The organism is Halovulum marinum (genome assembly GCF_009697225.1).
GTDB lineage: Bacteria > Pseudomonadota > Alphaproteobacteria > Rhodobacterales > Rhodobacteraceae > Halovulum > Halovulum marinum.
Genome location: NZ_WIND01000002.1, coordinates 1 through 56313 on the forward strand (window position 1 = coordinate 1; position 56313 = coordinate 56313).

Below are 56313 nucleotides of genomic sequence, written 5' to 3' on the forward strand. Positions count from 1 at the left end.
ATCGCGATCATCTCGGAATACACCACGCTGCAGCCCGGCGATCTGATCGCCATGGGCACGCCGCCGGGCGTCGGCCATGCGAAGACGCCGCCGCGCTGGCTGAAGCCGGGCGAGACCGTCGAGATCGAGATCGAGGGCATCGGCATCTGCGCCAGCCCGGTGGTGGACGAGGCCGAGCACCGCGCCGCCGCGACCGCGCAGCCCCTGACCGCCTGACCGGCACGGCGCGCGCCCGGCCGGGACCGCCCGGCGCGCGGCCGTTCCGGCGAGCCGCCCGGAACACGTCAGTCCGGCACCGCCAGCCGGCTCTCGCCGAAAAGATCCGCAAGGAAGGCGCCGGTCTGGCGGTAGTGCGCCAGCAGCCGCGCCGAGGCCAGGTCGGGATCCCGCGCGATGGTCGCCTGCAGGATGTCGCGGTGCTCGTCGGCGACATTGCGCGTCCTGTAGTTCAGCGACCGCCCCGCAAGGTAGCGGTAGCGGATGTTCAGATCGTAGAGCTGCGAGCAGAGTTTCAGCAGGATGGGCGCGTCGCAGCTGGTCAGCAGCGCCATGTGAAAATCCTTGTGCGCCTCCTCGAAGGCTTCGGGATCGCCCCCGGCGCGGCGCAGCATCCGGTGATGCACCAGCACCAGTTCCTCTTCGTGGTCCTCGGTCATCCGCCCGATGCTCTGGCGCAGGGCCATGTCCTCGAGCGTGCAGCGCAGGCGAAGTATTTCCTCGAAGTTCTTCTGGCTGACCGGGGCCGCGCGAAAGCCGCGCTGGTCGATCCGCTCCACCAGGTTGTCCGAGGTCAGCAGGCTCAGCGCCTCGCGGATCGGCGAGGCGCCCATGCCCAGACGTTTGCGCAGGCCATCGATCTTCAGCTTCTCGCCCGGCTCGATCTCGCCGACGACGATCAGCCGGCGCAGCGCGAGATAGGCGCGTTGCGTCGTGGAGCCGTCGGTTCCGGCAGCGGCGGAGAAGGACGCTAGTACCATCGCCGCAGGATTGTCGATATTCCGAGCGGGTTCAACAGGGTCGCCGGTCGCGGCCCCGTCGTTCTGGCTGCGCGGGCTCATGCGGTTTCCTGTTCGGCCTCGGCCAGCAGGGCGCGCAGCTGGTGGGTCTCCGACAAACGCGCCCCCGGATACATCGCCTTCGCGTATGCCGGGCGCTGCTGGAGCCGGTCGAACCAGCCGGCGACGAGGGGATAGTCCTCGTCCCAGATCCAGGACATTCCCAGGTCGTGAGTGCGGTCGATCAGCGGCGCGGCGACCACGTCGGCAAGCGAGAAGGACTCGCCCGCCAGCCAGGGCCCCTTTTCCAGCGCGCGCTGCATCCGCTGGCAGGTGAGTGTCAGCTGGTCGACGGATTCCTGCACCGCGTCCTTGTCGAAGCCCTTTTCCGACATCTTCAGATAGAAGTGCTTGCGCAGCGGACGCGGACCGGCCTGCTGCTGCACGAACTCTTCGCTGGACAGCCCGTCGAACCGGTTCAGGAATGCACGGTTGAACGAAGGCACCCGCACCGCATAGGTCGGCACCTCTTCGAGAAAGCGCATCCAGGCGCGGACCCTGGCGCGGGACACCGCATCGCGCCCCGACAGCGGCGGCTCCGGACAGACCTCGTCGAGATACTCGCAGATGACGCTGGAATCGATGATCGGCTGGCCGTCATGCACCAGCGTCGGCACGACGCCGTTGGGGTTGATCTTCAGATACTCGGGCTCCAGCTGACCCTTGCTGGCAAGGTCCACCAGCTTGCTTTCGAACTCCAGCCCCTTCTCGGCCAGGGCGATGCGCACCTTCTGGCTGCAGGTGGAGTGGTGGGCGTGGTAGAGGGTGATCATCATCCCTGTCCTTTGGCGGGCGTGCCCTTGCCGTCGATCAGGACGAAGGCGATCGTGCAGGGCGCGTCATAGCAGTTCGACCAGGCGTGGTTGGTGCCGCGCTGGACGACGACATCGCCGGCGGACAGTTCCACGTCGTCGGCCTCCTCGTCCATCAGCATCTTGATGCGGCCCGAGACGATCACCGCGTAGTCCACCGAATCGGTGCGGTGCATGAACGGGTGGCGGTCGTTGGCCTGGATGTTGTGCGCGGCGCCCATCTCGGCGAACGCGGCCTTGCCATCGAGCGACGCCAGCACCTCGGGATCCTCGGGCTCGAAGGTCACGAAGCGGAACACCGATCCGCCCTTGGGCGGGTGCAGGACCAGCGGCCCGTCCACGGTCTCCTCGGGGCCGTCGAACGGGGCCGGGGTCTCGAACGTCTGCCAGAAATTCGTCAGCGTCACGCCGGGCCGGTTGGGGCGTTGCAGGATGCACTCCGCCGGACCGTCCGCGACGATGATCGCCTTGCCACTCGCATCATGTCCGGTGACCACGCGACGTACACTGTTTGTCATTGGCTTTCCTTTCGTAAGGATGTCGAGGGGATCCTACCGTGGAAATCCGCGGGCGCAACACAAAATCGATTTTTGTAGTTTTGGGTAGGAAAATCGATATTACTGTTGACTTGCCTCGCAAAATCGAGAACATGGAAGGCCAAGCTGCAAAGAACAAGCTGTAACGCAAGGGAGGATTCCATGGGACCCATCAAACGCATCGCTGCAGGCGCAGCCGTGTGCCTGACCGTGCTCGGCACCGCCCTGCCGGCCGCCGCGGAAGAACTGCGCATCGGCACCGCCAGCCTCGGCGGTGCGTTCTACCCGGTGGGACAGGCGATCTCGAACCTCGTCAACAAGCATGCCGACGGGCTGACCATGGTTCCCGTGGTGACCCAGGGCGGGACCGAGAACCCGCGGCTGATCGGCAACGGCGAGGTCGATGTCGCGATCGGGAACGCGAACACCTCGTTCTATGCCTTCAAGGGGCAGGAACCCTATGCCGACGCGATCGACCTGCGTGCCCTCGGAACGCTGCACTCCAGCATCCTGCACATCGCCACATTGGCGGGTTCGGACATCCAGAGCATTCCCGACCTCAAGGGCAAGCGCGTGGCCGTCGGGCCTGCCGGAGGCGGCACCATCAACCTGCTGCGCAACGTGCTCGAGGCCTACGACATGGAGTTCTCCGACATCGAGCCCAGCTTCCTGTCCTATTCCGACGGCTTCAGCCAGCTGGCGGATGGCTCGGTCGACGCCAGCATCGCGCTTGCCGGCTATCCCACGGCGGCGGTGATCCAGACCAGCACGACCAACGATCTGGCCTTTGTTCCGATCGACGCCGACGCGATGAAGCGTATCCTGGAAGCGCACTCGTACTATTCCGCCATAGACGTGCCCGAGGGGACCTATGCCTCCGAGATCGAGGGCCAGGCCCTGGGCACGCGCAACATCCTGATCGTTCGCGCGGACATGAGCGACGAACGCGCGTACGCCCTGACCGCGGCGGTTTACGGAAATCTCGAGGAGTTCGGCGCCGAGAACGCGATCGCGAAGCAGATCGTCGCCGAAGACGCCTACGGAATCGCCGTCCCCCTGCACCCCGGCGCCAAGAAGTTCTTCGACGAGCGCTGACTTCGTGGCGGGCGGCCGGCCCCCGACCTTCGGCCGCCCACAACCGGTATCGGGCGGCCTTTGGCGTTTCGGGCGCCGCCCCTCGAGGGTCTGAACCACATGGGCACCGCCATCTCCACACTCGGTTTCGCCATCCGCTGGCTGGCCATCCTGCTCGGCGCCTGGCATCTGGCCCTGGTTTCCGGCTGGATATCGCTGTCCACGCTGGAAATGCGCATCGTGCACCTTGCGGTCATGCTGGTGCTGGTCTTCCTGAGCCTGACCAAGACCAGCGTGGAGCGGTTCCACGACAAGATTGCCGCGAAGGCGGGGCTGGTGCTGAACCTGGGATTTGCGGCAGCCGCGGCGGGCACCGGGTACTATCTTTACGACCGCTGGATGGACATCGCGCTTTCGGGCGGGCTGACGACGTCGACCGACGCGCTGGTCGGAATGGTGGTCATCGCGCTGGTGATGATCGCCGCCGTCCGCAAGATCGGCTGGTTCCTGGCAATCATTGTCGCCGTCTTCCTGGTCTATCCGCTGGTCAGCCCCTGGCTGCCGGGCGTGTTCAATGCCCGCGGCTATTCGGCCGAGCGGCTGGCCGGGTTCCTCACCACGTCGTCCGAAGGGGTCTACGGCATTCCGCTGGGGGTTTCCGCGACCTACATCATCATGTTCTCGATCTTCGGAGCCTTCCTGTCGAGCTTCGGGGCCGGAGACTTCTTCTTTCAGCTGTCGCGCAAGGTCACCGGCACGGCCCGGGCGTCCTCGGCAAAGACGGCGGTCATCTTCAGCACGTTGCTGGGCATGATCTCGGGCTCTGCCGCGGGCAATGTCGCGGTCACCGGGACGATGACGATCCCGATGATGAAGCGCGAGGGCTACAAGCCGCACCAGGCCGGCGCGATCGAGGCGGTGGTCTCGACCGGCGGACAGATCATGCCGCCGGTGATGGGCGCGGCCGCGTTCATCATGGCCGAGATCATCGGCGTCGCCTATTCCTCGATCATGGCGGCGGCATTGATCCCGGCCCTGCTGTTCTTCGCCTCGATCTTCTTCGTGGTACACCTGCAGGCGCTGCGCATCGGCATAGGCCACGCCGCCGACACCAGCGAGCCGCAGAGCCTGCGGCAGATCCTGGTGCCCGGGCTGCGCTTCATCGTGCCGTTCTTCCTGCTGGTCGCGATGATGGTGCAGGGCTACTCGCCGTTCCGCGCCTCGTTCGTCGCGCTCGGCGTGCTGCTGGCCGGCTGCGCGGTCTACGAGTTGCGCGACCTGGCCAGCGCGAAAAGCTTTCTCAAGCGGGTCCTGGATGCGCTGGAGTCGGGGACCCTGTCGGTGATGTCGATCGCCGTCGCCTGTGCGGCCGCGGGCATCATCGCCGGGGTGCTTGCGATGACCGGACTGGGATCCAAGATCTCGGGGCTGATCGTGCTGGCCTCGGGCGGGATCCCGGTCGCGGCGCTGCTGCTGACGATGCTGACTTCGATCATCCTCGGCATGGGGCTGCCGACCACTGCCGCCTACCTGATCCTGGCGACGGTGGTCGCGCCGGCGCTGGTGAACATGGGCGTGCCGATCATGACCGCGCATCTGTTCGTGTTCTTCTACGGCTGCATCTCGACGATCACGCCGCCGGTGGCGCTGGCCTCGTATGTCGCGGCGGGAATCGCCGGGGCCGAGATCAACAAGACCAGCTGGACCGCCTTCGCCTTCGGGATCACCAGCTTCATCCTGCCGTTCATGTTCTTCTTCGGCCCGGGGCTGCTGATGCAGGGGTCGGTCCTGGAGATCGCGGTGGCGGCGATGACGGGCCTGGCGGCGGTATTCTGCTTCGCCGTGGCGGTGACTGGCTATCTCTACCGGCCGCTGGGCACGGGGTTGCGGGTACTGTTCGTGCTGGCCGGAGGACTGCTGATGTATCAGTCGCTGCCGACCGACGTGCTGGGCATCCTGGCGCTGGCCGGGGTGAGCCTGGCCCTGCGCGCGCAGAGCCTGCGTCCCGCGTTGAACGGATAGCTGGATGCCCGAACTATCGCTGGCGGACCCGGCCGGGCTGGCCGCCGTCTTCGTCGCCCTGTTCCTGGGCGGCATCCTGAAGGGGGCCACCGGCGCGGGGCTGCCGGTAATCGCGATCCCGGTGATCAGCGCGGTCTACGACGTGCGCGTCGCCGTCGCGCTGATGGTGATGCCGAACCTGGTCACCAATCTCTGGCAGGTCTGGAGGCACCGAAGCGATCAGGTCGAGGGCGGGTTCGGCTGGATCTTCGCCGGTTGGGGCGCGCTCGGGGCGGCGGCGGGCACCTTCCTTCTGATCTGGCTGCCGGTCTCGGTGATGCAGCTGGCGATGGTGGCGATCATCCTCGGCTACATCACGCTGCGACTGCTGCGGCCCGATGTGTCGATCGGCGCCGAGGCCGCCCGCGGCATGGTCGGCCCGGTCGGTTTCGCCGGCGGGATCCTGCAAGGCGCGACGGGCATCTCGTCGCCGGTTTCGGTCACCTTCCTGAACGCCATGCGCCTGCCGAGGCTGGCTTTCATCCACACGATCTCCTGCTTCTTCGCGGTGATGTGCGCGGGGCAGGCGATCGTGCAGCTGCACTACGGCCTGCTGACGCTGCAGCTTGCCGCGCTCGGACTGGCGGCACTGGTGCCGATGTTCCTGGCTCTGCCGCTGGGCGAGTGGATCGGCCGGCGGATCAGCGCACGGACCTTCGACATGGTCATGGTCGCGTTCCTGGCACTCCTGTCCCTGCGGCTGGTCTGGGTGGAGTTCGTCTGAGGGCAGTGTCACCGCAATCTGCCATGGCGCGTTGCCGTGAACCTGCCAGGCGACTGACCTCCCTTGAAAGGGCTTGTGTTGGAGCAAGCCCGGCAGTTTCTGCTTCAGATCACTCTACCAGAGTCTGAACTGCGCTTCCGCCTCCGATCACGGCGATTCACCCCCTCGAAGCCGGGTGCAGGCAGCTGCGCCCGAAAATCCTTTGCACAACCGACCGATTCGGCTTACCGATATTGTATACCGATTTACTGAACCGGTTTACCTTGGCGGGTCGCGGAACTGCATGGCGAATTTGCAAGACGTTGCGCAACGGGCGAACGTGTCGAAGACCACGGTCTCTCGATACCTGAACGGCTCGCTTGAACTGCCGAAGCGGACCGCCGAAGCGATCGACGCGGCGATCCGCGAACTCGCCTACGTTCCCAACGCCCACGCCCGCCGCCTGAGCCTCGGGCGGTCCGAGACCATCGCGCTGATGGTGCCCGACATCGCGACGCCGTTCTTCTCCACCTTCGTCGCCGCCGTCGAGGCCGAGGCTGATCGACGCAACCTCTCGCTGTCGCTCCACGCCACGCTGAACCGCCGCGAGCGCGAGATCTCCTATCTCGACCACATCCGCCAGGGGCGCGCCGACGGATTGATCTTCATCACCAACCATTTCGGCGACGCGGCGCTGGCGGAGAAGATCAACACCGCCGGCCCGTGCGTGGTCGTCGACGAGGACGTGCCGGCGGCGCGGGTGCCCAAGCTGTTCTGCGACAACGAGGCGGGCGGCCACGCGGCAGGCCGGCATCTGGCAGAGAGCGGACACAGGCACTTTCTCTTCATCGGCGGCGTCGACGAGATGATCAGCGGCGCGCGGCGCTACGCGGGCTTTCTGCGCGGGATCCGAGAGGTTGCCGGCGCGGGCGCACGGGTCGAACGCGCTGCCGGGCCCTATACGATCGCGGCCGGCCGGATCGCGGCCCGGGATTTCGTGGCCCGCGGCGCCGAGCGGCCGACGGCGATCTTCGCCACCTCCGACGAGCTACTGATCGGGCTCTGCGAGGTGCTGCACGAATCCGGCCTCAATGTCCCGCGCGACGTCTCCGTCGTCGGCTTCGACGATGTCGGCCCCCTTCACCTTTTCGCACCGGCAGTGACAGCGGTGCGGCAGCCGGTCCGGGAGCTGGGCAAGCGCGCGCTTGAACTGCTGCTCGGCCACAAGCCGGATGAACACGGCACGCTCCCGCCAGAGGAGCTGCTGCCTGTCACTCTGATCGAGCGGAACTCCGTTGCGCCGCCGACCGGATCTGCCTGAGCAACTTCAACAGCGAGGAAACGGAAAAATGGCCCATCCCACCCGCAGGCACCTTGGCGTGCTCCTGAACTCCACCATGATTGGCGCGGCGGCGCTCCCGGCCCTGGCGCAGGAGGAAAAGACCTTCGCCCTGGTCCAGATCAACCAGCAGGCCCTGTTCTTCAACGAGATGAACCGGGGCGCCGAGGAGGCGGCCGCGGATGCCGGCGTCAGGCTGGTCATCTTCAATGCGAACAACGACTCCGCGGCCCAGAACAGCGCCATCGAGACCTACATCCAGGAAGGTGTCGACGGTCTGGCCGTGGTCGCCATCGACGTCAACGGCATCATGCCGGCGGTCGAGCAGGCCGCCGCGGCCGGCATCCCGGTTGTGGCCATCGATGCGATCCTGCCGGACGGCCCGCAAGCGGCGCAGATCGGCGTCGACAACGCCAAGGCCGGTGCAGATCTCGCGGCGCATTTCAACGAGACCATGAGCGGCGAGTCCAAGCTCGGCATCGTCGGAGCGTTGAATTCCTACATCCAGAACGTGCGCAAGGACGGTTTCGAAGGCGCGCTCGACGCGGGCATGGTCACCGTGGCCGGTACGGTCGACGGGCAGAACATCCAGGACGTGGCGCTCGGTGCCGCCGAGAACCTGATCACTGCCAACCCCGACCTGACCGCGATCTACGCGACCGGGGAGCCGGCGCTCATGGGGGCCGTCGCCGCCGTGGAAAGCCAGGGCAAGCAGGAGGACGTCGCGATATTCGGCTGGGACCTGACCGCGCAGGTGATCGACGGGATCGACGCCGGCTACGTCAAGGCGGTGATCCAGCAGGATCCCTCGCTGATGGGCGCGGCCGCGGTCGAGACGCTGATGACGCTTTCCGACGGCGGCGAAGTCGAGAAGGAGATCTCGGTGCCGGTGACGATCGTCACGAGCGAGAATGTCGATGATTTCCGGTCGCTCTTCGAATGATGGCGGCTGAGGCACAAGCAACCAGGGGGAGGGGGGATGCCCCCCTCCCGCCCGAGCCGATCCTGCGGCTTCGAAACATCCACAAGTCCTTCGGCTCGCACGAGGCGCTGCGCGGGGTCGATCTCGATATCCGCCCGGGCGAATGCCTGGGGCTGATCGGCGACAACGCGGCCGGCAAATCCACCCTCTCCAAGGTGATCTCCGGCACCTACATTCCCGATGTGGGCGAGATCGAGCTCAATGGCCGCGCGGTGCGTTTCTCGACGCCGTCCGAGGCGCGCGACCTGAACATCGAGATGGTCTATCAGGATCTCTCGCTCTGCGACCATGTGGATGTGGTCGGGAACCTGTTTCTCGGGCGCGAGCTGAAACGCGGCCCCTTCCTCGACCAGAAACGGATGCTGGCACAGGCCGAAACGATGCTCGCCGCACTGGAGATCAGGATCCCGCGGCTGACCGCCAAGGTCGAGAAGCTTTCCGGCGGCCAGCGGCAGGCCATCGCCATCGCCCGCGCCGCGAGCTTCGAGCCGAAGATCCTGCTGATGGACGAGCCGACCTCGGCGCTCGCCGTGGCAGAGGTCGAGGCGGTGCTCGGGCTCATCAACCGGGTCAAGGCGCGCGGCGTGGCGGTTGTGCTCGTCACCCACCGGATGCAGGACCTGTTCCGCGTCTGCGACCGGGTGGCGGTGATGTACGAAGGCACCAAGGTGGCCGAGCGCGCCATCGGCGAAACCGATCTTCAGGAACTCGTGGACCTCATCGTCGGCAAGGGAGGCCATTGATGGCCAGCTACACCGAGCGGCAGGCTGGCTCGCGGCTGGCCGACTACCTGTCCGAGCGCGCGCAGGTGCTCTCGATTGCGCTGTTCTTCGCGATCTGCATCCTGTTCTTCAGCGCCACCACCACGACCTTCCTGACCACCGGCAACCTGCTGAACGTGGTGCGGCAGGCCGCGCCGATCCTGATCGTCGCGGTGGCGATGACACTGGTCATCACCACTGCGGGGATCGATCTGTCGGTAGGCTCGCTGGTGGCGCTGATCAACGCGCTCGCGGCAATCCTGATGGCCGCCGGCCTGCCGTGGCCGGTGGTGGTCGTGCTGATGCTTGTCGCCGGCGGTCTGATCGGCGGCGTGCAGGGCTGGTTCATCTCCTACCAGGGGATTCCGGCCTTCATCGTCACCTTGGCGGGGCTGTCGATCCTGCGCGGTTTCGCGCTGCTGCTGACCGAGGGCTATTCGATCCCGATCCGGGACGCCGCGGGCTTCTTCTGGCTCGGGCGCGGCGAGGTCCTCGGCTTTCCGGTGCCGGCGCTGCTGGCCATTCTGGTCGCGATCCTCGGTTTCATCGTCATGCTGCACACGCAGTACGGCCGGCAGGTCGTCGCGGTCGGCTCCAACATGGAGGCGGCGCGTCGCGTGGGCATGCCGGCCAAGCGCGTGCTCGCCTCGGTCTATGTCGTCTCGGGCGTGGCCAGCGCCATTGCGGGAATGCTGATCGCGGCCCGCCTCGGCTCGGGATCGTCCAACGCTGCGCAGGGGTTCGAACTGCAGGTGATCGCGGCCGTGGTTCTGGGCGGCACCTCGCTGATGGGCGGACGGGCCTCGATGACGGGCACGGTGCTGGGCACGATGACGATCGCGGTGATCGGCAACGGGCTGATCCTGATGCACATCTCGCCCTTCTTCACCCAGATCGTGACGGGCACGATCATCCTGGTCGCGATCTGGATGAACACCCGGCTGTTCGACCGCAACTGGCGCTTTGCAAGAAGGAAACCGTCATGAGCGAGCTGTCGCAATGCCACATCCGCTCCGGCCGGGTGATGACCGTCGACGGACCGATCCCGTCGGCGGACCTGGGCCACACGCTGATGCACGAGCATCTGCAGAACGACTGCTCCTGCTGGTGGAATCCCCCGCGCGAGCCGGAGCGCCGGTACCTGGCCGAGGCCCCCGTCTCGATCGAGATCCTGTCGGAGTTGCGCCAGGATCCTTTCGTCAACAAGCACAACATCGCGCTGGACGAGCCTGAGCTTGCCGTCGAGGAGGTGAAGCAGTTCGCCGCCGCCGGCGGGCGCAGCATCGTGGACCCGACCTGCCGGGGCATCGGGCGCGACCCGGTCAAGCTGCGGCGGATCGCGGCGCAGGCGGGCGTGCAGATCGTCATGGGGGCGGGGTACTACCTCGCCTCGTCGATGCCGGGGGGTGTCGCCCGTCTCTCGGCAGATGACATCGCCGACGAGATCGTCGCCGAGGCGCTGGAGGGCGTCGACGGGACCGACGCGAAGATCGGATTGATCGGCGAGATCGGCGTCTCTGCGGAGTTCACCGCCGAGGAGGAGAAATCCCTGCGCGGCGCGGCGCGGGCGCAGGTTCGCACCGGGCTTCCGCTGATGGTCCACCTGCCGGGCTGGTTCCGGCTGGCGCACAAGGTGCTCGATATCGTCGAGCAGGAAGGCGCGGACCTGCGCCACACCGTGCTGTGCCACATGAACCCCTCGCACGCGGACCCGGTCTACCAGGCGACGCTGGCCGCGCGCGGCGCCTTCGTCGAGTTCGACATGATCGGGATGGATTACTTCTATGCCGACCAGGGCGTGCAGTGCCCCTCGGACGACGAGGTGGCACGCGCGATCATGGCGCTTGTCGAGCATGGGTATCTCGACCGGCTGCTGCTCTCGCAGGACGTCTTCATCAAGATGATGCTGACCCGCTATGGCGGCAACGGCTACGCCTTCGTCACCCGGCACTTCCTGCCGCGCCTGCTGCGCCACGGTGCCACGCCGGACCAGATCGACACGCTTATGGTGACCAATCCCCGCCGCGTCTTCGACGCGACGGTTTGAGACAACAGGAGATATCCATGAGCACCAGAGTGCTGCTGGTTGGCGAAAGCTGGACCACGTCCGAGACGCATTACAAGGGCTTCGACCAGTTCGGGTCGGTCCACTTCCACACCGGCGCCGACCCGTTGCTGAAGGCCATGAACGGCAGCGGCTTCGAGATCGACTACATGACCGCGCACGCGGCGGCCGAAGGTTTCCCCTTCGAGGCCGAGGGGCTGGAGACATACGATATCGTCATTCTGTCCGATATCGGCGCGAACACCTTCCTTCTGCCGCCAGACGTCTGGCTGCGGTCGAAATGCGTGCCGAACCGGCTGCGGATGCTGAAGCAATGGGTCGGCGACGGCGGCAACCTGATCATGATGGGGGGCTACTTCTCCTTCCAGGGCATCGACGGCAAGGCGCGCTGGCGGAACACGCCGGTCGAGGATGTGCTGCCGGTGACCTGCCATCCCTGGGACGACCGGGTGGAGATACCCGAAGGTGCGGTGGCCGAGATCGTGAAGCCGGAGCATGCCACGGTTGCGGGCCTCACCGGTTCCGCCTGGCCGCCGATCCTGGGGGTCAACGAGGTTGAGCTGCGCGAGGGCGCCGAAGTCGTGGCGCGCCTGCCCGAGGACCAGGGCGGCCATCCGCTGCTCGTGGTCGGCGGCTTCGGCAAGGGCCGGACGGCGGTCTGGACCTCCGACATCGGCCCGCACTGGCTCTCGCCGGCGTTCTGCGAATGGGAGGGATACAGCACGCTGTGGAAGAATGTATTCGGCTGGCTTGTCGCGCGCTGAGACGCGCGCCCGGTCGGGGGGATCAGGTGGAGAGCAGGCTCGCCATCGTCGCCCGGTCCGGGAAGGCGCTGACGGTGCCGGCGCGCGCGACGGTGTACGCGGCGGCGCGCGCGGCATGGCCAAGGGCGCGCGCATCGAGGCCGCTGCCCCGCAACGCCGCCGACGCCAGCGCGACGGCCATGAAACAGTCCCCCGCGCCGGTCGTATCGAGCACCGTGCAGGGCTCGGCCGTCACCTCGATGCGGCCGCCCAGCCGGATCAGCGCCGCGCCCTGCGCGCCAAGCGTGAGCACCACATCGGTCACCCCCGCGGCAAGGATCGCCTCGACCCCGCCGAGCGCCTTCGCCTCGCCCTCGTTGACGAACGCGCAATCGACGAGCGGCCAGAGATCGGCGAAATACGACTGCAGCGGCGAAGGATTGAGCACCGTGCGCATGCCGCGCGCGCGGCCGGCGGCCAGCGCGGCGCGGGTCGTTTCGGCGCCGAGGTTGCCCTGCATCACCAGCGGGTCGCCGGCCTGCGCTCCGTCCAGCGCGCCGCGCGCCATCTCCGGCGTCATCGCGGCGGCCGCCTCGCGGGTGGTGATGACGGCGTTCTCGCCCTGCTCCGCCATCAGGATGATCGAGAAATCGGTCGCGGTGCCGGCGATCTCGATCAGCCGCGCCTCCAGCGCCTCGGCCTCCAGCCGGCGGGCGATCTCCTGCCCGCGGCCGTCGCGCCCGACCGCCGCGGCAAAGCGGCACTCCAGCCCCGTGCGCGCCATGACGATCGCCTGGTTCGCGCCCTTGCCGCCCAGATCGCGCGACAGCGCCGCGCCGAAGATCGACGCCCCGGGGCGGGGAAAATCCTCGATGGAGAGTGTCTCGTCCAGAGCCACGTTGCCGATGACAAAGGCCTTCATCTACAGATCCATCCATACCGAGAGGTCATGACATGCAGCTCATATCCGACCGGACTTCCGGTGCGATAAGAGATATCTTCGGGCGCGACAAGGCACTGATCGGAATGATCCATTGTCCGCCGTTTCCGGGTGCGCCCAGATACCGCGGCGAGTCCCTCGACCAGATCTACGACGCCTGCATGCGCGATGCCGAGCGACTCGTCGCAGGGGGGCTGCACGGGCTGATCGTCGAGAACCATGGCGACATCCCGTTCTCCAAGCCCGCGGATATCGGTCCCGAGACCCCCGCCTTCCTGTCGGTCGTCACCGACCGGATCCGGCGCGAGTTCGGCGTGCCGATGGGGATCAACGTGCTTGCCAACGCGCCGCTGCCGGCGCTGGCCACTGCCATTGCCGGCGGCGCGGATTTCATCCGGGTGAACCAGTGGGCCAACGCCTATGTCGCCAACGAGGGCTTCATGGAGGGCCGCGCCGCCGAGGCGCTTCGCTACCGCGCCCTGCTGCGTGCGGAGAGGGTCAGGATCTTCACCGACGCCCATGTGAAGCACGGCAGTCACGCCATCGTCGCCGACCGCCCGATCCCGGAACTGGCCCGCGACCTCGCGTTCTTCGACAGCGACTGCATCATTGCCACCGGCCAGCGCACCGGCAACAGCGCCACGATGGACGAGATCGAGGAGATCGGCAGCGCAACGCACCTGCCGCTGCTGGTCGGCTCCGGCGTGACCGAGGCGAACGTTCACGAGATCCTGAAGCGCACCAACGGCGTGATCGTCGCCTCCTCGCTCAAGGAAGGCGGCGTCTGGTGGAACCCGGTCGATGCGGCGCGGGTGCGCAGCTTCGTTGCCGCCGCCGGCGAGGGCTTGGATGCCTGAGCCGCTGACCGATCGCATCCTCGCGGAAAACGCGGAGGTCTTTGCCGCGATGGTGAACCATCGGTTCGTGCAGGACATCGCCGCGGACGCCTTGCCTGCGCAGGCTTTCGACCGCTACCTGCTGATCGAGGGCGGGTTCGTCGAAACGGCGATCGCGATCTTCGGCTATGCCGTCGCGAAAGCCTCCGATCTCGGGGACAGGCGCAAGATGATCGACACGCTGAACGCGCTCGCGAACGAGCAGATGGCCTACTTCGAGCGCGCCTATGCGCAGCGCGCCATCTCGCCCGACCCCGAGTTGCAGTCCGACCCGCGCGTGGCGACCTTTCGCGACGGGATGCTGGCGATCGCCCGCGACGGGGATTTCGGCGCCATCGTCACGGCGATGTTCGCCGCGGAGTGGATGTACTGGACGTGGTGCACGAGGCTCGCCGAGGCGCCGATCAGCGATCCGATGCTGCGAGACTGGGTGGACATGCACGCGGCGCCGGGGTTCACGGCGCAGGCCCGCTGGCTGCGCGACCGGCTCGACGCTCTCGGCGAGGAGATGACCGAAGTGGCGCGATCGGAAGCGGTGCGCGTCTTCGGCCATGTCCAGCAACTCGAGATCGCCTTCCACTCGGCCATCTACGCGGATGCGTCGATCCGCGAAGCATAGATCTCGGCCGTCTCGACCCGCCGCACGACGGTAACGTGTCCGGGGTCCGGCACATCCGGGCCCGACCATCGCCAGCATTCGCGCGCCGACGTGAATATGAGTGGCTCTGCTCGCGCGACTTCAAGTTCCGAAAGCGTCGTGTGGTAGGAATGACGGCATCTCGAACCCTCGGTCGTGCCCAAGGGTCGCGGCCCGATCCCGGGCGATGATGGCCACGCGGTTCGCCTCCGTCATCGTCTGCCCGTCCGGCGATGAAATGCGGTCTGCGCGGGCGAGTTTCGCGTTTCCTGATTTTTTTCGACCGGTGCTGAAACTTTACCGAGCCCCCTTCGTGACTAAGGGACGAGAATCCGAAAACATGAGGGAATATCATGGCTCATCTGGCTTCAAGTTACGACTCCTTCGACACATTCCTGCGTGGCGCTGACGCGTTCTGGTCGGTTGACCTGGCTGCAATGAACAATTCCGGCGTCACTGGTTCCGCGGTGATCGCGGTGAACACCGAAGATGACGGAACCCGCTATCTGAATGTCTCGATAGCGGCCGAAGGGCTGACCCCGGACGTGCAGCATGCCCAGCATGTGCATGGCACCTTCGACGACGACGGAAACCCGTCGGACGCCCGTGTGCCGAACCTTGGCGACGATGCTGACAAGGATGGCTTTGTCGAGGTGCTGGAAGGGCTCGGCGCTTATGGCGACATCCTGTTGCCGCTGATCGGCAGCGATGGTGAATTCCCGCTGACGGACAGCAACGGGCAGCTGACGTTCATCCAGAACTTCCGGCTGGACGACGACAGCAACTTCTTCAGCCCCGTCTCCGGAAACGACTACACCGCCGACGACCTGATGCCGCTGGAATTCCGCGAGATCGTTCTGCATGGGCAGAATGTCGGCTCCGGTTTCGGTGTCGGCACGGATGGTGAAGTCGACGGCAGCCAGAACGGATTCGTCGGCCTTCTGCCGGTTGCCGCCGGTGAAATCGAGGCGACAAACCGTGCGCAGGCTCTGGATATTCTTGAAGACCAGTTTGAAATCGCCTCGGACGAATTCCGCCTGGGCGATGGCGACGATGACCTGAGCACCGGACTGGGTGACGACATCGTATTCGGCGGCGGCGGCGCCGACAGACTGGATGGCGGAGCCGGCAACGATGACCTGACAGGCGGTAGCGGCAACGATGTGGTGCGGGGCGGCGACGGCAACGACTTCGTGAAAGGCACCCGCGGCAACGACTGGCTGTCCGGCGAAAACGGCAACGACAGGGTGAATGGCGGTGCAGGCGACGATATCGCCTATGGTGATGCCGGCAACGACGTGCTGCGGGGGCGTGCCGGTGATGATGCGTTGTTTGGCGGTGCCAGGAACGATGATCTCATGGGTGATGATGGCAATGATTTCCTGACCGGCGGAAATGGCCGTGACAGGCTGGACGGCGGCGCCGGCTGGGACGAGTTCATCTACAACGACCTGAACGAAGGGCGTGATATCATCAGCGGCTTCGAAGACGGCATGGACCTGATAAATCTCAGCAACCTTGGCCTGGGGTTCGAGGATATCAGCGTGGCAGAGATCCGCGGAGGCTCGTCGAGCAGGATCGAGTTCGGCAACACCAAAATCGTGCTGCTGGACGTCGGGAGCGATATGGTGGATTCCAGCGACTTCGTTTTCTGACGGTTCGACCGTAACTGCGTCGGGCGGTTTCAGAGGGGTTGTTTCTGTTCGGTTGCCACACCAAGCGGAAATGAATGCCCCGACCGAAGCCGCCCGGCGGGCATCACACGCCGCCGATGTGCTCTGTCTGTGCAACTCGGCTTGATGCGGGGCAGGGGCGCCGCCCGCGTCCGGGAGTTGTCTGAGAAACCCGGCTTGAGGCTGGGCACGGCGCTGGGTAAGGTTCCGCCATGACGAAACCCAGCCCGTTCAAGTGGCACAAGACCAGCCCGGGTTATCATTCGACTGGCGGTGATGCTCTGCATGCGTTTCCCAATGTCGCTCCGGCGGAATGTCCTGCGGCGCCGGATTGAAAGAAAGCGGCTGTGACCGTCGCGTAACGGGCCGCTGGGCAAACAGCAGGGCAGAGAATCCGCAGCTTCCATTCCGACGACGAAAACGGGCGATGTTCCGGCTCAGGCGGAACGAGGTCTGCAGATGTTCGCCGCCGCCCACGGTTCCGTCCCCAGCCACTTCAACCGGGAACGCAGCCTTTCCGATCGAGACGATTTCAAGGCTCAGCGACCCGCCGCTCTCGACGAGTGGCGGACACTTTTGTTCCGGGTAAAGTTCGGTTACAGGGCGGCAAGCCGAGACGAGTTCGTCTGACAGCACCTTTTTCAAGCCCGCCGAACGGCGATCCGGGCGAGCGGCGCGGCAGAGCCGTCTTTGCGCTTTCGTCTGTTGATGGCACCCATGGGGTTAAAATATGAGGCGAAAGTTACAACATCGGTTGCAAGGCGCACCGAAAATGGGTGCGAACTACAACATATGAGAGACAGGAACGTGCTTTAAGACCGGGCAACAAATGGCTGATAAAAATAAGAAGTACAATAGTTCCGATGCGCCCCTTTTGGCGGTTGCGCCGATGATGGACTGGACCGACCGGCACTGCCGCGTGTTCCACCGGCAGTTCTCGCGTCGGGCGCTGCTCTACACCGAGATGGTGACCGGGGCCGCGCTGGTGCGGGGCGGGGCCGAGCATCTGCTGGCGTTGTCCGCGATCGAGCATCCGCTGGCCCTGCAGCTGGGCGGCTCGGATCCGGCGGAACTGGCGCAGGCGGTGCGGATCGCCGCGCCGCATGGCTTCGGCGAAATCAACCTCAACGTCGGCTGTCCCTCGGACCGGGTGAAGTCGGGCTGTTTCGGCGCCGTGCTGATGCGCGAGCCGCAGCTGGTCGGCCGCATCGTCGGCGCGATGCGCGACGCCGCCGGAGAGGTCGAGATCACCGTCAAGTGCCGCCTCGGCGTTGACGAGCAGGACCCGGAACAGGCACTGCCGGCGCTGCTGCGGGCGGTCGCCGGGGCCGGCGTGCGCCGGGTCACCGTGCACGCGCGCAAGGCCTGGCTGCAGGGGCTGAACCCGAAGGAGAACCGCGAGATCCCGCCGCTGGACTATCCGCTGGTCCGACGGATCAGGGACGCCTTCCCGCAGCTGTGGATCGGGGTGAACGGCGGCATCGCCACGCTCGACGCTGCCGAGGCGCTGCTGGCGCAAGGGTTCGACGGCGTGATGATCGGGCGTGCGGCCTATCACCAGCCGGCGGACGTCCTGGGCGCGGCGGATCGGCGGATCTTCGGCGACGACGTCGCCGACGTCGCCCCCGAGGACGCGGTGCGCGCCATGCTGCCCTACATCGAGGCCGAATGCGCCGCCGGCACGCCGCTGGCGCGGATCACCCGGCACATGCTGGGCGCTTTCGCCGGCCGGCCGGGCGCGCGGCGCTGGCGGCGGATGCTGTCCGAGGGCGCGCACCTCCCGGGCGCCGGGCCGGAGCTGGTCGAGGCGGCGCTGGCGCCGGTTCTGCGCGCGGCGGCCTGAGCCCGGGCGGTCGCCCGCGGGGCAGGGGCCGGATGCCTCCGGCGGGGATATTTCGGGAAGTTGGAAGGCGGGCGGCCGGGGCCGGACGCCCGCCGTTCGTCATTCGGCGGCGAGACCCGCTGCGGCGGCTTCCTGCAGCCGGCGCCACATGCTCAGCGGCGTCAGCGGCATGTCGACCCGGCGCACGCCCCGCGACCAGACCGCGTCCAGCGCGGCGTTTGTGACCGAGGCCATCGCGCCCACGGTGCCGGCCTCGCCGCAGCCCTTCATGCCGATCTCGTTGGTCGAGCTCGGCACCAGTTCGGTGTTGAAGCTGATCATCGGGAAGTCGGCGGCGCGCGGCATCGCGTAGTCCATGAAGCTGGCGGTCAGCAGCTGGCCGCTGGCGTCGTAGACGCAGTTCTCGACCAGCGCCTGGCCGGCGCCCTGGGCGACGCCGCCGTGGACCTGGCCCTCGACCACCTTCGGGTTGATCAGCACGCCGAAATCGTCGACCACCGTGTAGCGCACGCATCTGGTCACCCCGGTGTCGGGATCCACCTCGACCTCGGCGATGTGCGCACCGTAGGGGAAGGCGCCGGCCTTGAGCGTGTGCTCGTGCTCGGTGCGCAGCAGGTCTTTCCGGCCGCGGGCGCGGGCGCTCTGCGCCAGTTCCATCAGCGTGACCGACTTGTCGGTGCCGGCGACCGAGAAGGCGCCGTCCTCGAACACGATGTCGGGGCGCGCGACCTCCAGCTCCTCCTCGGCCAGGTCCTTGAACCGGTCGATCATCAGATCCGATGTGGCGTTGATCGAGTTGCCCTGCGCCGTGCCCGAGCGCGAGCCGCCGGTGCCGCCGCCGGTCCTGATGCGGTCGCTGTCGCCCTGGACGTAGCGGATCCTGTCGAACGGGATGCCGGTGCGGGCGTGCAGCATCTGCGCGAACACGGTCTCGTGGCCCTGGCCGTTGGACTGGGTGCCGGCGTAGAGGTTCACGAACCCGTCCTCGGCGAACTCGATGGTCGTGGTCTCGTTCTTCGCGCCGAGAATCGACTCGATGTAGTAGCTCAGGCCGATGCCGCGCAGCTTGCCCTGCGCCTCGGACTCGGCGCGGCGGGCGGCGAAGCCGTCGACGTCGGCCTCGTTCATCGCGCGGTCCATCACGCGGCTGAAATCGCCCACGTCATAGGTCTGCTTCGAGAACGTGAGGTAGGGAAACTTCTCTTTCGGGATCCAGTTCTTGCGGTGCAGGGTGAAGGTGTCGGTGCCCAGCTGCTTGGCGGCGGTGTCGATCAGCCGCTCGATGGTGTAGATCGCCTCGGGACGGCCGGCGCCGCGATAGGCATCGACCGGCACGGTGTTGGTGTAGACCCCCTTCACCCCGAAATAACCCACCTGCACGTCGTAGATCCCGGTCAGCACCTTCAGCGACAGCTCGGACTGGATGAACTGCGCGTAGTTCGAGTTGTGCGCGCCGAGGTTGCTGACCGAGTTGATGCGGATCGCCTGCAACCTGTGGTCGGCGTCGAACGCCGCCTCGGCCACCGTCACCAGGTCGCGGCCGCCGTTGTCGCTCATCATCGCCTCGCCGCGGTCCGACATCCAGCGCACCGGGCGGTCCAGCTCCTTCGCGGCGAGGCTGACCAGGAACTGCTCGGGGTAGTCCTGGCCCTTCATCCCGAAGCCGCCGCCGACATCGGGGGTGGTCACCCGCACGTCGGCGCGGTCCATGCCCAGCTTGTCGGCCAGGGCGTCGCGGACGCCCCAGACGCCCTGGCCGTTGACGGCGTGGTGCAGCCGGCCGTCGACCATCTCGGAAAAGCAGCCGCGCGGCTCCATCGCGTTGCAGATGATGCGGTTGTCGACGATCTCCATCTTCACCGTGTGCGCGGCCTGCGCGAACGCCTTGTCGGTGGCCTCGGCGTCGCCGTACCACCAGTCGAAGGCCAGGTTGTCGGGCGCCTCGTCGTGGATCGCCTCGCCGCCCACGGCGGTGTCGACATGCACCGGCAGGTCGTCGTAGTCGGCCTCGATCAGCTCCAGCGCGTCGTGCGCCTGGGCCTTGGTCTCGGCGACCACGGCGGCGACGATCTCGCCGACGAAGCGCACGCGATCCTCGGCGATCACCGGCCGGCGCGGGCTGGTGACGATGCCGCCCTCGGGCACCGACAGCACCGAGTAGTTCATGCTGTTGTCCAGCTTGCCGGCGATGTCGGCGGCGGTGATCACCGCCAGCACGCCGGGCGCCTGGCGCGCCGCCTCGACGTCAAGCGCGGCGATCCGCGCATGCGCCACCGCCGAGCGGAAGAACACCATGTGTGCCGCGCCCTCGGGCGCGATGTCGTCGATGTAGCGGCCCGTGCCGGTCAGGAACCTCACGTCTTCGGTGCGGGGCGGGGACTGGTGGATACCAAACTTCGACATCGTGGAATTCCTCGGACCAAAGGGGTGGGTTTGGCGTCACCATAGGCGCTGACGCCGCAAGGTAAAGTGCCTTGGCGGGTCCGGTCGGCCCCCGGGTCGGTGTCCGTTCGCGGGCCGGTCAGCCGCGGCGCACCGCGCCATGCGCCGCGGCGGCGCGCGCCGCGCCCACGTCGCGATCCCAGACCGCGGGCAGGCGGCCCGCGGGATCGGCATAGACGGTCAGCTCGGCGCCCTCGGGCCAGTCGTGCAGCCGCTTGCGCGGCAGGTGCCAGGACCGGCCCTGGGCCCCGGTCTCGTCGCGCCACAGCAGCCGGTACTGCCGGACCTTGTTGACGCTGACCCCGGTGTCGAGATGCCCGATCACCGTCGCCCGCCGCCGCACGCCGCGGTCGCGCACCCGCAGCGCGCGCCGCGCCCGCCGCCAGCAGCGCTGGATCCAGAACAGCCCGGCGGCCAGCGCCAGCGCCGAGGCGATCTTGGTCACCCAGACCGTCCTGGTGGTCGCGCCCGGCTCGATCTCGTTCACCGCCGGGTCGGGCCGCCAGTAGCGCAGCGCGGTCGTCTCGCCGACCTGCAGCCGGTTGTAGAACCCGCGGCCCACGGTCGTGCTCATGCGGAAATCGCGCCGCTCGGCGGCGAATGCGAAGTCCAGGTGATAGCGCGTGGTCTCGTCGCCGTCGCTGTCCGTGGTCACGGTGATCCGCTTGTCGGTGATCGTCGCCACCGCCACCGCGCCGTCGCCGGCCAGCCGCGCCGCCTTGCGCCCCTCGGACATGGCGATGCCGCCGGTCACCGCGGCGATCAGCAGCGGGATCAGCGCGATCCAGCCCGCAAGCTTCAGGAACAGGCGAAGGGTGCTCTTGGGCGTCGGGGCGCGATCCATCCGGGGGCCTCCTGCGGCGATGGCCCCCGTTTTCGCCAACGCTTGTGGCCAAGACAAGGCGGGGCGGGCTTTCCCTTGGCCCGCGCGCGGGTTAATCAGGCCTCCGAACAGACCGATCAAACCGGCAGGACCGCTTCGCATGGCCATGACCAAGACTTTCGACGCCGCCGCCTCCGAGGCTGCCATCGCAGCCGCCTGGGAGCAGGCGGGCGCCTTCCGCGCCGGGGCCAACGCCTCGCGGGACGAGACCTTCTCCATCATGATCCCGCCGCCGAACGTGACCGGCTCGCTGCACATGGGGCACGCGTTCAACAACACGCTGCAGGACATCCTGACCCGGTGGCACCGGATGCGCGGCTTCGACACGCTTTGGCAGCCGGGGCAGGACCATGCGGGCATCGCCACGCAGATGGTCGTCGAGCGGGAACTGGCCAGGGCCGGCGAGCCCTCGCGCCGCGAGATGGGCCGCGAGAAGTTCGTCGAGAAGGTCTGGGAATGGAAGGAGCAGTCCGGCGGGCGCATCGTCGAGCAGCTCAAGCGCCTCGGCGCCTCCTGCGACTGGTCGCGCAATGCCTTCACCATGGCCGGCGCTGCGGGCGACACCCGGACCGGGCACGAGAACAGCGCGAATTTCCACGACGCCGTTCTGAAGGTCTTTGTCGACCTTTACGACAAGGGGCTGATCTATCGCGGCAAGCGGCTGGTCAACTGGGACCCGCATTTCGAGACGGCGATTTCCGATCTGGAGGTCGAGAACATCGACGTCGACGGCCACATGTGGCACTTCAAGTACCCGCTGGCGGGCGGCGAGACCTATGAATACGTCGAGAAGGACGCGGACGGGACCATCACCCTGCGCGAGACGCGGGATTACATCTCGATCGCCACGACCCGGCCCGAGACGATGCTGGGCGACGGCGCGGTCGCGGTTCACCCCACGGACGAGCGTTATGCGCCAATCGTCGGGAAACTCTGCGAAATTCCCGTCGGCCCGAAAGAACATCGGCGCCTGATCCCGATCATCACCGACGAGTATCCGGACAAGGATTTCGGCTCGGGCGCGGTGAAGATCACCGGCGCGCACGACTTCAACGACTACCAGGTCGCCAAGCGCGGCGGCATCCCGATGTACCGGCTGATGGACACGCGCGGGAACATGCGCGACGACGGCGCGCCCTATGCCGAGTGCGCCGCGCGCGCGCAGGCGATTGCCGAGGGCGCCGCGTTCACCGAGGCCGAGGTCGACACGCTGAACCTGGTGCCCGACGAATTGCGCGGGCTTGACCGGTTCGAGGCGCGCAAGCTGGTCATCCAGCAGATCACCGGCGAGGGGCTGGCGGTCACCCACGAGGTCACCCGCACCGACAAGGAAACCGGCGAAGAGGTCACCGAGACCGTGCCCTTCGTCGAGAACAAGAAGATCACCCAGCCCTTCGGCGACCGCTCCAAGGTGGTCATCGAGCCGATGCTGACCGACCAGTGGTTCGTCGACACCGCGAAGATCGTTCAGCCCGCCATCGACGCCGTGCGCGACGGAAGGACCGAGATCCTGCCCGAGCAGCACAGACGCGTCTATTTCAACTGGCTGGAGAACATCGAGCCCTGGTGCATCAGCCGCCAGCTCTGGTGGGGGCATCAGATCCCGGTTTGGTATGCCCGGATTCCGGACAATCTCGCAGCCTATATCAAGTGGCTAGATTGGATGGGAGATCAGGAAAACGTAGTTGTTCAGTCGGACCCGCCGACTGATGCCGTTTTTGAATGGCTCGATATTCAAGTGTGCGCTCCTACTGAAGAGCTCGCTGTAGAGGAATTACGAAAGAGGATTCCGTATCCTGCTGAAATTGCACTTGAGGATACAATAGGGTTCGATAGGGACGCTCCGATCAACGTCGGACCTTTGATCGCCGATGACGATTCTGTGCCCATGGTCATGGCAATTCGCGACCCCGACGTCCTCGACACCTGGTTCTCCTCCGGCCTCTGGCCCATCGGCACGCTGGGCTGGCCCGAGCAGACCGAGGAGCTGAAGAAGTACTTCCCCACGAACGTGCTGATCACCGGTTTCGACATCATCTTCTTCTGGGTCGCCCGGATGATGATGATGCAGCTTGAAGTCGTGAAGGAGGTGCCCTTCCACACCGTCTATGTTCACGCGTTGGTCCGGGACGAGAAGGGCAAGAAGATGTCCAAGTCGCTGGGCAACGTGCTCGACCCGCTGGAACTGATCGACGAATACGGCGCCGACGCGGTGCGCTTCACGCTGACCGCGATGGCGGCGATGGGGCGCGACCTGAAGCTGTCGACCAGCCGCATCCAGGGCTATCGCAACTTCGGCACCAAGCTGTGGAACGCGGCCCGCTTCGCCGAGATGAACGACTGCAAGCCGGACCCGGAGTTCGATCCCGGCGCGCTGACCCAGACCGCCAACCGCTGGATCGTGGGCGAGACGGCGCGGGCGCGCGAGGCCGTCGATGCGGCGCTGAACGCTTATCGGTTCAACGACGCGGCGAACGCGCTCTACGCCCATGTCTGGGGCAAGGTCTGCGACTGGTATGTCGAGTTCGCCAAGCCGCTGCTGGCCGACGAGGCCACCGCCGCCGAGACCCGCGCCACCATGGCCTGGGCCATCGACCAGTGCCTGATCCTGCTGCACCCGATCATGCCGTTCATCACCGAACAGCTGTGGGGCGACATTGCCGAGCGGCCGAAGATGCTGGTCCACACCGACTGGCCCGAGTACACCGAGGCCGATCTGGCCAACGCCGAGGCCGACGCCGAGATGGGCTGGGTGATCGGGTTGATCGAGGACATCCGCTCGGTCCGCGCCGAGACGCATGTGCCGGTCGGCGCCAGGATCCCGCTGATCCGGCTGGAACTGGACGCGGCCGGGCAGGCGGCGCTGGAGCGCAACCGCGCCCTGATCGAACGCCTGGCCCGCGTGTCGCAGTTCCAGACCGCCGAGGCCGCGCCGAAAGGCGCCGTGACCCTGCCGGTGCCGGGCGGCACCTTCTGCCTGCCGCTGGCCGACGTGATCGATCTGGACGAGGAACGCGCCCGGCTGGAAAAGGCCGTCGGCAAGCTGCAGAAGGAAATGGGCGGGCTGAAGGGCAAGCTGAACAACGCAAAGTTCATCGCCAACGCCCCCGAGGAGATCGTCGACGAGGCCCGCGCCCGTCTGGAGGATCTCGAGGCCGAGGCCGCCAAGCTGGCCGCCGCGCAGAAGCGACTGGCCGAGATGGTGTGAGAGAATGAAGGTTGTTGAAGTCGAATACGGACGATACCTGCTAAAAGCGGGAGTCCAGAAAAACGGCGCTTTGGGGCGTGCTTTTATTCGTGCGAAACAGGGGGCGGGGATCCTTTGCGAGGTGAAAGCGAAGACACCTGACTTGGCCATAGAAGCCTTGAAGCAGGCATTGGACGAAACGGATCGTGCTGCTCGGAAGAACAGAAGACGCGATGAGAAGCTTGAGTTTGATGTTCCAACGGTAGCGGAGTATCAGCTGGCGCTTTCGAAGATTTCGCCGGATGGTAGCTATAGAAGCATGCTTGAAGCCCATGCCAGGGCAGGGCGTGAGGGACTAACTGCCGGACAGCTCGCCGAGGCTGCTGGGTACGCTAACTTCAACGCCGCAAATCTCCATTATGGCAAGTTGGGGCGAGAGGTAGCAGATTTTCTTGGTGTTGCGCTGCCAGCAAGTACGGCGCGCCCGGGCGAGGACGTCGCGACGGGTGTGCTCGCTGGGATAGGTCCCGAAGAGGGCATCTTTGTATGGGTTATGCGTCCCGAATTGAGGGCTGCGTTGGGCTATCCTGAATGACCGACCGCGCCCCCCGCCTGACCCCGCTCGTGGCCAGCCTGCCCGCGACCGTGCCCTTCGTCGGGCCGGAAACGCAGGAGCGGGCGATGGGCAGGCCGTTCCTCGCCCGGCTCGGCGCGAACGAAAGCGTCTTCGGCCCCGCGCCCGAGGCCATCGAGGCGATGCGCAGGGCGGCCGCCGCGGTCTGGAAATACGGCGACGCGCAGAACCACGAGCTGCGTGCGGCGCTGGCCGGGAAGCACGGGCTCGCGATGGAGAACATCCTCGTCGGCACCGGCATCGACGGGCTGCTCGGCAATCTCGTGCGCCTGCTGGTGACCGAGGGCACGCCGGTGGTCACCTCGGACGGGGCCTATCCGACGTTCAACTACCATGTCGGGGGCTTCGGCGGGGTGCTGCACAAGGTACCGTACCGCGACGACGCCGAGGACCCGCAGGCGCTGGTCGCCAGGGCGGCCGAGGTCGATGCGCCGCTGATCTACCTCTCGAACCCCGACAACCCGATGGGCAGCTGGCACGATGCCGGAACGATCCGGGCGATGATCGCCAGCCTGCCGTCGGGCGCGGTGCTCTGCCTCGACGAGGCTTACGGCGAGTTCGCGCCCGAGGGTACGCTGGCGAAGATCGACGTGGGCAACCCGCAGGTGATCCACATGCGGACCTTCTCGAAGGCCTACGGCATGGCCGGGGCGCGGATCGGCTATGCCATCGGCCATGCCGACCTGATCGCCGCCTTCGACCGGGTGCGCGACCATTTCGGCGTCAACCGCATCGCGCAGGAGGGGGCGCTGGCCGCGCTTGGTGCGACCGGCTGGCTGGCGCATGTGCTGGAGCAGGTGGCGCATGCGCGCGCGCGGATCGCGCGGATCGCGCGGGACCACGGGCTGACGCCGCTGCCCTCGGCGACGAACTTCGTGACCATCGACTGCGGGCGGGACGGGGACTACGCCCGCGCGGTACTAAAGGAACTGGTCGCACGCGGCATCTTCGTGCGCATGCCGTTCGTCGCGCCGCAGGACCGCTGCATCCGCATCAGCGCCGGCACCGGGCCGGAACTGGACGCGTTCGAGGCGGCGCTGGGTCCGGCCCTGGGGGCGGCTCAGTAGCCAAGTCCCACCGGCTCCACCCGGTGCACGCCGCGCGGCCGCCAGGGCAGCGCGTCCGACTGGCCCAGCAGGTCGGCGGCCAGCCACACCGTCGACAGCCACATCTCGGTGCCCTGCAGGCTTGGGGGCTGTCCATCGGCGAAGGCGAAGCCGCGTCCCGGCACCCAGCGCCCGGGCGCGCGGGCGATCAGCGCGCGGGCGATGGCCTCGGCCTCGGCGCGGCGGTGATCGGTCTGCTGCAGGCACAGCCACAGCGGATGGATCGTGTCGAGCAGGTTGCACGCGGTATAGGTCGGCCCCTCGAACCCCTGCGCCCTGTGGTTGGCCAATACCGAGCCGATCGCCGCCTCGGGCCGCGGCACCGGCAGGCCGAACTGCGCATAGGTGCCCCGCGTCAGCCGGTAGAACCCGTTGACCGGCAGCAGCAGCCCCTGCTCGGCGGTGGGCCTGCCCCACAGTCCGGTGCCCCGATCCTGCGCCAGCGCCAGCCAGCCGAACAGCACCTCGCGGCTGCGGCCCGTCTCGTGATAGCGTGCGTTGAAGCAAAGCGCCGTGCCGATCGCGTCGACCGCCGCGCCCGCGCCCCAGGCGTTGGTCGCCCACGGCAGGCCCTCCAGCCAGTCGCAGAGCGCGCGCGGGTCAGGCTCCTCGACCGCCGCGACCGGATGCGGCAGGTGGCTGTCCAGCAACTCCAGCGCGTAACCGACCGACAGCACGTTATAAAGCGCGTTGCCGTCGTCGCGCAGCGGCGTCTCGGGATCGGAAGACAGGTAGGGATCGGGGACCAGCCCGGTCGCCGGATCCTGCAGCGCCTGCAGCTGCGCCACGGCGGCGTCGCGGTCCAGCCCCTCGGGCCGCGCGCCGAAGGCGGCGGCGATCTCGATGGCGTCGCTCAGGTGCCGGATGCGGGCGACGTCGTTGCCCCGGGCGTCCGGGCCGCGATAGCGCCCGCCGGGCCGGTTCGCGGCCAGCACCCCGGGCCAGTCCCGGCGCGCCACCTCTCCCAGCCGGACCAGCGCGTCCGCGCCCGGCTCCGCCGCGGCCCCGGGCGTGCGCCAGCGGATCACCCTTGCGGGCACGCCGCCGGCGATCGCCATCGCCGGGATGTCGCGGCTGACCACCGCGCCGCCGGCGATGATCGCGCCGTCGCCGATGCTCACCCCGTCCAGGATCACCGCGTTGGCGCCGATCCAGACGTCGTCGCCGACGGTGATGCCCCTGGCCTCGACCGGCTGCGCATGGATCGGCCGGTCCGGTGCGGTGCCGTGGTTGAAGCCGACGATCGAGGCGTGCGAGGCGATGCGCACCCCGTCGCCGAAGCGCACCGTGCCCGAGATGCAGGCATAGGGGTTCACCGTGCAGTGCGCGCCGAAGCGCACGTCGCCGCGCACCAGCGCGTGACCGGCGATCCAGGACCGCGCGCCCAGCTGCAGCCGCTCGGTGTGCACCGCGGCCTCGTCGGCGACATAGGCGGTGTCGTCGATCGTCGCACCGGCGGTCTCGGCCAGGCGGGCGCGGCGCGCGCGCTGTTCGGGGGCGGAAAGGTCAGCCTCGGTCCGCAGCCACGGCATGAAGCGCAGCCGGGCGCGGCGTTCCGGGTCGGTCAGCGGGGGCTGGGGGGCGTGGGCGGTCATCGGTCCTCGGGGTGTCGTTCGCCCGTCCGGTCGCACCGGTTTATTCGGCCGCCGCGGCGCCGGTGCCGGCGGCGGGCAGCGCGTCGGCCAGCGTTTCGGCGGCCAGGCGCAGCGCGCCGTCGCCGTGGGCGATGCCCAGCGCCTTCAGGCCGGCGTCGACCGTGGCCAGCGCGCCCAGCAGCATCGGCGGGTTCAGGTGACCCATGTGTCCGATGCGGAACACGCCGTCGCCGTGCGCCATCCCGGCGCCCAGCGGCAGGCCCGCGCCCAGCGTCAGCCCGGCCTCGTCCTCGCACCAGCGCCGCAGACGGGCGCCGTCGCCGGGGCCGGTCAGCAGCGTCGTCACCGCGACCGAGCGCTGCGCCCGCGCGGCGACGTTCAGGCGCAAGCCGCCGGCACCGGCGCCCCCGGCCCAGGCCTCGGCGGCGGCCCACACGCAGCGCGCCAGAACCGCGTGCCGGGCCAGCACGTTGTCGATCCCCTCCTCGAGGATCATGTCCAGCGCCGCGCGCAGGCCGAACAGGTGGTGCGTCGGCGCGGTGCCGTGGAAGTTCTGGTAGTACAGCTGCGGGTCGAACCGCGGCAGCCAGTCGAAATAGGGCGACACCCGCTGCAGCCGCCGCCGCGCCTGCCGCGCGCGCGGCCCGGCGAAGGTGAAGCTGATCCCCGGCGGCGTCATCAGCCCCTTCTGGCAGGCGGTCAGCAGCACGTCGATGCCCCAAGCGTCCATCCGCATCGGCGCGCAGCAGAAGCTGGCGATGCTGTCGACCATGTACAGCGCCGGGTGCCCGGCGGCGCGCAGCGCCGCGCCCAGCGCCTCGACGTCGTTGTTGACCGAGGTCGCGGTGTCGGTCTGCACCGTCAGCACGGCGCGCAGCGCGTGGCCGCGGTCGGCGCGCAGCCGCGCCTCCAGCCGCGCCGGGTCGGCGGCGCGGTCGGTGCCGAAGTCCATCGTCGCGACATCCAGCCCGAGGTCGCGCGCGGTCTGCGCCCAGCCATGGCCGAAGCGCCCGGTGACCAGCGCCAGCACCCTGTCGCCAGGGGCGAGGGTGTTGACCAGCGCCGCCTCCCAGGCGGCGTGACCGTTGGCGATGTACATCGCCAGCGCGCCGTCGGTGCCGGCCAGCGCGCACAGGTCGCGGCGGATGGTGTCGGTGATGCCGACCAGTTCGCCCTCGTAGATGTTGGGCGCCTCGCGGTGCATGGCGTTCAGCACCCGGTCGGGAAGGTGGGACGGGCCGGGCATCACCCGGATCGGACGTCCGAAGGCAAGGGACATGGCGGGGCTCCGTAATCGCGGACGCGGCCACCTTAGCCCTTTCCGCGGCGCTGCCAATCCCTGTCGGGCGCGCGTCCCGGCCGCCGCGATGCCGTCGTCCGCCGCCGCCCGGCGGCCCGGCGAGCAGTCGCGCGCGCCGCCTTGGGCACTGTCATCATGTCGTCGCCCGCGCCGCCGTCCGCCGGCGTTCGGCGCGGCGACCAGGATCGCGACCGGGGCGGGGTGGGCAATCGCGGGCGACGCTGCAAATGACGGGGCGGCAAGAGATGGGGCGGCAAACGATGGGGCGGCAAATGATGGGGCGGCAAGTGACGGGGCGGCAAATGGTGGGGGTGACAGCGGGCCGGCCCGCGCTTATCTCGGCACTGAGCAGAAGGAGATGCCGATGACACGAGCGTTCCAGGCCACCGACCGCGCGGTGTTCCGCATTTCCGGCGCCGATCACCGCAGGTTCCTGCAGGATCTGGTGACCAACTCGCTCGACGGGCTGGGGCAGGGCGCGGTCTATGCCGCGCTGCTGACGCCGCAGGGCAAGTACCTGGCCGATTTCTTCCTGATCGGCGACGGCGACGGCGTGCTGCTCGACGCAGACGCCGCGCAGGCGCCCGACCTGGTGCAGCGGCTGGGCATGTACAAGCTGCGCGCCCAGGTCGCGATCGCGCCCGCGGACCTGTCGGTGGTGCAGGGCTGGGACGGCGGCCACGTGCCCGCCGGCGCGCTGGCCGATCCGCGCGACCCGGCGCTGGGCTGGCGGCTTTACACCGACGCGCCCGGGGCCGCGCTCGAGGCGCTGGAGCCGGCCGATCCCGCCGACTGGCACGCGCTGCGCGTGGCGCTGGCGGTGCCGCAGGCGGGGGTCGAGCTGATCCCGAACGACAGCTTCATCCTCGAGGCCGGCTTCGACCGCCTGCACGGTGTCGATTTCCGCAAGGGCTGCTATGTCGGTCAGGAGGTGACCGCCCGCATGCGCCACAAGACCGAGCTGCGCAAGGGCCTGGTGCGGGTCGAGCTTGCCGGCGATCCGCCGCCGCCCGGAACCCCGATCGAGACCGCCGAGGGCAAGTCGGCCGGCACGCTCTATTCCGTCGCCGGCGGGTTCGGCCTGGCGCATCTGCGCTTCGACCGCGCCACCGGGCCGCTGACCGCCGCCGGCGTGCCGGTGCTGTGGCCCGGCGCGGCCGACGCGTCCGACGCCTGAAGGCCCGCCGCATGACTTCCCGACAAAAGGACCGCCGCCCCATGCCCGACCGGATGCCGCAGGACTGCGCCTCGATGGCCGAGCTGCGCCGGCAGATCGACGCGCTCGACGCCGAGCTGGTGTCGCTGCTCGCGCTGCGCAGCCGCTACATCGACCGCGCCGTGGACCTGAAACGTGCCGAGGGCCTGCCCGCCAACATCCCCGCCCGCGTCGAGCAGGTCGTGGCCCGCGTGCGCGACAGCGCCGATGCGCAGGCGCTGGATCCCGACCTGGTCGAACGCCTGTGGCGCACCCTGATCGACTGGTCGATCGAGCGCGAGCGCCGGAACCTGGACGACGCGGCGCGCGGCTGATCCCGCGGCCGTTCCGGGCCGGCGCGGACTGCGCCCCGTCGCTGAGGCGGCACGCTGACGCTCCGCTCGTGTCACGGTGAGCGGCCCGCCGGCTGCCGCCGCACCGGTTGGCAGCGCAGGAAAGGCTGCGTCGCCCGGGTTCGGCCGGACCCGGCGATGCGGGCAAGCGGTTCCGGACAGCAGATCGTTTCGCCGCGGCGGACCGGGGTCCGGTTGCCGGGCAGGGCGCCTGCGCTGTCGAAGGCGCCGGCGTCAGACGGGGGGCCTCATGCCTCGCGCACCACGCCCGCGAACTTGTCGAACACCTCCATGCCCGAGGCGACCAGTCCCTGGCCGCCGCCCAGCAGATCGCCGCCGGGCGCCATGGTGTCGACGTTGCCGCCGGCCTCGCGCACGATCAGGATGCCGGCGGCGATGTCCCAGGCGTTCAGCCCCATCTCCCAGTAGCCGTCGTAGCGGCCGGCGGCGACATAGGCCAGGTCCAGCGCCGCCGCGCCCCAGCGCCGGATGCCGGCGCACTGCGGCGCCAGCCGCGCCACCTGCTTCAGGAACTGCGGCAGCGCCGGATTGGCGGCGAACGGCACGCCGGTGGCGAACACCATGTTGATCAGGTCGCGCCGGTCCGACACCCGCAGCCGGCGGTCGTTCAGCCACGCGCCCGAGCCCTTCTCGGCGGTGAACATCTCGTCCTTGACCGGATCGTAGATCACCGCCGAGACGATCTCGCCCTTGTGCTCCAGCGCGATCGAGATCGCCCAGTGCGGCATGCCGTGCAGGAAGTTGGTGGTGCCGTCCAGCGGGTCGACGATCCAGCGGCGGGTCGGATCCTCGCCCTTGACCTCCTCGCTTTCCTCGCCCAGCCAGCCGTAGTTCGGCCGCGCGGTGGTCAGCTCTTCGCGGATGATCTCCTCGGCGCGGATGTCGGCGCGGCTGACGAAATCGCCGGCGCTTTTCGAGGTGACCTGAAGGTTCTCGACCTCGCCGAAATCGCGGATCAGGCTGCGGCCCGCGCGGCGGGCGGCCTTGATCATGATGTTGAGGTTTGCCGTTGCGGTTGCCATGGTGATCCTGCTTGCCGGGGAATGCGCGCCCCTCTTAGGCAAATCCGTGCGAAAGGCCAAGCATTGACGACCGAATACCCGCCCTGCGCGCGGATCATGCTGAGGGTGCTGGCCACCACCGACCTGCACATGCAGGTGCGCGGCTGGGACTACACCGCCGACCGCGCGGCGCCGGGCATGGGGCTGGCGCGTCTGGCCAGCCTGATCGGCGCGGCGCGGGCCGAGTCGCCGAACAGCCTGACCGTCGACTGCGGCGACCATCTGCAGGGCAACCCGATGGGCGATCTTTTTGCCGGCGGGCCGGGCCCGCACCCGATGTTCGCGGCGATGGCCGCGGCCGGGATCGAGGTCACGACACTTGGCAATCACGACTTCAACTACGGCGTCGAGGCGCTTGAAAACGCGCTGGAAACTGCGCCGTTCCCGGTGGTCTGCGCGAATGTCGCGCGCGGCGCGCTGGCCGCCGGGGCGCAGGACGATCCGCTGCTGCTGCCGGCCTGGACGATCCTTGATCGGCGCGTGACCGACGCCGAGGGGCGCGCCCATGCGCTGCGGATCGGGCTGATCGGCCTGTGCCCGCCGCAGATCCTGAACTGGGACGCGCGGCTGCTGGCCGGCCGGGTCGGCGCCCGCGACATGATCGACGCCGCCGCCGCGCATGTGCCCCGGCTGCGCGCCGCCGGCGCCGACATCGTCATCGCGCTCAGCCATTCCGGGATCCAGCCGGGGCCGCGCCGGCCGTTGCAGGAACAGGCCAGCCTGCAGCTCGGCCGGGTGCCCGGCATCGACGCGATCGTCGCCGGCCACCAGCACCGGCTGTTCCCGGGGCCGGAGTTCGCGCCCGGCGGCGGCATCGACCCGCGGGCCGGCACGCTGCACGGCGTGCCGGCGGTGATGCCCGGGTTCTGGGGCACGCACCTGGGCGTGCTGGACCTGGCGCTGCAGCGCGGGCCGCAGGGCTGGCGCGTCGATGGCCACACAAGCGCGCTGCGGCCGGTGGCCGAACGCGGCGCCGACGGCGCGCTGGTGCCGCTGGTGCCCGAATCCCCCGCGGTGCTGCGCGCGACCGCCGCCGCCCACGCCCGCACCCTGACCCATATCCACGAGCCGATCGGCCGCGTCACCGCGCCCGTCACCTCGCATTTCGCCCTGGTGGCGGACGATCCGGCGGTGCAGCTGGTCGCCCGCGCCCAGGCCTGGGCGGTGGCCCGGGCGCTGCGCGGCAGCGCGCAGGCGGAGCTGCCGCTGGTTTCGATCACCTCTCCGTTCAAGGCCGGGGGCCGCGCCGGGCCGGATCACTATCACGACATCGCCGCCGGGCCGCTGCGGCTGCGCGATGCCGCCGATCTCTACCTGTTCCCGAACGCCGCCTGCGCGCTGCTGCTGAACGGGGCGCAGCTTGCCGACTGGCTGGAGCGGTCGGCCAGCCTGTTCCGCCAGGCGGTGCCGGGGGCGCGGGACGTGCCGCTGCTGGCGCCCGGCGTCGCGACCTACAATTTCGACATCGCGCACGGCCTGCGCTATGCCATCGACCTGTCGCAGCCGGCCCGCTTCGACGCCGACGGGCAGCGCGTCGCGCCGGCGGCCAGCCGCATCCGCGGGCTGTGCCACCGGGGCCGGCCGGTGGCCCCGGACGACCGGTTCGTCGTCGCCAGCAACAGCTACCGCGTGGGCGGCGGCGGCGATTTTCCGATCCCCGCCGACGCGCCGCGGCTGCTGGAGACCGAGGAGACCAACCGCGACATGCTGGTGCGGTGGATCCGCGCGCAGCCCGCGGTCGACCCGACGCCGGCGCCGGGGTGGGACTTTACCCCCGTCGCCGGCGCAAGCGTCGTGTTCGACAGCGCGCCGGAGGCGGATCCGGCGACGGCGCCGCGCCGCCGGATCGAGCGCGCCGGCGCCGCGCCCGGCGGCTTCGCGCGGTTTCGCCTGCATCTGTGAAACGCGCTGACGCGGCCGCGGCGGGCTGTGCTATCCTGCGCCCCGCGCGTGACTTTCTCGGGGGAGACGATGGCCGTGCATCTGCTGCTGGGCACCAACAAGGGCGCCTTCATCCTCGACGGCGGCGCGGACCGCGACGGCTGGCGGCTGCGCGGCCCGTTCTGCGAGACCTGGCCGATCAACCATGTCGTCGGCGAGCCGGAAAGCGGCGCGATCCTCGCCGGCGGCGGCACCCGCTGGCACGGCGTCGGCGTCTGGCGCAGCGACGATCTGGGCGAAAGCTGGCGCTGCTCGGGCGCCGGGCTGAGCTATCCGGAAGAGGACGACGAGGAGGTCGAGACGGTCTGGTCGCTGGGCGGCGCCGACGGGCGGCTGCTGGCCGGGGTGAAGCCCGCCGGCCTGTTCGAAAGCCGCGACGGCGGCGCGACCTGGTCCGAGGTCACCGGCCTGCGCGGCCACCCCAGCCGCCAGGACTGGATGCCCGGCGGGGCGGGGCTGATCCTGCACTCGATCGTGCCGCAGCCGGACGATCCGGCGCGGCTGTGGGTCGGGATCTCGGCCGCCGGCGTGTTCGCCACCGAGGACGGCGGGCAAAGCTGGGAGCCGCGCAACGCTGGCACCCGCTGCGACTTCCTGCCCGAGGGGCAGCGCCACCCCGAGGTCGGGCAATGCGTGCACAACCTGGTGCACGCCGCCGGGCCCGGCGAGGTGCTGTACCAGCAGAATCACTGCGGCATGTACCGCAGCGACGACGGCGGCCGGACCTGGGTATCGATCGAGAACGGGCTGCCGTCCAGCTTCGGCTTCCCGGTCGCGGCGCACCCGCGCGATCCGCGCACGGTCTGGCTGATGCCGATGAACGGCGACGACGCCGGCCGCTACCCGCCCGAGGGCCGTGCCGCGGTCTGGCGCTCCCGCGACGGCGGCGAAATCTGGCAGGACCTGCGCGACGGGCTGCCGCAGGACACCGCCTATTTCACCGTGCTGCGCCAGGCGATGGCGGTGGACGCGCGCGCGCCGGCCGGGGTCTATTTCGGCACCTCCTCGGGCTCGGTCTTCGCCAGCCGCGACGAGGGCGAGTCCTGGGACGAGATCGCCCGCCACCTGCCGCTGATCCTGTCGGTCGAGGTTCTGGACCGCTGAGCATGCGGAGGCGCTGACGCGCCAGGTCTATGACCCCGGTTCCGCCTGCGGCGGACCCGGGCCGCCACCCGGTCTTCCACCGTCCCGCAATATCCCCGCCGGAGGCATGCGGCGCCGCCGCCGGGGCGACGCCGTTAACGAAGTGTCAGGATTCCGTTGCGGTTCAATTGCAATGGCTTGAGGGGGTTTTCACGGTGAAAACCCCGCCTTTCGCGGCTCAGGCGCGCTCGGCGTATTCCATCGTTTCGGTGTTGACGATCACGTCCTCGTCCTGGCTGACGAAGGGCGGGACCATGATCCGCACGCCGTTGTCCAGCACCGCCGGCTTGAAGCTGTTGGCCGCGGTCTGGCCCTTCACCGCCGGTTCGGTCTCGACGATCCGGCAGGTGACCTTCTGCGGCAGCGTCGCCGACAGCGCCTCGTTCTCGTAGTATTCCATGGTCACGGTCATGCCGTCCTGCAGGAACGGGCGCCGCTCGCCCAGGATGTCCGCCGGCAGCTCGATCTGCTCGAACGTCTCCTGGTCCATGAACACCAGCATGCCGTCGGCCTCGTAGAGGAACTGCTGGTCCTTCTGTTCCAGCCGCACCCGCTCGACCTTGTCGGCGGCGCGGAAGCGCTCGTTCAGCTTGGAGCCGTTGCGCAGGTTCTTCATCTCGACCTGGGCGAAGGCGCCGCCCTTGCCGGGCTTGACGTGCGACACCTTCACCGCGACCCACAGCCCGTCATTGTGCTCGAGCACGTTGCCGGGGCGGATCTCGTTACCGTTGATCTTGGGCATTGGGGAACCTCGGAAAAGCAATCTGCCTGCATCGGCGCTTCCCTAGCCGCCCTCGGGCGCGCTGGCAAGCGGGGACGCCAGCAGCACCGCGAAGCAGATCGCCACCGCCAGCAGCGTCTCGGCGTTGTAGAGCGCGCCGTCGATCATCGCCGTGGCCAGCAGCGCGTTCAGCGCCATCAGCGCCCCGGTCCGCCCCGCGCCGGGCTCGCGCCGCGCCGCGCCGATCGCCCGCAGCCACAGCAAGAGCAGCAGCAGCGCCAGCGCCAGCCCGCCGATCAGCCCGAAGTCGAACAGGAACTGCAGCGGCGCCGAGTGCGGGTGGATCACTTCCAGTTCGGGCGGCATCGGCCGGGCATAGCGGAACTGGTCGTGGCCCCAGCCCAGCCAGGGCCGCTCGCCGATCAGCGCGATCGTGTCCGACCACAGCGACAGCCGTCCGCCGGAGCGGGTCTCGGCGTCGGCGGCGGTGGTTTCGGCCAGACCGTTGATCAGCCCCCAGTGCCGGGTCGGCGGCGTCGGCAGCAGCGACAGCGCGCCGCCCGCGGCCATCGCCAGCGCCAGCACCGGCAGCCGGCGCAGCGCCCCGGGCAGCAGGACCGCGCCCAGGGCAATGCCGGCGAGCGCGCCGAGCAGCCCCGAGCGCGTGCCCGAGAACGCCAGCAGCCCGGCCAGCAGCGCCAGGATCACCGCCCAGGCCAGGTGCCCCGCGACCGCGGGCCGCGCCCGCACGTAGAGGCCGAAGCCCGCCGCCAGCGCGGCCGCCAGCAGCATGCCCCAGGCGCGCACGTGCCAGTAGCCCACCGGCCCGCCCAGCCAGTTGTGCGCCGGATCGTCGAGGTACAGCAGGTAGAGCGCCACCAGCACCGGCAGATGCACCAGCGGCTGCGCCGCCAGCGCCCCGACCAGCGCCCGTCCCGCCGCCGGCGCGGCCCGCGACAGCAGCCAGCACAGCGAGATCCCGGCGAACACGTGCAGCAGCCGCGGCGCCGCGCGCTCCAGCGCCGCCAGCGGCTCGATCGCGACCGCCGAGGTCCAGACGAACACCGCCGCGAACAGCGCCAGCGCCAGCCGCTCGGGCCGCGTCATCGCCGACAGCCACTCGGTGCGCATCCCGGTGCGCAGCGCCATCAGGATCGCGACCAGCTCGAAGATCGGCAGGAAATCCACCGGGGCGCGGTTCCTCAGCGGATCGCTGTCGCCCAGCGCCAGCCACAGCAGCGCCCCCAGCGCCGGCCAGCTGGCGTAGAACAGCGCAAGGCGCCGGAGGCCCGTCGTCTGCGTGGCCGATCCGGTGCCGGCGGCGGCGGTGCTCATCCTGCTCCTGCCCTCCTGGTTTTGCCCCGTTATGCCAAGCGATTGCCGCGCAAGTCATGCCAAAACGACATCCGCCCGTCGGTTTCGTCCTTGCCGTGTCCCGCCCGGCAGGGTTTCCTGCCCGCAGGGTCGGGGAGAGCGGATGCGGTATTCGGGCTGGCAGGTGATCGCCAAGGGATTGCGCGGCCAGCGCGGCTGGCAGCCGGCCTGGCGCGACCCGGCACCGAAACTCGCCTATCAGGTCATCATCATCGGCGCCGGCGGGCACGGGCTGGCGACCGCCTACTACCTGGCGAAGAACCACGGCATCACCGATGTCGCGGTGCTGGAGCGCGGCTGGCTGGGCGGCGGCAACGTCGGGCGCAACACCACCATCGTGCGCGCCAACTACCACCTCGACGGCAACACCGAGTTCTATTCCCACTCGCTGAAGCTGTGGGAGGGGCTGGAGCAGGAGCTGAACTACAACGTGATGATGTCCCAGCGCGGGATCATCAACCTGGCGCATTCCGACGGGCAGATGGACTTCTATGCCCGGCGCGGCAACGCGATGCGGATGCAGGGCGACGATGCCGAACTGCTGGACCGCGACCGCGTGCGCCGGGCGTATCCCGGCCTGAACCACGACAACCCGCGTTTTCCGATCCTCGGCGGGCTGCGCCAGCGACGGGCCGGGACCGCGCGCCATGACGCCGTTGCCTGGGGCTTCGCGCGCGGCGCGGACCGGCGCGGCGTGGACCTGGTCCAGAATTGCGAGGTGACCGGGTTCCGGATCGAACGCGGCCGGGTGACAGGGGTCGAGACGACGCGCGGTTTCATCGGCGCGGGCAAGGTCGGCATGGCCGTCGCCGGGCGGACCAGCCAGGTCGCGCAGATGGCCGGGCTGCGTTTGCCGATCGAAAGCCATGTGCTGCAGGCCTTCGTCACCGAGGGGCTGAAGCCGGTGCTGCCGGGGGTCGTCACCTTCGGCATGGGGCATTTCTACATCAGCCAGTCGGACAAGGGCGGGCTGGTCTACGGCGGCGATCTGGACTTCTACAACTCCTACGCCGCGCGGGGCAACCTGCCGATGATCGAGCATGTGCACGAGGCCGGCATGGCGCTGATGCCGATGCTGGGCCGGGCGCGGATGCTGCGGCACTGGGGCGGGATCATGGACATGAGCATGGACGGCTCGCCGATCATCGACCGCACGCCCATCGACGGGCTCTACCTGAACGGCGGCTGGTGCTATGGCGGCTTCAAGGCGACGCCGGCCAGCGGCTGGTGCTTCGCGCACCTGATCGCCACCGACCGCCCCTCGCCGCACGCGATGCGGCTGCGGCTGGACCGGTTCGAGACCGGCCATGTCCTGGACGAGGAGGGGACCGGTGCCCAGCCCAACAAGCACTAGGCGGCGGACATGCGCCTGACCTGCCCGCTCTGCGGCGACCGCGACAGCCGGGAGTTCAGCTATCTCGGCTCGGCGACGCTGTCGGACCGGCCCGCCGATGATGCGCCGTTCGACGCCTGGCACGAATATGTGCACCTGCGCGACAACCCCGCGGGGCCGAACGCCGAGCTTTGGCATCACGTCTCGGGCTGCTCGGCCTGGCTGCATGTCGTGCGGGATACGCGAAATCACCAGGTGCTCTCGATCCGGCTGGCGGAGGAGGGTGCATGAGGCTGGAAACCGGTGGCCTGATCGACCGCGCCGCGCCGCTGGGCTTCCGCTTCGACGGGCGGGAATACTCCGGGTTTCAGGGCGACACGCTGGCCTCGGCGCTGCTGGCCGGCGGAGTGCGGCTGATGGGCCGCAGCTTCAAGTACCACCGGCCGCGCGGCGTGCTGAGCGCCGGCTCGGACGAGCCGAACGCGCTGATGGAGGTCGGTACCGGCGCGCGCCGCCGGCCGAACACCCGCGCCACGGTGCAGGAGCTTTACGAGGGGCTGGAGGCGCGCAGCCAGAACCGCTGGCCCTCGCTGGCGTGGGATGCGGGGCAGGTGAGCGACCTGTTGGCACCGTTCCTCGGCGCCGGGTTCTACTACAAGACCTTCATGTGGCCCGCCGCCTTCTGGGAGAGGGTCTACGAGCCGCTCATCCGCCGCGCCGCCGGGCTGGGGCGGCTGTCGGGGAAGCGCGACCCGGACGCCTGCGACAAGGCCTTCGCGCATTGCGACCTGCTGGTGATCGGCGCCGGACCCGCCGGGTTGATGGCGGCGCTGATGGCGGCGGAAGCCGGGGCGCGGGTGATCCTTGCCGACGAGGATTGCCGCCCCGGCGGCCGTCTGCTGGCCGAGCGGGAGCAGGTGGACGGCGCGCCCGGACACGCATGGGCGGCGGAGCTGTGGGACGCGCTGGCGCAGATGCCCAACGTCACGCCGATGCCGCGCACCACGGTCACCGGGGCCTATGACGGCGGCACCTTCGGTGCGCTGGAGCGGGTGGCCGAGCACATGGCCCGGCCGCCCGAGGCGGCGCCGCGCCTGACCTTCTGGCGGATCGCGGCGCGGCGGGCGATCCTGGCCGCGGGTGCGCTGGAGCGTCCGGTCGCCTTCCCGCACAACGACCGGCCCGGGGTGATGCTTGCGGGTGCGGCGCGGGCCTATGCCAACCGCTGGGCCGTCGCGCCGGGCCGGCGGGTAGCAGTGTTCACCAACAATGACGACGGTTGGCGGACGGCGCGGGACCTTTCGGCGCAGGGTATCGAGGTCGCGGCACTGATCGACTCGCGCGCGGGCGTCACCCCGCCCGAGGGGCCGTGGCAGCTGATGACCGGCACGCATGTGACCGACACGCGCGGGCGGCTGGGGCTGCGTGCCGTGCAGACCCGTGACGGCGGCGGGCGGCACCGCTGGCTGGAAGTGGACACGCTGGCGGTCTCGGGCGGGTGGAACCCGGCGCTGCACCTGACTTGCCACATGAACGGGCGGCCGCGGTGGAACCCCGCGATTCACGCCTTCGTGCCCGCGTCCGATGCGGTGCCGGGGCTGGACGTGGCGGGTGCGGCGCTGGGCCAGTTCTCGACCCGCGGCGCGATGAAATCCGGGCAGTACCGCGCCCGCAAGGCGCTGGAGGCGCTGGGCTTCGAGCCGCCCTCGATCCCCGTGCCCAACGCAGAGGATACGCCGCCGCGCCTGTCGCCGCTGTGGCAGGTGCCGCGCACCAGGGGGCGCGCATGGCTGGATTTCCAGAACGACGTGACGGTTAAGGACGTGGCGCTGGCCCATGCCGAGAATTTCCGCTCGGTCGAGCACATGAAACGCTATACCACGCTGGGGATGGCGACCGATCAGGGCAAGTCGGCGAATGTCGGGGCGCTGGGCGTGATGGCGGATCTGGCGGGGCGCGAGATCGCGCAGATCGGCACCACGACCTTCCGCCCGCCGTACACGCCGATCGATATCGCCGCGCTGGGGGCGGGGGCCGACGGGCGGGGCTTCGCGCCGCACCGGCTGCCGCCCAGCCATGCCTACGGGCTCGAACGGGGCGCACCCACGGTCGAGGCGGGGCTATGGCACCGGGCCGCCTATTACCCGCGGGAGGGCGAGACGCACTGGCGCGAAAGCTGCGACCGCGAGGCGCGGATGGTGCGGCAGGCGGTGGGCGTCTGCGACGTCACCTCGCTTGGCAAGATCGACGTGCAAGGCACTGATGCGGCGGCGTTTCTGGATCGCGTCTATGCCAATACCATGTCCACGCTGAAGCCGGGGCGCGTGCGCTACGGGCTGATGTTGCGCGACGATGGCTTCGTGATGGACGACGGCACTTGCGCGCGGCTGGGGCCGGAGCATTTCGTGGTGACCACGACCACCGCCGCCGCCGGTCAGGTGATGGCGCACCTGGAGTTCTGCGCACAATGCCTGTGGCCGCAATTGGACGTGGCACTGGTCTCGGTCACCGAGGCGTGGGCGCAATGCGCCATCGCCGGACCGAAGTCGCGGGACCTGGTCGACGGGCTGCTCGACGCCCCCTTGGGCGCGTTTCCCTTCATGGCCTGCGGCGAGGTTTCGGTCCGGGGTGTCGGCGCGCGGCTGTTCCGGATCTCGTTCTCGGGCGAGCATGCCTACGAACTGGCCGTGCCCGCGCGGTACGGCGACGCGCTGTTCCGGCGGCTGGTCGACCGCGCCGAGACGCTGGGCGGCGGACCCTACGGGATGGAGGCGCTGAACGTGCTGCGGATCGAGAAGGGCCTGCTGACCCATGCCGAACTGCACGGACGCACCACGGCGGACGACCTGGGGCTGGGACGGATGGTGAAGCCGGGCAGCATCGGCCACCGGATGAGGGAACGCGCGGGCCTGTCGGGGCGCTGGCGCGAGCAGCTGGTGGGGCTTGAGGCAGTGGAGCCGGGCGCGCGGCTGAACGGCGGTGCGCGGCTGGTGGCGGCCGGCGCGGCGCAGGTCCGGCAGATGGACCAGGGATATGTGACCTCGGTCTGCTGGTCGCCGCAGCTGGACCGCTATATCGCGCTGGGCTTCCTGCGCGACGGGCGCAACCGGACCGGAGAGGTGCTGGACATCGTCGACCACATGCGCAGCGGCGCGGCGCAGGCGCAGGTCGTGCCGCTGCCGTTCTTCGATCCGGAAGGAGGCCGCCTGCGTGCCTGAGCTTGACGCGACCCCGCCGGTCGGATTCGCGCCGTGCCGCTACGGACAGGCTGCGCTTGCGCCGATGCCGTGGGTTCGGATCACGTCCGCGGTTCCGCTGGCGAGCGCCGGCCACGACCTTCCGCCGCCGGGGATGAGTGCGATCCTGGGCGGGGCGCGGGTGCTGTGGATGGGCCGTGCGCTGTGGTTCGTGCTGGGCGCGGCGCCCGACCTGCCGGGCATGGCGCTCAGCGATCAGTCCGACGGCTGGGCCGGGTTCCGGCTGACCGGGGCGGGGACACGGGCGGTGCTGGCGCGGCTGTGCCCGCTGGACCTGCACCCTGCGGTCTTCCCCGAAGGCGCCACCGCGCGCAGTGAACTGGCGCACATGGCCGCCTCGATCACCGCCGAGGCGGACGGCTACCTGATCCTGGTGATGCGCTCGTTCGCCGGCACGGCGCTGGACGAGCTTGAGACCGCGATGCGATCGGTCGCGGCGCAGGATGCGATCGGAGGCTGAAGAGGATTTATGGTACCGACTCCCCGGATTGAGCGGGGGACCTCTAGAGCTTGAAGAATTGAGCGACCGGGCCCGACCTGCTGTTAGGCCGAAGAAGTGAACTTCTGACGACGGGCATACCTAGGGGCTTCCTGTCTGATATTGTGGTGATGACGGCAGCTGTAGGGCGCGAACGCGAATTCTTCCCGACCGAGCTTCAGTACTTCGCATTTTGCGTGTGTCCGTCCGAATATATATTAAATTTATTCTAAACTATTTAGACAATCTGAGTATTCATCCGCGAAAATGAGTACATTTTCCATGTATTCCTTGTAGTACATTTCACACTTTACAGATTGGCCGTTTACGAATGAATTCATTTGGTCCTGCAAGCTGATCCCTACCTGCGGTTTATAATTTACCAAATCGACAATTGACCTCGTCATCTTCACGATAATATTCCCGCGGTATTGGCTGATATGATGGAGCGCAGTATGTCGGAATATTCCCTTCAATTCAAAGTGCAAGTTGTTTGCCACGATCCTGAGTACATTTAGGCAGGGCGCGCCTACACGATGCCTACACAAGCCGAGTGGGCCCCGCCGTGACGTCGTTAACCGCATAACGCTCTGAGTTTTTGGGTTTTTTTGGTACCGACTGCTGGAATCGAACCAGCGACCTCTAGATCCACAATCTAGCGCTCTAACCAACTGAGCTAAGTCGGCACCGTGGCGCGCGTGGTACCTCCAGCCGGGGCGGATTGCAAGACCCTCCGCCTTGCATTTGCGCGCGCCCGGGCTTAGGTCAGCCGCCGTTGCAAGCGAAGGGGCGGCGCCATGGGCATCAACACCGAATCCGATACCGAGGCCGGTCTGCAGATCGGCCCGACCGACCATGGAATGGTGCGGCTCTACGTCTTCGGCGATGCCGTGGACCTGCCGCTGGATTTCGACCCGGACGAGGCCGACGAGATCGCCGAGGAACTGCGCATCGCCGCGGCCCAGGCGCGCAAGGTCAAGACCCGCAGGAAGTGAGGCGCGGCACGCGCGCTCAGAACGCGGCGTCCTCGAGCCGGCGCAGGCGTTCGGCGGCGGTGCGCGCCAGCTTCAGCGTCACTGCCTTGCGCCGGGCCGGGGCGAGCCGCGACTCGGGCCCTTCGCGCAGGATCTCGGCGTCCCAGGCGTCGGCCAGGATCAGCCCGGTGCCGTCCGGCAGCAACTCCTGCGGGAAGTCGGCGTCGACCGCCCAGAAGAAGCGGTCGCACCACGGCAGATAGCCGTCCCACTTGTGATCGGCCATGAAGTCGGCGCGGCAGGACTTGCATTCGACCACCCAGATCTCCCCGCTGCGGCCTATGGCGGCGATATCGACGCGCAGGCCGCGCGTCGGCACGAACTCCGGCACGCAGGCGAAGCCGAGACTTTCGAGATGGCGGCTGACGCCGCGGGTCAGGCGCTGGCCGGGTAACAGGTCGTAGTCCATGTGCACGAATATGAACAATAGGTGAACATGTCGCAAGGCTTCGTCCGGTGATCCGGCGGAGGCGCTGGCGCGCCGCGGTTCTTTCCCCCCAGTTCCGCCTTGCGGCGCAACCGGGGCCCCGTCGGATGCCGCGCTGTCAGGCCCGGATTTCCGCCGGTGCGTCCTGCGGCAGGCCTGCCGCGCGGGCGATCGGCGCGGCGGGCTCCAGCACCCCCAGATGCGACAGCCGGTCGGCGTAGCGCGCGGCCTGTGCGGCCAGCGAATAGTCGCTTTCGATCACCAGCCGACCGGCCGCGGCCTGGCGGCGGGCTGCGGCGGGATCGCCCGCGACGCGGCGCAGGGCGGCGGTCAGCGCGTCGGGCTCGACCTCGGCCCAGCGCGCGCCCGGACAAGGCCAGATCGCCTGGCTGCGGGGCACCGGGACCAGCCGCGCCGCGACCGGCTCGGCGGTCAGCGGGGTGCAGAAGTCGCGGCTGCCCGAATGATCCGTCGCCACCACCGGGACCCCCAGCGCCAGCGCCCAGGCCGGCAGGTAGCCAAAGCCCTCGGCCCGGTGCGGCGAGACCAGCGCGTCGGCCGAGGCGATCAGGCCGAGAAGTTCGGGGAAGGGCAGCATCCGCCGGTCGATGCGGATCCGCGGATCGACCGCCGCGGCCCGCGCGATCGCCGCCATCTGCCCCTCGGGATCGCCCCAGTGCGCCGGCGGCGCGGGGGTGGTCTTGACCACCAGTTCCACGTCGGTGCGCCCGGCGAACGCGGCCTGGAAGGCGCGGACGCCGGCCAGCGGGTTCTTGCGCGCGACCGAGGAGCGGGCGTCGAAGCAGATCAGGAACCGCGACACGCCCGCCGGCGGCCCGGCGACCGGCGCCGGCGGCGGCAGCGCGATCCCCTTGCGCACCACCGTCACCGGCCGGTCGAAACATCGCTGGTAGACCCGCTTCAGGAACACCGTCGGCACCCAGATCTCGTCCAGCATCTGCAGCGCGAGCCGGTGCGTGGCGGGAAGCCGGTCCAGCTCCCACAGCAGAAAGCCGATCTGCGGCCCGTCGCCCGCCCGCGCGCCGCGGGCCAGCATCTGCTGCGGGATCCGGTCGGCGTTGAGATGGTAGAGCGTGGCGCTGCGGACCAGCCGCCGCCCGCACCCGTCCGGCGGGGCGGGCAGCGCCGCGACCGCGGCGGCGCCGGCGTCCACCGGTTCGAGCCGGGGGCTGATGCCCGCCTCGCGCAGGGCCGCGGCGCTCATCCAGAAATTCTGCGCCAGCCCGGTGGCGTTGCCGGCGATGCCGACCAGGTGCAGCGCCGGCGGCCGCGGCGCGCGCCGGGCTGGTGCGGTGCCTGTGTCGGTGCCTGCGCCTGTGTCGGTGCCTGTGTCCGGATCCGGGCGCACCGTGGCGAGCGTCGCGGCCAGGAACGGGCAGGCCCATGGCGCGGACAGGCTGTCGTGGCGCTCGGCGGGCAGGCGCAGGGCCAGCATCAGCAGCCAGTCGCCGCGGCTGAGCGTGAGTCCCGGGCCCAGCGGCCGGTCGAGCGCCGCGAGCGTTTCGGCGTCGTCCGGCGCCGTGCGCCCGGCCAGTGCGCGCAGCAGCACCCCCTCGGGGCCGGGCAGGTCCATCTCGGGGGGCGGCGGGCCGGGCAGGAACCGCCGCCAGTGCCGCCGGCGCTTGCCGGCGTGGCGCAGGTGCACCGCGATGCGCGGGGTCGGCGCGTAGTCGGGGTCGGGCCCCAGCGCAATTCGCAGCGCCCGCGGCAATGCGGGGCCGGGGCGCAGCCTGCCGTGGCGGGCGGCGGCCTCCACCGTGCGCGCGGACAGTCGCCGGGCGGCGCGCGCCAGCTCGAGGATATCGTGCCGCGCGTGTTCGGGCAGGGCCCGGCCCGCCGGACCGGCAAGCGCCCGGGCCACGTGCTGCTCGGTCAGACGCAGCTCGGCACCGGCGGTGGCCAGCAGGTTGAAGCAGGTCGCCTCGGCGCGGTCGGGGGCAAGCGTCGGCGCGGGCAGCCCCAGGCAACGCGACAGGATCGCCGCCGCCGGTGTCGCGAGGTCGGCGAGAACGACGCCGCGCCCCAGGAGCAGGCGCAGCACCAGGCGATGCGCCGCGGGCGGGCGGCGCTCGGAGATCGCGACCACCCGGCGCGCCGCCCGGACCTGTCGGCGGAGCGCGAGCAGCCGGACCAGCCAGCCGCGCAGGCGCCGCGATTCGGGCGGTCGGCGCAGGACCTTGAGATAGATGATGCCGTCGGCGCCGGCATCGGGTGGCTGCGCGCCGATCACCGCGTGCCCGAACGCGCCGGGCTGCGGCACCAGCGCGGTGACCGCCGCGCCGGCCTCGGCTGCGCCGGCGACGCAGGCGGCGGCGTGGCACGGAACCGCCCCGCCGGTCAGCGCGAAGCTGCCCAGCACCCACAGTCGCGCGGAGGCCATGCTGCCCGGTTCCATGCCGGCATGCTGCGGCCGGCATGGTTAACGGAACGTTAACAGAGCGTCGCCGGCGCGGCTGGGCCGGCGATGGCTCGCGGCTGGCGGTGCGTATCTTCGTGCCGGAGAATTTGCATCCGGCCCCTTCTCAAGCGCCCATCGCCGCCCTATGTTTCGCGGTGGCGGGTGCTGCTCTTCTCGTGCAAGGCCTTCATCCTAGTGGCCTTAAATATTCTTGAGGGAGCTGGCTCTGTGCTCGACCCTGGTCTTGCGCACCCGGTGCCCACCTGGTTCTCCAGGCTCTCAAGGATCCAGCGCCTTCACGGTCGCTGCGGGCCCGCCGCTCTCGTTACCGTCCCTCTTCCTTTCGCCGCGCCCGCGTGGCACTTCCCGAACATGACCGCAGCACCATTGCAGGACCCCAAGGGCGACGCCCGCCGGCGCGCCCGTGCCGCGCGCGCCGCAGCGCATGCCAGCGCCGACCCGGCGCCGGCGCTGGCCTTGCTGGAGCGGGAGATCGGCCGCCGGTGCCGCCCCGGCGGCTGCATTGCCGGATATGCCGCGATCCGCAGCGAACTGGACCCGCGCCCGGCGCTGGAGCGGCTGCACGAGCGGGGTTTTCGCATCTGCCTGCCGGTGGTCGAGGGCCCGGCCCGCCCGCTGCACTTCCGGCTCTGGGAGCCGGCGTCGCCGCTGGTGGCGGGGGCGTTCGGGGCGATGGTCCCGGACACCGGTTCCGCGGCCGAGCCCGATCTGCTGATCGTGCCGCTGCTGGCGTTCGACGCGCTCGGCTTCCGGCTGGGCTATGGCGGCGGCTACTACGACCGCACGCTGGAGACGCTGCGCGCGCGGCGCGCGCTGACGGCGCTGGGGCTTGCCTATTCCGGGCAGGCCGCGGCGGCGGTGCCGGTCGAGCCGACCGATCAGAAGCTGGACGCGATCGTCACCGAGACCGGGCTGGTGCTGCCGCGCTGAGCGCGGCTTGCGTTCCGCGCGCGCTGGCTCTAGGTGCAGCGCATGAGGCTGCTTTTTCTTGGCGATATCGTCGGCCGCACCGGCCGCAACGGGATTCTGGACCGGATCGCGCGGCTGCGCGCCGACTGGAAGCTGGATTTCATCGTGGTCAACGGCGAGAACGCCTCGTCCGGGACCGGGCTGACCGGCGGCAACGCGACCGAACTGCTGGAGGCCGGCGTCGACTGCCTGACGCTGGGCGACCATGCGTTCGACCAGCGCGACATGCTGGGGTTCATCGACAGCGAGCCGCGGATCATCCGGCCGATCAATTTCGCCAAGGCCGCGCCCGGCAAGGGATTTCGGCTGTTCACCGCGCCGAACGGACGCAAGGTGCTGGTGATCCAGGTTCTGGGCCAGGTGTTCATGAAGCGCCCGTTCGACGATCCGTTCTCGGCGGTGGACGCGGCGCTGAAGACCGCCCCGATGGGCGGGCTGGCGCAGGCGGTGATCGTCGAGATGCACGCCGAAGCGACCTCGGAGAAGATGGCGATGGGCCACTGGTGCGACGGCCGCGCCTCGCTGGTGGTAGGCACGCACACCCATGTGCCGACCGGCGACGCGCAGATCCTGCCGAAGGGCACCGCCTACATGACGGATGCTGGCATGTGCGGCGACTACGATTCTGTCATCGGCATGGACAAGACCGAGCCGCTGAACCGCTTCATCACCGGCATGAGCAAGGGCCGCTTCACGCCCGCCGCGGGCGAGGCGACGCTGTCGGGCGTGGTGGTCGAGACCGACGACCGCACCGGGCGGGCGGTGAACCTGGCCGCGGTGCGTGTCGGCGGCCGTCTGGCGCAGGCCGGACCGGACTTCTAGGCGCCCGGTCCCCGCTGCCCGAGGCAGCGGTTGCCCGGGCACGGCGCAGCGGGCATGAAAGGGCGGACCACGACCGGAGCGGGACCACGGAGGCGCGGATGGGAGCCTGGGGCACGGGGCTTTACGATGACGACACCGCCTGCGACGTGCGCGCGCGGTTCCGCGAGATCGCCCGGCTGCCGGTGCCGCCCGCCGAGGTCGCGGCGCGGATGGCGCGGGAATTCGGCATGGGCGAGGCGCCCCACGCCGAGGAGGAGGTCGATTTCTGGCTGGCGCTGGCCGACCGGTTCCATCGCTACGGCATCGATCACCCGCCGGTGATGGCGACGGCGCGCGGCATCATCGACAGCGGCGCCGATCTGGCGGCGAAACAGGCGCTGGACATGACGGCCGCCGATCTTGCGCGCCGCGCGGCCGCGCTGGCGGCGTTGCGTGCGGCATGGGATGCGCCGCATCCGAAACCGCGCGCCCGGCGCATGCTGAAGGGCCCCGAGCGGCTGGTGCTGACGCCGGGCGAGATCTGGGCCTATCCGACGATGGACCACGCGGCGCTGCCGTTCCACTGGCACCTGTACGATTCCAGGACCATCGGCGAGCATTTCCGCCCCGACGGCTGGGGTGCATTCGCGGTGCCGGACACCTGGCATCACGAAGGGTTCTACGCGCGCTACCTGATCGCGCTGGCGCATCTGCCCAAGGGCGGCGGACGACCGACGGCCGAGCAGATCGTCGCTGCCCCGCTGCAGGTGATCCGCGAGCAGGTCGCCGATCTCGACCCGGAGGGCGCGCTGATCTACCGGCCGCAGGATCTGCGAGCGATCTGGGGCGTTCACATGCTGAAGCCCGGCAAGGCGCTGCGGCTGTGGCAGGCCGAGCGGGTGGGACGCCGGGCGCCGGACCCGGACAGGGCGCGGACGGCGGTCACCGGACCGCTGCGGCAGGCGATTCTGCGGCCGGACGGGCTGGCCTCGATGGAGCATCTGCTGACGCTGACCTCGTTCTTCCACCAGCAGGCGCTGTGCCCGGAACCCGCCAGCGTCGGACGTCCGGACCCCGATCTGCGGATGTCCGACCTGCTGCCCGGCTGAGCCGGCGCATTGCGCTTGAGCGCCGGGGCCTTCTCGGCCAAGCTGCGCCACCGTACGCACCCCAACAGGAACGACCGCGGCAAGTGACCGACCTGATCCCAGCGGGCCTTGAGGCCCAGTTCACCCTCGGCGTGCTGCTGGCGATGTTCGTGCTGTTCGTCCGCGAGACCTATCCGACCGAGGTCGTGGCGCTGTTCGGCGCGACGGTGATGCTGGTGACCGGGGTGCTGGACACCGACCGGCTGCTGGCGGTGTTCTCGAACCCCGCGCCGTGGACCATCGGCGCGATGTTCGTGATCTCGGGGGCGCTGGTGCGCACCGGCGCGCTGACCGCGCTGACCAACTCGATCGGGGCGCATGCCGAGACGCGGCCGCGCGCGGTGCTGTGGGGGTTCGGGGTGGCGACGCTGTTCGCCTCGGCGTTCATGAACAACACGCCGGTGGTGGTGATGCTGATCCCGGTGGCGGTGTCGCTGGCGCAGACCATGAAGCTGGCGCCGTCCAAGCTGCTGATCCCGCTCAGCTACTGCGCGATCCTGGGCGGGATCTGCACGCTGATCGGCACCTCGACCAACCTGCTGGTGGACGGTGTGGCGCGCGCCAACGGGCTGGCGCCGTTCACCCTGTTCGAGATCACCCCGCTGGGAGTGATCCTGGCGGCGTGGGGCCTGTTCTACCTGCGGGTGGCGGGGCCCAGGCTGCTGCCGGTGCGCGACAGCATGGCGGACCTGCTGACCGACCGGAAGTCGATGAAATACTTCACCGAGATCGCGATTCCCGAGGGCTCGCCGCTGGTCGGCGAGACGGTGTTCAACGTGCCGCTGTTCCAGCGCACCGGCACGCGGGTGATCGACGTGCTCCGGGCCGACGAGTCGCTGCGGCGGCGGTTTCCGGACGTGACGCTGGAAAAGGGCGACCGGGTGATCCTGCGCACCGCGGTGGGCGAGCTGCTGGGGCTGAAGGAGCGCGGCGACGTGCACATGGTCGACGAGCTGGGCTCGAAGTCGACCAAGACCGTCGAGGCGCTGATCTCGCCGGGCTGCGCGCTGATCGGGCGCACGCTGGGCGAGCTGCGCCTGCGCCGCCGCTACGGCGTCTACCCGCTGGCGGTGCACCGGCGGAACCAGAACATCGGCCGGCAGCTGGACGACGTGACCGTGCGCGTCGGCGACACGCTGCTGCTGGAGGGCGCGCCCGACGACATCCGGCGGCTGGCGCTGGACCAGGGGCTGGTGGACATCTCGCAGCCGACCGCGCGCTCGTACCGGCGCAGCCACATGCCGCTGGTGCTGATGGTGCTGGCGGGGATCGTGGTGCTGGCGGCGCTGGACGTGGCGCCGATCTTCGCGCTGGCGATCACCGGCGTCGCGCTGGTGCTGGCCGCGCGCTGCATCGACGCCGACGAGGCGTTCGGCTTCATCGAGGGACGGCTGCTGATCCTGATCTTCTCGATGCTGGCGGTGGGGCAGGCGCTGGACGCATCGGGGGCGGTGCGGCTGATCGCCGATACCCTGGCGCCGGCGCTGATGCAGCTGCCCGGCCCGCTGCTGATCTGGGGCATCTTCCTGATGACCTCGGTGCTGACCGAGATGATGTCGAACAACGCGGTGGCAGTGGTGGTCACGCCGGTCGCCATCGGGCTGGCCGACGCGCTGGGGGTGGATCCGCGGCCGCTGGTCGTCGCGGTGATGGTCGCGGCCTCGGCCAGTTTCGCGACCCCGATCGGCTATCAGACCAACACCCTGGTCTACGGGCCCGGCGGCTACCGGTTCTCGGACTTCCTGAAGATCGGCGCGCCGCTGAACCTGAGCCTGGGGCTGGTGTCGAGCCTGGCGATCCCGCTGCTGTGGCCGCTGAACTGATCCGGCAGGTCTGATCCGGCAGGTCTGATCCGGCAGGTCTGATCCGGCAGGTCTGATCCGGCGGAGGCGCTGACGCGCCAGGTCCCTTCTCCCCGGTTCCGCCTTGCGGCACAACCGGGGCCCGTGGCGCGTAGATGTGGCCGGCGGCGTCAGCGGCCACGGGTCAGAGCGAGAATTCCTCGAGCTTGACCTCGATTTGCGGCGGTGTCTCGGCCCAGGCGTCGTTCCAGGGCACCTCGGTGACGACGCAGGTTGCCGGCGTGCCTTCGGCCACGCTGCCGGTGCGGGTGAAATAGGCCAGGCCGGGGGCGATCTCGGTCTCGCCCGAGGCCAGCCTCGTGTTGTTCAGGATCTGCGGCTCGAGCGTCGTCACCGCCGCCGAGCCCTCGGAGGCGATCGCGCCGCACAGTTCGGTCCGCCCGCCGTTGTCCCGCAGCGCATAGGCGATTCGGGTGGTCGCTTCGCTGTCCGCCCAGGCGATCGTCGAGACCTGGAATCCGGGGCCGACCGGCAGGGTCGGCGCCTGCGGCTGCGCGGTCTCGCAGGCGGCCAGCGCGCCGGCGCTCAGGACCAGCGCGGCGAGGGAGGTTCTGTGCATGGATGGCCTCGTCTTTCAGCGTGGATCGGGTTGGCTCGTGCTGCGGATGCGGGGCGGCGCCGGGCCGCCCGCGCCAACTCAAGCCGATGGCGCGAAGGTTGTAAACAGATTGTCAAAATGCTCCTGTATTCAGCGGCAATCATCAATCGAACGGAGTACCCGATGACCCTGCGCGCATTCCTTCTGGCCGGTGCCGGCGTCACGGTCAGCGCCTTCCCGGCGATGGCGGAGTTCAAGCTGACGATTCTGCACACGAACGATTTCCATTCGCGGTTCGAACCGATCAGCAAGTACGACAGCGGCTGCTCGGCCGAGGACAACGCCGCGGGCGAGTGTTTCGGCGGCTCGGCGCGGCTGGTCACCGCGGTCGAGGAGGCCAAGGGCCGCGCCGAGAACTGGCTGCTGGTGGACGGCGGCGACCAGTTCCAGGGCACGCTGTTCTACACCTACTACAAGGGCAAGGCCGCGGCCGAGATGATGAACAAGATGGGCTACGACGCGATGACCGTGGGCAACCACGAGTTCGACGACGGCCCCGAGGTGCTGCGCGGCTTCATGGATGCCGTGGACTTCCCGGTGCTGATGTCGAACGCCGACGTCTCGGGCGAGCCGCTGCTGGCGGACGTGCTGACGAAGTCGACCGTGATCGAGAAGGGCGGCGAGCAGATCGGCCTGATCGGGCTGACGCCGGTGAACACGCCCGAGCTGGCCAGCCCCGGGCGGAACATCGTCTTCACCGACCCGTCGGACGCTGTCGCCGGAGAAGTCGCCAGGCTGCAGGAGCAGGGGGTCGACAAGATCGTCGTGCTCAGCCATTCGGGCTACGGCGTCGACCAGACCGTGGCGGCGAACGTGCCCGAGGTGGACGTGATCGTCGGCGGGCACACCAACACCTACCTGTCGAACACCGCCGACAACGCCGAGGGGCCGTACCCGACCATGGTCGGCAACACCGCCATCGTCTCGGCCTATGCCTACGGCAAGTTCCTGGGCGAGCTGAACCTGACCTTCGACGACGACGGCAACATCACCGAGGCGACCGGCGAGCCGCTGATCATGGATGGCGCGGTCGCCGAGGACGAGGCGACCGTCGCCCGCATCGCCGAGCTGGCGCAACCGCTGGACGAAATCCGCAACAAGGTCGTCGCCGAAAGCGCCGCACCGATCGAGGGCGACCGCGCGGTCTGCCGCGCCGAGGAATGCGAGATGGGCAACCTGGTTGCCGATGCGATGCTGGCGCGGGTCAAGGACCAGGGCATCCAGATCGCGATCGCCAACTCGGGTGGCCTGCGCGCCTCGATCGACGCCGGCGCGGTGACGATGGGCGAGGTGCTGACGGTGCTGCCGTTCCAGAACACGCTGTCGACCTTCGAGGTCAGTGGCGCCACGCTGCTGGAGGCGCTGGAGAACGGCGTCAGCCAAGTCGAGGACGGCGCCGGGCGATTCCCGCAGGTCGCGGGCATGAAGTTCACCTGGGATCCCGCGGCCGCGCCCGGCAGCCGCATAGTCGACGCGCTGGTCGAGGTCGGCGGCAGCTTCGAGCCGGTCGACCCGGAGCAGACCTACGGCGTGGTGTCGAACAACTTCGTGCGCGGCGGCGGCGACGGCTACGCCATGTTTACCGATGCGCAGAACGTCTACGATTTCGGCCCGGATCTTGCGGATGTCACTGCCGAATACCTGGCGGCAAATGCGCCCTACACGCCGATCATCACCGGGCGGATCGCCAGGGCCGAATGACCGTGCCAACGCGGGTCCCGGACTGCCGGGATCCGCATCCGGGGCGCTTTCCCCGGGCCCGCGCAGCGGCTACCGTGCGGCGCATGTGCGGCCGTTTCACCCTGACCCTGACCGACGAGGATCTCGAGCGCCTGTTCGACGCCGAGGCGCCTGCGCCGCTGCCGCCGGTGCCGCGGCTGAACATCTGTCCGACGCAGGACATCGCGGTGGTCGCGGCCCGGGGCGAGGAGGGGCGCAAGCGTTCCCGGCTGCTGCAGCCGATGCGCTGGGGGTTCCTTCCGCACTGGTACAAGGCGCCGAACGACGGCCCGCTGCTGATCAACGCCCGCGCCGAGGGCGTGGCCGAGAAGCCCGCGTTCCGCGCCGCCTGCCGCGGTCGCCGCTGCCTGGTGCCGGCCAGCGGGTTCTACGAGTGGACCCGGGCGGCGGACGGTGGCAAGGACCCGTGGTACATCTATCCGGCCGAGCAGGGGGCGGTGCTGGCGCTGGCGGCGATCTGGCAGGAGTGGACCGCGCCCGAGGGCGGCGAGACGCTGAGCACGGTCGCGATCGTGACCACCGCGGCCAATGACGCGCTGAAGCCGGTGCATCACCGCATGCCGGTCATCATTTCGCCACCGGACTGGCCGCTCTGGCTGGGCGAGGCCGGCAAGGGCGCCGCGCCGCTGATGCGACCCGCGGCCGATGATGCGTTGGCGATGCATCGCGTCAGCCGCAGAGTCAACGTGATGAAAGCCGACGGCCCGGATCTGACGGCTCCGATAAACCCCTGATTAACCCTTGATTAACCTTACGGAATCTTAGCGGAATGTGACCTGAATTGGATCACGCCCGCACCATATTTCGCGGCCAGTGTCGGACCGTGCATGGGGGCGGGTTCGTGTAGGGTGACCCCCGCGTGAGTAACGAGTTCCTCCATGCGCCACCGCCCGCCCGCCTTCCGGTTCAGCCGTTCTGCGCCAGCAGGTAGCCGACGCCGGCCGCCAGGAGCAGGCCCGCGACGACGGCCAGCGCGATCTTCCACCGCGACCAGGGCCGTTCGCCCTGCACCGCGCCGGTGCGGCCGTTGACGACGAAGCGAAAGGTCTGTCCGCCGTACTTGTAGGCGGCCAGCCAGATCGGCAGCAGCACATGCTTGAAGGTGACGTCCGAGACCTCGGTCTCGACCTGTTCGATGCGCTGGCGGTCGCCGCCGATGTCGAACTTGATGTCGCGGCGGATCGTGGCGTCGATGATCGCCCGCGCCTCGTCGAACCCGTCGGCCAGCTCGACCTGGTACGCCTCGGCCCGGAAGCCCGCCAGGTATTGCGGCTGATACGGCTCCAGCGCGGTCAGGTCCCACGGCGACAGCCGGTCGGTATACTTCTTCGGCAGGCTGCGCGAGGCCAGCACCAGCACATCGTCGAAGGCCCGCGCCACCCGGCCCGAAACCCGGGTCCAGCGGACCTTCTGCACCCGCTCGCTGCGGTTCTGGCTCTGGCCGTTGACGGTCACCCGGCGGGTGCGGGTCTCGTGGTAGACGGTGCCGCGCTGGCCGCGGTACTGGCTGCGGGTGTCGGCGTCGTAGGTCCAGTACGGAACGTAGATCCCCTGCATCCGCCTGCCCTTGCGGGCGTATTGCTGCAAGCCCCCGGGGGCGAACCACAGCCGCCCCAGCCAGTCGGTCATCGCCTTGCGGGCCTGGTCCTCGGACAGGGCGAACGGCAGGACCGCCGCCGGCTTGATACCCCGGTGCGTGCCGGTGTCGGTGACCAGCGGCGAGGCGCAGAACGGGCATTCGGTGGCGTGGGTGTCGGGGTCGAACTCGACCAGCGCGCCGCAGTTCTGGCATTGCAGGACGCGGGTTTCCTCGATGTCGGCCTCGGGGATGCGCGCCTCGAGCGCGGCGCGGAAGTCGCGCTCGCGGATCGCCCGCGCGCCGGCCCATGGGCCGTCGCCCTCGATCACCTCCTCGTTGCCGCAATGGTCGCAGTGCAGCCGGTCGGTGCCCGGCAGGTAGCGCAGGTCGGAGCCGCAGTTGCCGCAGGGAAAGCGGTGCTGCTCGACGGTGGGGGTCATGGGATGCTCCGGGGGGCCGGTGGTCTGGGGGGGGGGCCGGTGGTCTGGGTGCGGGATCAGTCGGCCGGCGGCGGCGGCGGCGGCATCACCGTGAACAGCTGCGCCAGCTCGTCGATCTCGCCGGCGCGGGTCCAGCCGTCGATGCCGGGGGTCCAGACGAAGGTCTCGCGGGTCAGCGTGCCCTGCGCCGCCAGCTTGCCCAGATCGGCGCGGCTGAACGGCCCCGAGGATTGCCCGCCGCTGGCGGTGTGCCAGACCTTCTCGACCGGTGGCGGGGGCGGCGCCGATGTCGCCGGCCGGGCGGGGGCCGCGCCCCACGGCCCCATCTGCGTGCCCATCGCCATTCCCATGCCGGCACCCATCCCGGCACCCATCCCGGCGGCCATGCCGCCGCCGGCCGGGTTCGACGCGGCCTCGGTCATCGCCTCGGCGGCCGAGAACCGGGTGTAGGCGCCCAGGTCGCCGACGATCCCCATCGAGGTGCGCTTGTCGAGCGCCTTCTCGACCGCCTCCGGCAGGCTGATGTTCTCGATGAAGAAGGCCGGCATCGCGATGCCGTACTCGGCCAGCTGCGGCGAGACCCTGGCGGCGATCAGCTTGCCCAGCTCGCCGGTGTTGGCCGCCATGTCCAGCACCGGGATGCCGCTGGCGGCGATCGCCTGGCTGAACCTGGCGACGATGATGTTGCGGATCTGGTAGCTGATCTCGTCGGTGGTGAACTCGCCGTCGGTGCCGACGATCTCGCGCAGGAACAGCGCCGGGTCGGTGACGCGGATCGTGTAGGTGCCGAAGGCGCGGATGCGCACCGGGCCGAACTCGGGATCGCGGCACATCACCGGGTTCTTGGTGCCCCATTTCAGGTCCTGGAAGCGGGTCGTGTTGACGAAGTAGATCTCGGACTTGAACGGCGACCGGAAGCCGTGATCCCAGTGCTGCAGCGTGGTCAGGATCGGCATGTTGTTGGTCTCGAGCATGTAGAGACCGGGGGTGAACACGTCCGCCAGCTGGCCCTCGTGCACGAACACCGCCGCCTGGCCCTCGCGCACCGTCAGCTTGGCGCCGTACTTGATGGCGTGGCCCTGCCGCTCGAACCGCCAGACCAGCGTGTCGCGGGTGTCGTCGGTCCATTCG

General features: G+C 69.3%; 48 protein-coding genes, 1 tRNA gene and 1 pseudogene (1 of these 50 only partly in view). 33 read left to right on the forward strand and 17 right to left on the reverse strand.

Translation table 11 applies throughout. The features are described 5' to 3' along the window. A partial coding sequence (locus GE300_RS03145) for a fumarylacetoacetate hydrolase family protein (protein ID WP_233416746.1) occupies window positions 1-216 on the forward strand: 216 nt, incomplete at its 5' end. 68 nt (window positions 217-284) lie between these two features. Here GE300_RS03145 and GE300_RS03150 read toward each other — a convergent pair. The 3 genes from GE300_RS03150 to GE300_RS03160 are packed head-to-tail and all read right to left on the reverse strand — an operon-like array spanning window position 285 to window position 2385. Further along, on the reverse strand, window positions 285-1058 hold the full coding sequence (locus GE300_RS03150; RefSeq protein ID WP_233416747.1) for a GntR family transcriptional regulator: 774 nt from the start codon (window positions 1056-1058) through the stop codon (window positions 285-287). Further along, entirely contained in the window at window positions 1055-1831 is a 777-nt protein-coding gene (locus GE300_RS03155; RefSeq protein ID WP_154444839.1) for a glutathione S-transferase family protein, read from the reverse strand. Before GE300_RS03155 ends, GE300_RS03150 begins: the two co-directional genes overlap by 4 nt. Then, a complete protein-coding gene (locus GE300_RS03160) occupies window positions 1828-2385 on the reverse strand; it encodes a cupin domain-containing protein (protein ID WP_154444841.1) in 558 nt (185 codons plus the stop codon). Before GE300_RS03160 ends, GE300_RS03155 begins: the two co-directional genes overlap by 4 nt. Before the next feature lie 180 nt (window positions 2386-2565). Between GE300_RS03160 and GE300_RS03165 the strand changes: the two genes are divergently transcribed. The 9 genes from GE300_RS03165 to GE300_RS03205 all read left to right on the forward strand — a co-directional run bounded on the left by GE300_RS03165 (window position 2566) and on the right by GE300_RS03205 (window position 12152). After that, complete coding sequence (locus GE300_RS03165; protein ID WP_154444843.1) at window positions 2566-3498, forward strand: TAXI family TRAP transporter solute-binding subunit; 933 nt, start codon at window positions 2566-2568, stop codon at window positions 3496-3498. Between the two features lie 99 nt (window positions 3499-3597). Next, complete coding sequence (locus GE300_RS03170; RefSeq protein WP_154444845.1) at window positions 3598-5499, forward strand: TRAP transporter permease; 1902 nt, start codon at window positions 3598-3600, stop codon at window positions 5497-5499. Window positions 5500-5503: 4 nt separating this feature from the next. Further along, the gene (locus GE300_RS03175; protein WP_154444847.1) at window positions 5504-6262 is read left to right on the forward strand and encodes a sulfite exporter TauE/SafE family protein; all 759 of its coding nucleotides are present in this window, start codon (window positions 5504-5506) and stop codon (window positions 6260-6262) included. A gap of 283 nt (window positions 6263-6545) precedes the next feature. Then, window positions 6546-7562, forward strand: a complete 1017-nt coding sequence (locus GE300_RS03180; protein WP_154444849.1) for a LacI family DNA-binding transcriptional regulator — start codon at window positions 6546-6548, stop codon at window positions 7560-7562. A gap of 28 nt (window positions 7563-7590) precedes the next feature. Then, window positions 7591-8523: a substrate-binding domain-containing protein gene (locus tag GE300_RS03185; protein WP_154444851.1), complete on the forward strand. Its 933-nt coding sequence runs from the start codon at window positions 7591-7593 to the stop codon at window positions 8521-8523. Further along, entirely contained in the window at window positions 8520-9305 is a 786-nt protein-coding gene (locus GE300_RS03190; protein ID WP_154444853.1) for an ATP-binding cassette domain-containing protein, read from the forward strand. Before GE300_RS03185 ends, GE300_RS03190 begins: the two co-directional genes overlap by 4 nt. Continuing rightward, window positions 9305-10309, forward strand: a complete 1005-nt coding sequence (locus GE300_RS03195) for an ABC transporter permease (RefSeq protein ID WP_154444855.1) — start codon at window positions 9305-9307, stop codon at window positions 10307-10309. The genes GE300_RS03190 and GE300_RS03195 overlap by 1 nt, the downstream gene beginning before the upstream one ends. After that, window positions 10306-11370, forward strand: a complete 1065-nt coding sequence (locus GE300_RS03200) for a phosphotriesterase family protein (protein WP_154444857.1) — start codon at window positions 10306-10308, stop codon at window positions 11368-11370. Before GE300_RS03195 ends, GE300_RS03200 begins: the two co-directional genes overlap by 4 nt. Before the next feature lie 17 nt (window positions 11371-11387). Further along, complete coding sequence (locus tag GE300_RS03205) at window positions 11388-12152, forward strand: glutamine amidotransferase (RefSeq protein WP_154444859.1); 765 nt, start codon at window positions 11388-11390, stop codon at window positions 12150-12152. A gap of 22 nt (window positions 12153-12174) precedes the next feature. Here the strand turns inward: GE300_RS03205 and GE300_RS03210 are convergent, their stop codons facing one another. Beyond that, window positions 12175-13053, reverse strand: a complete 879-nt coding sequence (locus GE300_RS03210; protein WP_154444861.1) for a PfkB family carbohydrate kinase — start codon at window positions 13051-13053, stop codon at window positions 12175-12177. A gap of 32 nt (window positions 13054-13085) precedes the next feature. Between GE300_RS03210 and GE300_RS03215 the strand changes: the two genes are divergently transcribed. From GE300_RS03215 to dusA, 5 genes and pseudogenes are all read left to right on the forward strand, one after another. Beyond that, window positions 13086-13928, forward strand: coding sequence for a BtpA/SgcQ family protein (locus tag GE300_RS03215; RefSeq protein ID WP_154444863.1), 843 nt, complete (start codon window positions 13086-13088; stop codon window positions 13926-13928). Next, window positions 13921-14586 (forward strand): TenA family protein, encoded by a 666-nt coding sequence (locus GE300_RS03220; protein ID WP_154444865.1) that lies wholly within the window; start codon window positions 13921-13923, stop codon window positions 14584-14586. Before GE300_RS03215 ends, GE300_RS03220 begins: the two co-directional genes overlap by 8 nt. A 371-nt stretch (window positions 14587-14957) precedes the next feature. After that, complete coding sequence (locus tag GE300_RS03225) at window positions 14958-16259, forward strand: calcium-binding protein (protein WP_154444867.1); 1302 nt, start codon at window positions 14958-14960, stop codon at window positions 16257-16259. Between the two features lie 230 nt (window positions 16260-16489). Then, window positions 16490-16907, forward strand: a pseudogene (locus GE300_RS23980) (hypothetical protein). Between the two features lie 199 nt (window positions 16908-17106). Then, a complete protein-coding gene (gene dusA, locus GE300_RS03235; protein WP_154444871.1) occupies window positions 17107-18120 on the forward strand; it encodes a tRNA dihydrouridine(20/20a) synthase DusA in 1014 nt (337 codons plus the stop codon). A 99-nt stretch (window positions 18121-18219) separates the two neighbouring features. Here dusA and GE300_RS03240 read toward each other — a convergent pair whose 3' ends face one another. Next, window positions 18220-20523 (reverse strand): xanthine dehydrogenase family protein molybdopterin-binding subunit, encoded by a 2304-nt coding sequence (locus tag GE300_RS03240; RefSeq protein WP_154444873.1) that lies wholly within the window; start codon window positions 20521-20523, stop codon window positions 18220-18222. Window positions 20524-20641: 118 nt separating this feature from the next. Beyond that, window positions 20642-21406, reverse strand: coding sequence for a DUF3592 domain-containing protein (locus GE300_RS03245; RefSeq protein ID WP_154444875.1), 765 nt, complete (start codon window positions 21404-21406; stop codon window positions 20642-20644). Window positions 21407-21545: 139 nt separating this feature from the next. On the opposite strand from GE300_RS03245, the gene GE300_RS03250 reads away from it, so the two are divergent. Genes GE300_RS03250 through GE300_RS03260 form a run of 3 tightly spaced genes read left to right on the forward strand, consistent with a single transcriptional unit; the run spans window position 21546 to window position 26333 of the window. Continuing rightward, window positions 21546-24653: a valine--tRNA ligase gene (locus GE300_RS03250; RefSeq protein WP_154444877.1), complete on the forward strand. Its 3108-nt coding sequence runs from the start codon at window positions 21546-21548 to the stop codon at window positions 24651-24653. A gap of 4 nt (window positions 24654-24657) precedes the next feature. Then, a complete protein-coding gene (locus tag GE300_RS03255) occupies window positions 24658-25227 on the forward strand; it encodes a hypothetical protein (protein ID WP_154444879.1) in 570 nt (189 codons plus the stop codon). Then, window positions 25224-26333 carry a pyridoxal phosphate-dependent aminotransferase gene (locus tag GE300_RS03260; RefSeq protein ID WP_154444881.1) on the forward strand — a complete coding sequence of 370 codons (1110 nt, stop codon included), beginning with the start codon at window positions 25224-25226 and terminating at the stop codon, window positions 26331-26333. The genes GE300_RS03255 and GE300_RS03260 overlap by 4 nt, the downstream gene beginning before the upstream one ends. On the opposite strand, the gene GE300_RS23670 is transcribed toward GE300_RS03260, so the two are convergent. Further along, entirely contained in the window at window positions 26327-27967 is a 1641-nt protein-coding gene (locus GE300_RS23670) for a DapH/DapD/GlmU-related protein (RefSeq protein WP_154444883.1), read from the reverse strand. The two genes, GE300_RS03260 and GE300_RS23670, sit on opposite strands and share 7 nt — an antisense overlap. A gap of 40 nt (window positions 27968-28007) precedes the next feature. After that, complete coding sequence (locus tag GE300_RS03270) at window positions 28008-29246, reverse strand: pyridoxal-phosphate-dependent aminotransferase family protein (protein ID WP_154444885.1); 1239 nt, start codon at window positions 29244-29246, stop codon at window positions 28008-28010. A gap of 385 nt (window positions 29247-29631) precedes the next feature. Between GE300_RS03270 and ygfZ the strand changes: the two genes are divergently transcribed. Then, the gene (gene ygfZ, locus GE300_RS03275; protein WP_154444886.1) at window positions 29632-30444 is read left to right on the forward strand and encodes a CAF17-like 4Fe-4S cluster assembly/insertion protein YgfZ; all 813 of its coding nucleotides are present in this window, start codon (window positions 29632-29634) and stop codon (window positions 30442-30444) included. Window positions 30445-30485: 41 nt separating this feature from the next. After that, window positions 30486-30797: a chorismate mutase gene (locus GE300_RS03280; protein WP_154444888.1), complete on the forward strand. Its 312-nt coding sequence runs from the start codon at window positions 30486-30488 to the stop codon at window positions 30795-30797. A gap of 266 nt (window positions 30798-31063) precedes the next feature. Here GE300_RS03280 and GE300_RS03285 read toward each other — a convergent pair whose 3' ends face one another. Continuing rightward, entirely contained in the window at window positions 31064-31858 is a 795-nt protein-coding gene (locus GE300_RS03285) for an inositol monophosphatase family protein (RefSeq protein WP_154444890.1), read from the reverse strand. A gap of 63 nt (window positions 31859-31921) precedes the next feature. Here GE300_RS03285 and GE300_RS03290 point away from each other — a divergent pair, with 63 nt between their 5' ends. After that, a complete protein-coding gene (locus GE300_RS03290; protein ID WP_233416750.1) occupies window positions 31922-33799 on the forward strand; it encodes a bifunctional 2',3'-cyclic-nucleotide 2'-phosphodiesterase/3'-nucleotidase in 1878 nt (625 codons plus the stop codon). A gap of 69 nt (window positions 33800-33868) precedes the next feature. Beyond that, entirely contained in the window at window positions 33869-34942 is a 1074-nt protein-coding gene (locus tag GE300_RS03295; protein ID WP_154444894.1) for a WD40/YVTN/BNR-like repeat-containing protein, read from the forward strand. A 217-nt stretch (window positions 34943-35159) separates the two neighbouring features. Here GE300_RS03295 and efp read toward each other — a convergent pair whose 3' ends face one another. Together efp and GE300_RS03305 are read right to left on the reverse strand one after the other, a co-directional pair. Then, on the reverse strand, window positions 35160-35723 hold the full coding sequence (efp, locus tag GE300_RS03300; protein ID WP_154444896.1) for an elongation factor P: 564 nt from the start codon (window positions 35721-35723) through the stop codon (window positions 35160-35162). Window positions 35724-35765: 42 nt separating this feature from the next. After that, window positions 35766-37037 carry an O-antigen ligase family protein gene (locus GE300_RS03305; RefSeq protein WP_154444898.1) on the reverse strand — a complete coding sequence of 424 codons (1272 nt, stop codon included), beginning with the start codon at window positions 37035-37037 and terminating at the stop codon, window positions 35766-35768. A gap of 142 nt (window positions 37038-37179) precedes the next feature. On the opposite strand from GE300_RS03305, the gene GE300_RS03310 reads away from it, so the two are divergent. From GE300_RS03310 to GE300_RS03325, 4 genes are read left to right on the forward strand one after another with little or no spacing between them, the layout of a single operon-like run. Next, entirely contained in the window at window positions 37180-38430 is a 1251-nt protein-coding gene (locus tag GE300_RS03310) for a sarcosine oxidase subunit beta family protein (protein WP_154444900.1), read from the forward strand. A 9-nt stretch (window positions 38431-38439) separates the two neighbouring features. Next, window positions 38440-38700, forward strand: a complete 261-nt coding sequence (locus tag GE300_RS03315; protein WP_154444902.1) for a sarcosine oxidase subunit delta — start codon at window positions 38440-38442, stop codon at window positions 38698-38700. After that, on the forward strand, window positions 38697-41627 hold the full coding sequence (locus tag GE300_RS03320) for a sarcosine oxidase subunit alpha family protein (protein ID WP_154444904.1): 2931 nt from the start codon (window positions 38697-38699) through the stop codon (window positions 41625-41627). The genes GE300_RS03315 and GE300_RS03320 overlap by 4 nt, the downstream gene beginning before the upstream one ends. Then, entirely contained in the window at window positions 41620-42126 is a 507-nt protein-coding gene (locus GE300_RS03325; protein ID WP_154444906.1) for a sarcosine oxidase subunit gamma, read from the forward strand. Before GE300_RS03320 ends, GE300_RS03325 begins: the two co-directional genes overlap by 8 nt. 627 nt (window positions 42127-42753) lie before the next feature. Here GE300_RS03325 and GE300_RS03330 read toward each other — a convergent pair. Beyond that, window positions 42754-42830: transfer RNA gene (locus tag GE300_RS03330), tRNA-His, on the reverse strand. Between the two features lie 111 nt (window positions 42831-42941). On the opposite strand from GE300_RS03330, the gene GE300_RS03335 reads away from it, so the two are divergent. Then, window positions 42942-43139: a DUF6324 family protein gene (locus GE300_RS03335; protein ID WP_154444908.1), complete on the forward strand. Its 198-nt coding sequence runs from the start codon at window positions 42942-42944 to the stop codon at window positions 43137-43139. A 16-nt stretch (window positions 43140-43155) separates the two neighbouring features. Here the strand turns inward: GE300_RS03335 and GE300_RS03340 are convergent, their stop codons facing one another. Together GE300_RS03340 and GE300_RS03345 are read right to left on the reverse strand one after the other, a co-directional pair. Further along, a complete protein-coding gene (locus tag GE300_RS03340; protein ID WP_154445556.1) occupies window positions 43156-43587 on the reverse strand; it encodes an MmcB family DNA repair protein in 432 nt (143 codons plus the stop codon). 136 nt (window positions 43588-43723) lie between these two features. Continuing rightward, on the reverse strand, window positions 43724-46006 hold the full coding sequence (locus GE300_RS03345) for a glycosyltransferase (protein ID WP_154444910.1): 2283 nt from the start codon (window positions 46004-46006) through the stop codon (window positions 43724-43726). 390 nt (window positions 46007-46396) lie between these two features. Here GE300_RS03345 and GE300_RS03350 point away from each other — a divergent pair, with 390 nt between their 5' ends. The 4 genes from GE300_RS03350 (at window position 46397) to GE300_RS03365 (ending at window position 50786) form a co-directional block, all read left to right on the forward strand. Next, on the forward strand, window positions 46397-46975 hold the full coding sequence (locus tag GE300_RS03350; protein WP_154444912.1) for a 5-formyltetrahydrofolate cyclo-ligase: 579 nt from the start codon (window positions 46397-46399) through the stop codon (window positions 46973-46975). Window positions 46976-47017: 42 nt separating this feature from the next. Then, the gene (locus GE300_RS03355) at window positions 47018-47836 is read left to right on the forward strand and encodes a TIGR00282 family metallophosphoesterase (protein WP_154444914.1); all 819 of its coding nucleotides are present in this window, start codon (window positions 47018-47020) and stop codon (window positions 47834-47836) included. A 98-nt stretch (window positions 47837-47934) separates the two neighbouring features. Continuing rightward, window positions 47935-48924: a hypothetical protein gene (locus GE300_RS03360; protein WP_154444916.1), complete on the forward strand. Its 990-nt coding sequence runs from the start codon at window positions 47935-47937 to the stop codon at window positions 48922-48924. Between the two features lie 143 nt (window positions 48925-49067). Beyond that, the gene (locus GE300_RS03365; RefSeq protein WP_154445557.1) at window positions 49068-50786 is read left to right on the forward strand and encodes an SLC13 family permease; all 1719 of its coding nucleotides are present in this window, start codon (window positions 49068-49070) and stop codon (window positions 50784-50786) included. A gap of 163 nt (window positions 50787-50949) precedes the next feature. Here the strand turns inward: GE300_RS03365 and GE300_RS03370 are convergent, their stop codons facing one another. Then, entirely contained in the window at window positions 50950-51384 is a 435-nt protein-coding gene (locus GE300_RS03370; RefSeq protein ID WP_154444918.1) for a hypothetical protein, read from the reverse strand. Between the two features lie 162 nt (window positions 51385-51546). Between GE300_RS03370 and GE300_RS03375 the strand changes: the two genes are divergently transcribed. Next, entirely contained in the window at window positions 51547-53124 is a 1578-nt protein-coding gene (locus GE300_RS03375; RefSeq protein ID WP_154444920.1) for a bifunctional metallophosphatase/5'-nucleotidase, read from the forward strand. Window positions 53125-53207: 83 nt separating this feature from the next. Continuing rightward, window positions 53208-53897, forward strand: a complete 690-nt coding sequence (locus tag GE300_RS03380; RefSeq protein ID WP_154444922.1) for an SOS response-associated peptidase — start codon at window positions 53208-53210, stop codon at window positions 53895-53897. A gap of 172 nt (window positions 53898-54069) precedes the next feature. Here GE300_RS03380 and GE300_RS03385 read toward each other — a convergent pair whose 3' ends face one another. Together GE300_RS03385 and GE300_RS03390 are read right to left on the reverse strand one after the other, a co-directional pair. Further along, window positions 54070-55182, reverse strand: coding sequence for a primosomal protein N' (replication factor Y) - superfamily II helicase (locus GE300_RS03385; protein WP_154444924.1), 1113 nt, complete (start codon window positions 55180-55182; stop codon window positions 54070-54072). Window positions 55183-55238: 56 nt separating this feature from the next. Further along, window positions 55239-56313: the 3' portion of an SPFH domain-containing protein gene (locus GE300_RS03390; RefSeq protein ID WP_154444926.1), read on the reverse strand. 44 nt of this gene lie beyond the right edge of the window; only the last 1075 of its 1119 coding nucleotides appear in the window; its start codon lies off the right edge, out of view — the gene reads right to left on this strand; the stop codon is at window positions 55239-55241.

What these genes read in the sequence shown, in the direction of transcription:
- GE300_RS03175 (WP_154444847.1), top strand. Translation starts at nt 5,504, where the DNA reads ATGCCCGAACTATCGCTGGCGGACCCGGCCGGGCTGGCCGCCGTCTTC.
- GE300_RS03340 (WP_154445556.1), bottom strand. Translation starts at nt 43,587, where the DNA reads ATGGACTACGACCTGTTACCCGGCCAGCGCCTGACCCGCGGCGTCAGC.
- GE300_RS03350 (WP_154444912.1), top strand. Translation starts at nt 46,397, where the DNA reads ATGACCGCAGCACCATTGCAGGACCCCAAGGGCGACGCCCGCCGGCGC.
- ygfZ (WP_154444886.1), top strand. Translation starts at nt 29,632, where the DNA reads ATGACACGAGCGTTCCAGGCCACCGACCGCGCGGTGTTCCGCATTTCC.
- GE300_RS03310 (WP_154444900.1), top strand. Translation starts at nt 37,180, where the DNA reads ATGCGGTATTCGGGCTGGCAGGTGATCGCCAAGGGATTGCGCGGCCAG.
- GE300_RS03245 (WP_154444875.1), bottom strand. Translation starts at nt 21,406, where the DNA reads ATGGATCGCGCCCCGACGCCCAAGAGCACCCTTCGCCTGTTCCTGAAG.
- GE300_RS03195 (WP_154444855.1), top strand. Translation starts at nt 9,305, where the DNA reads ATGGCCAGCTACACCGAGCGGCAGGCTGGCTCGCGGCTGGCCGACTAC.
- GE300_RS03375 (WP_154444920.1), top strand. Translation starts at nt 51,547, where the DNA reads ATGACCCTGCGCGCATTCCTTCTGGCCGGTGCCGGCGTCACGGTCAGC.
- dusA (WP_154444871.1), top strand. Translation starts at nt 17,107, where the DNA reads ATGGCTGATAAAAATAAGAAGTACAATAGTTCCGATGCGCCCCTTTTG.
- GE300_RS03385 (WP_154444924.1), bottom strand. Translation starts at nt 55,182, where the DNA reads ATGACCCCCACCGTCGAGCAGCACCGCTTTCCCTGCGGCAACTGCGGC.
- GE300_RS03380 (WP_154444922.1), top strand. Translation starts at nt 53,208, where the DNA reads ATGTGCGGCCGTTTCACCCTGACCCTGACCGACGAGGATCTCGAGCGC.
- GE300_RS03180 (WP_154444849.1), top strand. Translation starts at nt 6,546, where the DNA reads ATGGCGAATTTGCAAGACGTTGCGCAACGGGCGAACGTGTCGAAGACC.
- GE300_RS03150 (WP_233416747.1), bottom strand. Translation starts at nt 1,058, where the DNA reads ATGAGCCCGCGCAGCCAGAACGACGGGGCCGCGACCGGCGACCCTGTT.
- GE300_RS03280 (WP_154444888.1), top strand. Translation starts at nt 30,486, where the DNA reads ATGCCCGACCGGATGCCGCAGGACTGCGCCTCGATGGCCGAGCTGCGC.
- GE300_RS03295 (WP_154444894.1), top strand. Translation starts at nt 33,869, where the DNA reads ATGGCCGTGCATCTGCTGCTGGGCACCAACAAGGGCGCCTTCATCCTC.
- GE300_RS03210 (WP_154444861.1), bottom strand. Translation starts at nt 13,053, where the DNA reads ATGAAGGCCTTTGTCATCGGCAACGTGGCTCTGGACGAGACACTCTCC.
- GE300_RS03250 (WP_154444877.1), top strand. Translation starts at nt 21,546, where the DNA reads ATGGCCATGACCAAGACTTTCGACGCCGCCGCCTCCGAGGCTGCCATC.
- GE300_RS03365 (WP_154445557.1), top strand. Translation starts at nt 49,068, where the DNA reads ATGTTCGTGCTGTTCGTCCGCGAGACCTATCCGACCGAGGTCGTGGCG.
- GE300_RS03240 (WP_154444873.1), bottom strand. Translation starts at nt 20,523, where the DNA reads ATGTCGAAGTTTGGTATCCACCAGTCCCCGCCCCGCACCGAAGACGTG.
- GE300_RS03200 (WP_154444857.1), top strand. Translation starts at nt 10,306, where the DNA reads ATGAGCGAGCTGTCGCAATGCCACATCCGCTCCGGCCGGGTGATGACC.
- GE300_RS23670 (WP_154444883.1), bottom strand. Translation starts at nt 27,967, where the DNA reads ATGACCGCCCACGCCCCCCAGCCCCCGCTGACCGACCCGGAACGCCGC.
- GE300_RS03225 (WP_154444867.1), top strand. Translation starts at nt 14,958, where the DNA reads ATGGCTCATCTGGCTTCAAGTTACGACTCCTTCGACACATTCCTGCGT.
- GE300_RS03345 (WP_154444910.1), bottom strand. Translation starts at nt 46,006, where the DNA reads ATGGCCTCCGCGCGACTGTGGGTGCTGGGCAGCTTCGCGCTGACCGGC.
- GE300_RS03305 (WP_154444898.1), bottom strand. Translation starts at nt 37,037, where the DNA reads ATGAGCACCGCCGCCGCCGGCACCGGATCGGCCACGCAGACGACGGGC.
- GE300_RS03185 (WP_154444851.1), top strand. Translation starts at nt 7,591, where the DNA reads ATGGCCCATCCCACCCGCAGGCACCTTGGCGTGCTCCTGAACTCCACC.
- GE300_RS03360 (WP_154444916.1), top strand. Translation starts at nt 47,935, where the DNA reads ATGGGAGCCTGGGGCACGGGGCTTTACGATGACGACACCGCCTGCGAC.
- GE300_RS03320 (WP_154444904.1), top strand. Translation starts at nt 38,697, where the DNA reads ATGAGGCTGGAAACCGGTGGCCTGATCGACCGCGCCGCGCCGCTGGGC.
- GE300_RS03215 (WP_154444863.1), top strand. Translation starts at nt 13,086, where the DNA reads ATGCAGCTCATATCCGACCGGACTTCCGGTGCGATAAGAGATATCTTC.
- GE300_RS03160 (WP_154444841.1), bottom strand. Translation starts at nt 2,385, where the DNA reads ATGACAAACAGTGTACGTCGCGTGGTCACCGGACATGATGCGAGTGGC.
- GE300_RS03220 (WP_154444865.1), top strand. Translation starts at nt 13,921, where the DNA reads ATGCCTGAGCCGCTGACCGATCGCATCCTCGCGGAAAACGCGGAGGTC.
- GE300_RS03270 (WP_154444885.1), bottom strand. Translation starts at nt 29,246, where the DNA reads ATGTCCCTTGCCTTCGGACGTCCGATCCGGGTGATGCCCGGCCCGTCC.
- GE300_RS03190 (WP_154444853.1), top strand. Translation starts at nt 8,520, where the DNA reads ATGATGGCGGCTGAGGCACAAGCAACCAGGGGGAGGGGGGATGCCCCC.
- GE300_RS03155 (WP_154444839.1), bottom strand. Translation starts at nt 1,831, where the DNA reads ATGATGATCACCCTCTACCACGCCCACCACTCCACCTGCAGCCAGAAG.
- GE300_RS03285 (WP_154444890.1), bottom strand. Translation starts at nt 31,858, where the DNA reads ATGGCAACCGCAACGGCAAACCTCAACATCATGATCAAGGCCGCCCGC.
- GE300_RS03355 (WP_154444914.1), top strand. Translation starts at nt 47,018, where the DNA reads ATGAGGCTGCTTTTTCTTGGCGATATCGTCGGCCGCACCGGCCGCAAC.
- GE300_RS03315 (WP_154444902.1), top strand. Translation starts at nt 38,440, where the DNA reads ATGCGCCTGACCTGCCCGCTCTGCGGCGACCGCGACAGCCGGGAGTTC.
- GE300_RS03165 (WP_154444843.1), top strand. Translation starts at nt 2,566, where the DNA reads ATGGGACCCATCAAACGCATCGCTGCAGGCGCAGCCGTGTGCCTGACC.
- GE300_RS03170 (WP_154444845.1), top strand. Translation starts at nt 3,598, where the DNA reads ATGGGCACCGCCATCTCCACACTCGGTTTCGCCATCCGCTGGCTGGCC.
- efp (WP_154444896.1), bottom strand. Translation starts at nt 35,723, where the DNA reads ATGCCCAAGATCAACGGTAACGAGATCCGCCCCGGCAACGTGCTCGAG.
- GE300_RS03255 (WP_154444879.1), top strand. Translation starts at nt 24,658, where the DNA reads ATGAAGGTTGTTGAAGTCGAATACGGACGATACCTGCTAAAAGCGGGA.
- GE300_RS03260 (WP_154444881.1), top strand. Translation starts at nt 25,224, where the DNA reads ATGACCGACCGCGCCCCCCGCCTGACCCCGCTCGTGGCCAGCCTGCCC.
- GE300_RS03335 (WP_154444908.1), top strand. Translation starts at nt 42,942, where the DNA reads ATGGGCATCAACACCGAATCCGATACCGAGGCCGGTCTGCAGATCGGC.
- GE300_RS03370 (WP_154444918.1), bottom strand. Translation starts at nt 51,384, where the DNA reads ATGCACAGAACCTCCCTCGCCGCGCTGGTCCTGAGCGCCGGCGCGCTG.
- GE300_RS03205 (WP_154444859.1), top strand. Translation starts at nt 11,388, where the DNA reads ATGAGCACCAGAGTGCTGCTGGTTGGCGAAAGCTGGACCACGTCCGAG.